The organism is Geodermatophilus sp. SYSU D01036 (genome assembly GCF_054050435.1).
Genome location: NZ_JBJGZJ010000009.1, coordinates 1 through 55260, shown reverse-complemented (window position 1 = coordinate 55260; position 55260 = coordinate 1). Strand labels below are relative to the sequence as shown.

The window sequence follows — 55260 nt, the reverse complement described above, 5'->3', positions numbered from 1 at the left end:
GACCTGGTGGCCGGGCACGCCGACACCGACGCGCTGTGGCGGCTGCTCGAGGACGGCCCGCCGGCGGACCTGCCGGTGCTGCCGCCCGGCGACGCGCTCAGCCCGCGCTGAGCGCGGCCTCGAGACGCTCCCGGACGTCGTCGGGCCACGGCACGGGCTGCCCGCCGGCGCGCGCGACGTAGGTGTTGCGGACGACGCAGCAGACCCGCTCCTCCACGCGCACGGTGAACCGCACGGTCACGCTGGTGCGCCCCAGCCGCTCGGCCTGCGCGTCGACGTCGACCGTGTCGCCCCAGCCGGCCGACGACGACCACTCCAGCGTGCTGGCCTTGACCACCGGGTCCACCCGCGGCGCCAGCTCGTCCCACGGCAGCCCGATCGACGCCCACCACGCGGTGGAGGCCTCGTCGGCCCAGACGAGGTAGTGCGCGTTGAAGACGACGCCCTGCTGGTCGCACTCGACGAAACGGACCGGGGAGCTCCACGTGACCGGCACGGCGCGACGCTAGCGGGGGCTACCGTCGTCGCGTGCAGCCCGACCCGGTCCTCGCCTCCTACCGCCCGCCCTCGCAGCTGGTGCTGGACAAGGAGATCGACCACCTCGACGTCCACTGCCGGGCCCTGATCGGACTGTCGCCGTTCCTCACCCTCTCGACCGCCGACGCCGACGGCTGGCCGGAGGTCTCCCCGCGCGGCGGCGACCCGGGCTTCGTCAAGGTGCTCGACGAGCACCGGCTGGTGCTGCCCGACCGGCAGGGCAACAACCGGCTCGACAGCCTCCGCAAGGTGGCGGTCAACCCGCGGGTGGCGCTGCTGTTCTTCGTCCCCGGCCTCGAGGAGACGCTCAAGGTCTTCGGCACCGCCGGGCTGCTGCCCGCCGACGCCCTCGGCCTCGACCTCACCGAGTTCGGCCGGGAGCCGCGCTCGGTCATGGTCGTGACCGTGCAGCGCGCCTACCTGCACTGCGCCAAGGCGGTCATGCGCTCGGGGCTGTGGGACCCGGCGAGCCGGATCGACCGCGGCGCCCTGCCGCCGTTCGGCACGATGATCCGCGACCACTGCGGGCTGGAGACCCCGCTGCCGGACGACGCCACCATCCGCGCCGACCTCGCCCTGGAGCTCTGACCGTCCTGTCACCGCGTCCTGCCAGGCTGCGGCCATGGCGACCGAGTTCCAGGTGACGATCGACGCCGCCGAGCCGCACGTGCTCGCCGACTGGTGGGCCGAGGCGCTGGGCTGGCGGGTCGAGCCGCAGGACGAGGCGTTCATCCGGCGGATGGTCGAGGCCGGGCACGCGAGCGAGGACCAGACGACGACGCACCGCAGCGCGCTGGTGTGGGCCGCCGGCGCGGCGATCACCTCACCGGACCCCGGCCGGCCGCGCGTGCTGTTCCAGGCCGTGCCCGAGGCGAAGACGGTCAAGAACCGCGTGCACCTGGACCTGCGGGTGGGCGACGAGCGGCGCGAGGCCGAGGTGGCACGGTTGCTCGGGATGGGCGCCACCGAGCTCTGGCGGGCGTCGCAGGGCCCGTTCTCCTGGGTGACGATGGCCGACCCGGAGGGCAACGAGTTCTGCGTCGCCTGAGGGCCTAGACGGGGAGGTCGCGGGCCAGGCGCCGGGTGACGACCGCGCGCCGGGCCACGCGGCGGACCCGGTTGCGCCGGGGTCTGCGCTCGATGCCGAGGTACCGGGCGTCCTCGACGAGCTGGAACGCGGCGAGCACGCTGGCGCGCGGTTCCCGCGACAGCGGGACTGCGGGGATCACAGGCTGGGCCGAGGTCATGGGAGCCCCCCTCTCCCGGGACGCGGTGCTGGCGTCCCGTGACGCAATGGTGCCCGCGATCGACCCGCTGTAACCGGAACCGGGGCGGATTGGTACCGGTGTGACGAACGAGGCAGACGGGACGGCGTGTCCGCTGGCGCCTCCGTACGGTTCCTCTCCATGGACCGCCCGCGCCGCCTCGTGGCCGCCGTCCGCTCGCTCGTGCGCACCGTCGCCACGCCGTCCGCCCGCCGCGCCGCGCGCCGCCCGGCCCCGGCGCCGCCGGCCGCCGCCCGGCCGGCGCCGGTCGACGTCGGCTACCGGCCGCGGACCGACGGCCGGCCCGACCCGGGCGAGGTCGTCTGGGCCTGGGTGCCCTTCGACGAGGGCGACGGCCAGGGCAAGGACCGCCCGGTGCTGGTCATCGGCCGCCGCGGCGAGGACCTGCTCGGCCTGATGCTGACCAGCAAGGACCACGACCGCGACGCCGCCGACGAGGCCCGGTACGGGCGCAGCTGGATGGACGTCGGCACCGGCGCCTGGGACGGGCGGGGCCGGCCGAGCGAGGTGCGGCTGGACCGGCTGCTGACCCTGGACGCGGCGCGGGTGCGGCGGGAGGGCGCGGCGCTGGACCGGGCGCTGTTCGACCGGGTGGTCGACGCCGCCCGGCGCACGCAGGGCGGGTGAGCGCGGGTCAGTCGCCGCGGCGCGGCTGGGGCTCTCGCTGCCGCAGGTGGTAGACGCCGGCCTGGCCGGGCAGGGGCTGCAGGTCGTAGCGCGAGACGACCTTCGGCCCGCCGTGCAGGTGCACGTGCGTGACCGTGGGCAGCGGCGCGCCGTGCCGGGCGGCGCGGACCTCCACCCGCCCGTCGAGGGGGCCGCCCACGAACAGCAGGACGGCGTCCTGCTCGTCGGCGGTGGCGTCCACGACGGCAGTCTCCACCTCGGACAGCTCGGTCTCCTCCTCCGGCGCACGGCTCACCCGGTCGAGGGTAGGCGCGCGGTGCCACCGGTCAGGACGGCCGGCGGCGCAGCCTGCGGGCGATGAGCGGCGCCGCGAACAGCATCACGAACAGCCGCAGCACCTGGACGGCGAGCACGAAGGTCGCGTCCGCGCCGGTGCCGGTGGCCGTGGCGAGGACGGCGTAGAGGCCACCGGGCGTCGTCGCGAGGTAGGCGTCGAGCTCGCTGACGCCGGTGGCCGCCGACAGGACGACGCCCAGCCCGGCGCACGCGACGACGAGGCCGACGATCACCGCCAGCGCCGGCAGCAGCGCCCGGCCCACGGTGCGCAGGCTGGCGACGGTGAACCGCAACCCCACCTGCAGGCCGATGAGCACGAACGCCGCCGCCTCCACCGGGCCGGGCACGGTGGCGCCGCCGGAGAGCCCGCCGAGGTCGGCCGCGGCGGCCACCAGCAGCGGCCCGAGCAACGACGGCACCGGCAGGTGCACCAGCCGGGCCAGCACCGCGCCCACCACGCCGCAGGCGGCGGTGAACAGCAGCCCGGCGGGCCAGCCGGGCCCGGCCTCCACCGCGACCGCGCCCCCGGCGCCGGGGTCCGCGCCGTAGACCGTCGTCGCCACGACCGGCATCGCGACGACGATGAGCAGCACCCGCAGGTACTGCAGGACGGCGACCATCCGGTCGTCGGCGCCGAGGTCGCGGGCCATCGCGGTGATGCCCGACGCGCCGCCGGCGATCATCGCGAACGCCCCGGTCACCGGGCTGATCCCGGGCTGGCGGCGCAGCAGCAGCCCGGCGCCGACGGTGAGCAGCAGCGTGGCGAGGGTGACCAGGAGGACCGGCGCCCAGTCCTCGCCGATGGCGGCCAGGGTGTCGGGGTCGACCAGCGCGCCGATGGAGATGCCGACGACCGCCTGCGCCGCGGCCGCCGCGGGCCGCGGGACGTCGAGCGGCGTGCGCCCGGCCAGGCCGCGCACCAGGCCGGCGAGCAGCCCGCCGAACAGCGCGGCCGACGGGACGCCGACGCGGGCCAGCATCCACCCGGCCTGCGCGGCGCCGGCGAGGACGAGGGCGGCGTCGGCGAGCCCGCGGGGGTCGGGGCGGCGCGCCCTCACAGACCGGCGATGCGGCGCAGCTCGGCGACGTGCGCCTCGAAGGCGCGGCGCCCGGTCAGGGTCAGCGACAGGCTGGTGCGCTGGCGGGACGCGACGGTCGCCTTGCTGACCTCCACGTACCCGGCCTCCTCCAGCTGCTTGACGTGCTTGGACAGCACCGAGTCGCTCACGCCGACCCGGTCGCGCACGGTGGCGAACTCCATCGTGTCGACGGCGGCGAGCAGCCCGCAGATCTGCAGCCGCGGCGGCGGGTGGATGACCGCGTCGAAGTGCGGCGCGACCGCGGTCACAGCCCGCTCCGCAGCCCGGCCACCCAGCGGCGGCCCCACACCCGGCTGAGCACGCCGGCCGCGACGCCCAGCACCGCGCCGGCCACCACCACCATCCAGTGCCGGTCGTACCCCTCCGCCGGCACGAACGCCGGCACGAGGACGACCAGGACGACCGCGCCCCAGGCCGCCGCCACCCGCGGCGGGGTGTCCACCCACACCCCGGTGATCCGCCGGTAGGCCGCCACCAGCGCGCCCAGGCCGGCGGCGAACAGCACCAGCGCCGGGAAGGTCACCCACAGCGAGTCGAGGGCGTAGCTGGCGAGGAAGGCGAACAGCAGCAGGCCGGGCGCGACGTCGTACCACCACGGCTGCAGGACGCGGTCGGCCGGCGCCTCCCGGTCGGCCTGCAGCGCGGCGAGCTGCGCGGCGGCGTAGTCGCGGTCGATCGCGTCGTTTTCCATGTCGGAAAGCGTGGACCGCCTCTTTCCGTTCCGTCAAGTCACCGCCCGGCCTCCCGCCCCGCCGGATCGCGTGGTTCCATGACCGGGCCACAGCGACGGCAGTGGAGGAAGCCCGGTGCGAGTCCGGCGCGGTCCCGCCACTGTGACCGGGGAGTCCGACCCCACCTGAGGCCACTGGTCCCGCGAGGGGCCGGGAAGGCCGGGGCCGGGCGCTGATCCGGGAGCCAGGAGACTCCCGCCGTCGTCCCTGCCACCTCCGGGCGTGGACACCCGGGGAGAGGACACGTGCCGCATGACCTACCCCTTCGGCGCCGTCGTCGGGATGGACGACATGCGCCTGGCCCTGCTGCTCAACGCGGTCTCGCCGGCCATCGGCGGCGTGCTGGTGCGCGGCGAGAAGGGCACGGCCAAGTCGACGACGGTGCGCGCGCTGGCCGCCGTCCTCCCGCCGGTCGCCGTCGTGCCCGGGTGCCGGTTCGCCTGCGACCCCGCCGCTCCCGACCCAGCCTGCCCCGACGGCCCGCACGAGCCCGCGGCGCCGGCGCAGACCCGCCCGGCCCGGCTGGTCGAGCTGCCGGTGGGCGCGTCGGAGGACCGCGTCGTCGGGTCGCTGGACCTCGAGCGGGCGCTCACCGAGGGCGTGAAGGCCTTCGAGCCGGGCCTGCTGGCCGCCGCGCACCGGGGCGTGCTCTACGTCGACGAGGTCAACCTGCTGCACGACCACCTCGTCGACCTGCTCCTCGACGCCGCCGCGATGGGCACCGCCTACGTCGAGCGCGAGGGCGTCTCGGTGCGGCACGCGGCGCGGTTCCTGCTGGTCGGGACGATGAACCCCGAGGAGGGCGAGCTGCGCCCGCAGCTGCTCGACCGGTTCGGGCTCACCGTGGAGGTCGCCGCCCCGCGGGACCCGGCCGAGCGCGCCGAGGTGGTCCGCCGCCGGTTCGCCTTCGACGCCGACCCCGCCGGGTTCGCCGCGGCCTGGGAGGCCGAGGAGGCGGAGCTGGCCGCCCGGATCGCCGGCGCCCGCGCCCGCCTGCCGCACGTCGTCCTCTCCGACGACGCGCTGCGCCAGGTCACCGCCGTGTGCGCCGCCTTCGACGTCGACGGGCTGCGCGCCGACCTGGTCACCGCGCGCACCGCGATCGCGCACGCCGCCTGGTCCGGCCGCGACACCGTCACCGAGGACGACGTCCGGGTCGCCGCCCGGCTGGCCCTCCCCCACCGCCGGCGCCGCAACCCGTTCGACGCGCCCGGCCTCGACGACGACACGCTCGAGCAGGCGCTGGAGGACAGCCGTCCCGACGACGACCCGCCGCCTCCCCCGGACGGCGACGGCGACGGCGGCGCTCCCCCGCCCCCCTCCGGCGACGACGGCCACGGCCCCGACTCCCCGTCGAGATCACGTGATCTCGACGGGAGCCCCGCGGACGGGGAGCCGAGATCACGTGATCTCGACGAGGGACCGGGCTCCGCGCCGGCGTCCGAGCGGGCCGCGGTCGCGCCGGCGGACCCCTTCCGCACCCGCCGGCTCGAGGTGCCCGGCGTCGGGGCGGGCGCGGCCGGGCGGCGGTCCAAGGCGCGCGCCGAGCGCGGGCGGGTCGTGGGCTCCACCCGCCCGTCCGGGCCGGTGACCCGGCTGCACCTGGTCGACACCGTGCTCGCCGCCGCACCGCACCAGGCGGCGCGCGGGCGCACCGGCCCCGGCCTGCGCGTGCAGCGCGGGGACCTGCGCCAGGCCACGCTCGAGGGCCGCGAGGGCAACCTCGTGCTGTTCGTCGTCGACGCCAGCGGCTCGATGGGCTCGCGGGCGCGGATGGGCGCGGTCAAGGGCGCGGTGCTGTCCCTGCTGCTCGACGCCTACCAGCGCCGCGACAAGGTCGGCCTGGTCACCTTCCGCGGCGCCGACGCCGCCCTCGCGCTGCCGCCCACCTGGTCGGTCGAGGCCGCCGCGGCGCGGCTGCGCGAGCTGCCCACCGGCGGGCGCACGCCGCTGGCCGCCGGGCTGCTGCGCGCGGAGGAGACGTTGCGGGTGGAGCGGGTGCGCGACCCGCAGCGGCGCCCGCTGCTGGTGGTCGTCACCGACGGCCGGGCCACCGGCGCCCGCGGCTCCGACGCGCTGGGCGCCGCGCACGCGACCGCCCGGCGGCTGGGCGAGGCGGGCACGGCGGCGGTCGTCGTCGACTGCGAGTCCGGGCCGGTGCGGCTGGGGCTGGCCGGCGTCCTCGGCACCCACCTCGGCGCGCAGACCCTCCGGCTGGAGGAGCTCGCCGCCGAGTCGCTCGCGGCCACCGTCCGCTCCGTGCGACAGGCGGCCTGAGGTGCCGAAGGGGCAGGTCGCCGTCGTCCCGCAGGACGGGCTGACGACCCGGCAGCGCCGCAACCGGCCGCTGCTGGTCGTGCACACCGGCGAGATGAAGGGCAAGTCCACCGCCGCGTTCGGCATGGCGATGCGGGCGTGGAACCAGGGCTGGCCGGTCGCGGTCTACCAGTTCGTCAAGAGCGCGAAGTGGCGGGTCGGCGAGGAGAACGCGCTGACCGCGCTGGGCCGGCTGCACGAGCAGACCGGCGAAGGCGGGCCGGTGGTCTGGCACAAGATGGGCTCGGGCTGGAGCTGGTCGCGCCGGCAGGGCACCGAGGTCGACCACGCCGCCGACGCCGCCGAGGGCTGGGCGCAGATCAAGCGCGACCTGGCCGCCGAGGCGCACCGCTTCTACGTCCTCGACGAGTTCACCTACCCGCTGAAGTGGGGCTGGGTGGACGTCGACGACGTCGTCGAGACCCTCACGCACCGGCCCGGCACCCAGCACGTGGTAGTCACCGGGCGGGACGCGCCGCAGGCGCTGGTCGACGCCGCCGACCTCGTGGTCGAGATGACCAAGGTCAAGCACCCGATGGACGCCGGCCAGAAGGGCCAGCGGGGGATCGAGTGGTGACCGGCGGGGTGGGCGGGTGAACAGCGTGGTCCCGCGCGTGGTGGTCGCGGCCCCGAGCAGCAACGCGGGCAAGACGTCGATCGCCACCGGCCTGGTCGCCGCGCTGACCGCCCGCGGGCTGGCCGTCTCCCCGCACAAGGTCGGCCCCGACTACATCGACCCCGGCTACACCGGCCTCGCCGCCGGCCGCCCGGGCCGCAACCTCGACCCGGTGCTGCAGGGCGAGGAGCGCGTCGTCCCGCTGTTCCTGCACGGCGCGCGGGGGGCCGACGTCGCCGTCGTCGAGGGCGTGATGGGCCTGTTCGACGGCGCCACCTCCCCCGACGTCGAGCCCGGCTTCGCCTCGACCGCGCACGTCGCGCGGCTGCTGCGGGCGCCGGTGGTGCTGGTCGTCGACGCGGGCGCGCAGGCGCAGAGCGTGGCCGCGCTGGTGCACGGGTTCGCCACCTTCGACCCGCGGGTGCGCCTGGGCGGCGTGGTGCTCAACCGCGTCGGCAGCGACCGGCACGAGGCGATCCTGCGCGAGGCGCTGGACGCGGCCGGAGTGCCGGTGCTCGGCGCGGTCCGGCGGCTGGACGCCCTCGGCACGCCGTCGCGGCACCTGGGGCTGGTGCCGGCCGCCGAGCGCTCGGCCGAGGCGCTGGCCACGGTGCGCCGCCTCGGCGAGGTCGTCGGCGCCGGGCTCGACCTCGACGCCGTCCTGCGGCTGGCCCGGTCCGCACCCGACCTCGACGGGACCCCGTGGGACCCGGCCGCCGAGGTCGCCGCGGTCGCCGGGCGGCCGCGGATCGCCGTCGCGGGCGGGCCGGCGTTCACCTTCGGCTACGCGGAGAACGCCGAGCTGCTCGCCGCGGCCGGCGCCGAGGTGGTGACCGTCGACCCGCTGCGCGACGAGGCGCTGCCCGAGGGCACCGCCGGGCTGGTGGTCGGCGGCGGGTTCCCCGAGGTCTACGCCGACCAGCTGTCGGCCAACACCCCGCTGCGGGAGGCCATCGCGGCCCTCGCCGCCCGCGGCGGCCCAGTGGCCGCCGAGTGCGCCGGGCTGCTCTACCTCTCCCGCGAGCTCGACGGCGCGCCGATGTGCGGCGTCCTCGACGTCGCGACGGCGATGACGCCGCGGCTGACCCTCGGCTACCGCGCCGCGGTCGCCCTGTCCGACAGCGTGCTGGCGCCGGCCGGCACCCGGGTGCGCGGGCACGAGTTCCACCGCACCCACGCGCTCCCCGGCGCCGGCCCCACCCCGGCCTGGCGGTGGCCCGGGGGCGCGCCCGAGGGGTTCGTCGCCGGCTCGGTGCACGCCTCCTACCTGCACCTGCACTGGGCCGGCTCCCCGGCCCTGGCCGAACGGTTCGTGGCCGCCTGCGCGGCCGCCGTCCCGGAGAGGGCACGCCATGCACATCGCTGAGGGCTTCCTGCCGGCGCCGCACGCGATCGGCTGGACCATCGCCGCCGCGCCGTTCGTCGTCCACGGCGCCCGGGCGGTGGTGACCGAGGTGCGCGAGCACCCGGAGTCCACGCTGCTGCTCGGCGCGGCCGGGGCGTTCACCTTCGTGCTCAGCGCGATCAAGCTGCCCTCGGTCACCGGCAGCTCGAGCCACCCGACCGGCACCGGCGCCGGGGCGGTGCTGTTCCGGCCGCCGGTGATGGCGCTGCTCGGCACGGTCGTCCTGCTGTTCCAGGCGCTGCTGCTGGCCCACGGCGGGCTCACCACGCTCGGCGCGAACGCGTTCTCCTTCGCCGTCGTCGGGCCGTGGGTCGGCTACGGCGCCTACCGGCTGGCGCGGGCGCTGGGCGCCGGGTTGCTGCCCGGCGTCTTCGTCGCCCTCGCCCTGGCCGACCTCGCCACCTACGGAACGACGTCGCTGCAGCTCGCGCTGGCCTTCCCCGACGCCGACGGCGGCCTCCTCGCCGCGGCGGTCAAGTTCCTCGGCGTCTTCGCGGTCACCCAGGTGCCGCTGGCGGTCGGAGAGGGCCTGCTCGGCGTGCTGCTGTTCCGGGTGCTCACCGTCAACGCCCGGCCGGAGCTCGAGCGCCTCGGCCTGCTGCGCCCGGCGGCCACCCCGGAGGAGGCCCGGTGACCCGCCGCCGCCTGGTCACCGTCCTGCTCGTCCTCGCGGTGGTGGCGCTGTTCGCCCTCCCGCTGGCCCTCGACGGCGGCGTCTCCGACTACGCCGGCAGCGACAGCCGGGCCACCGAGGTCATCGAGGAGTCCGGCTACACGCCGTGGTTCGAGTCGGTGTTCAGCCCGTCCTCGGCCGAGGTCGAGTCGGGGCTGTTCGCGCTGCAGGCCGCGCTCGGCGGCGGCGTGCTCGGCTACGTGCTCGGCCGGCTGCGCGGCCGGCGGCAGACGCGCGAGCAGCAGGCCGCCCCGCCCCCCGAGGCGCCGTGACCGGGCTGGCGGTCGACGACGCCGCCTGGGCCAGCGCCTGGCGGACCCGCTCGCCGGTGGACAAGCTGCTGCTCACCGGCGGCCTGGTCGTCTGCGCGCTGGTGCTGCCGGTGTGGCCGGGCAGCGTCCTGGTCGCGGTCACCGCCGTCGTCCTCGCGCTGGGCCCGGCGCGGGTGCCGGCGCGCACCTTCGGCCGCGCGGTGCGCTGGCCGCTGACCTTCGTCGCCGTCGGGGCGCTGACCGCCGTCGTCTCCGTGGGCGACGGCGGGCTCGGCTGGGCGCCGGACGCCGCGGAGCGGGCCGGCGCGCTGGTCGGCCACTCGGTCGCCGGGGGCGCGGCGGGGCTGCTGCTGGCCACCACCACGCCGATGACCGACCTGCTGGCCGCACTGCGCCGGCTGCGCGTCCCGGCGGCCGTCGTCGAGGTCGCCGGGGTGACCTACCGGCTGCTGTTCGTGCTGCTGGCGAGCCTGCGCACCGTCCGCGAGGCGCAGACGGCGCGGATGGGCCACTCGACCTGGCGCCGCTCCTACCGGTCCTCCGGGGCGCTGGCGGCCGCGGTGTTCACCCGGTCCTTCGACCGCGCCCGCCGGCTGCAGGAGGGGCTCGCCGGCCGCGGGATGGAGACCGGGCTGCGGGTGCTGCCCGAGTCCCGGCCGTCCTCCCGCGGCTTCCTCGCCGCCACCGCCGCGGGGCTGGCCGCGCTGGTCGCCGTCGGGGTGCTCGCGTGAGCCACCGGACGCTGACCGCCGAGGGCCTGGTCGTCGGCTACGAGCGCGGCCGCCGGGTGCTGGAGGGCGCCGCGCTGACCGTCCCGGCCGGCCGCCGGCTGGCCGTCCTCGGCGCCAACGGCTCGGGCAAGACGACGCTGCTGCGCTGCCTGTCCGGCGCGCTGCGCCCGGACGCCGGCGGGGTCGCCGTCGACGGCGCGCTGCTGCACCACACCCGCCGCGGCCTGCGGGCGCACCGGCAGGAGGTCCAGCTCGTCCTGCAGGACCCCGACGACCAGCTGTTCAGCGCCTCGGTGGCCCAGGACGTCTCCTTCGGCCCGCTCAACCTCGGCCTGCCCGAGGACGAGGTGCGCGCCCGGGTGGCCGAGGCGCTGGCGCTGCTCGCCGTCGACGGCCTGGCCGGGCGGCCCACCCACCAGCTGTCCTACGGCGAGCGCAAGCGGGTGGCGATCGCCGGCGCGGTGGCCATGCGCCCCTGCGTGCTGCTGCTGGACGAGCCCACCGCCGGCCTCGACCCCTCCGCCGTCGCCGAGGCGCTGGCCGCCCTCGACCGGCTGCAGGCGTCGGGCTCCACGGTCGTGATGAGCACGCACGACGTCGACCTGGCGCTGGCCTGGGCCGACGAGGTGGCCGTCGTCGTCGACCGGCGGGTGGTGCAGGGCCCGCCGGAGGAGCTGCTCGCCGACGACGCCCTGCTCGCGCGCGCCCGCCTCGACCGGCCCTGGGCGCTGACCGTCGGCGCCCGGCTGCGCGAGCTCGGCCTGCTCCCCGCCGGCCCGCTCCCCCGCGACGCCGCCGCGCTGCTCGCCGCCCTCCCCGACCGGCCGGGCGTGACCCCGTGGACGTGACCGTCGGCGTCGGCGCGGTCCCCGGGGTGAGCGCGCACGAGGTGCTCACCGCCGTCGACGCCGTCCTGCCGCCGGACGCCCGGGTGGCGCGGCTGGCCACCCTCGACGCGCGCGCCGCCGAGCCCGGCCTGGTCGCCGCCGCGGCCGCCCGCGGCTGGCCGCTGGCCGGTCACCCCGCCGCGGACCTCGCCCGGGTCGCCGTCCCCTCGCCCTCGGCGCGGGTGGCCGCGGCGGTGGGCACCGCGTCGGTGGCCGAGGCCGCGGCCCTGCTCGGCGGCGCCCGGCTGGTGGTGGGCAAGACCGTGCACGGGCGGGTGACCGTGGCGGTGGCCGGGTGACCTCGTACGACCTGGACCACCACGGCGACCTCGACCTGGCCCCGGGGCTCACCGACCTCGCCGTCAACGTCCGCGCCGGCACCCCGCCGCCGTGGCTGCGGGCGGTGCTGCGGCGGGCCCTCGACGACGTCGCCGCCTACCCCGACGCCCGCCCGGCCCGCGCCGCGGTGGCCGCCGCGCACGGCCGCGACCCCGCCGAGGTGCTGCTCACCGCCGGCGCCGCCGAGGCGTTCGTGCTGCTCGCCCGGGCGGTCCGGCCGCGGCGGGCGGTGGTGGTGCACCCGTCGTTCACCGAGCCGGAGGCGGCGCTGCGCGCGGCCGGGCACCCGGTGGAGCGGCTGCTGCTGGAACCGCCGTCCTACCGCCTGCGGGACGTCCCCGAGGACGCCGACCTCGTGGTCCTGGGCAACCCGACCAACCCGACGTCGGTGCTGCACCCGGCCGCCGACGTGGCCGCGCTGGCCCGCCCCGGCCGGGTGCTGCTGGTCGACGAGGCCTTCGCCGACACCGTGCCCGGCGAGCCGGGGTCGCTGGCCGGCCGCCCCGACCTGCCCGGCCTGCTCGTCGTGCGCAGCCTGACCAAGACGTGGGGGCTGGCCGGGCTGCGGGTCGGCTACGCGCTGGGCGCGGCCGACCTGGTGGCGGCGATGGCCGCCGCCCAGCCGCACTGGCCGCTGTCCACGCCCGCGCTGGCCGCGGCGGTCGCCTGCACCACCCCCGCCGCCCGCGCCGAGGCCGACGCGGCCGCCCGCGAGCTGGAGGTCCACCGCGCCGCGCTGCTGGCCGCCCTCCCGGCCGGCGTGACCGTCCTCGGCGCGCCGCGGTCGTCGTTCGTGCTGCTGCGGGTGCCCGGCGGCCGGCGGGTGCGGGCGGCGCTGCGCGGGCGCGGCTGGGCGGTGCGCCGCGGCGACACCTTCCCCGGCCTGTCCCCCGACCACCTCCGCGTCGCCGTGCGCGACCCGGCGACCTCGCGTGCGTTCGCCGCGGACCTCGCTGCGATCCTTGGGACCGAGATCCCCGGTCCGGTGCCGACGACGACGTCGCAGCCGGCCCCCGTCCCGGAGGAGCACCGCTGAGCGCCACGCCCGTCGACCCTGCGTCCGGCGTCGTCTACCCCGTCGGCCTGCGCCTGCTCGACCGCCGCGTCGTCGTGGTCGGTGGCGGGCAGGTCGCGCACCGCCGGGTGGCCGGGCTGCTCGAGGCCCGCGCGCGGGTGACCGTCGTCAGCCCCGAGGTCACCCCGGCGCTGGAGGCGCTGGTCGCGCCCGGCTCGCTGACCTGGGTGCGCCGCGGCTGGCAGCCCGGCGACCTCGACGGCGCCTGGTACGCGGTGGCGGCCACCGACGACCCCGCCGTCAACGCCGCGGTCGCCGAGGAGGCCGAGCGGCTGCGCGTCTTCTGCGCCCGCGCCGACGACCGGTCGGCCTCCAGCGTCTGGACCCCCGCCGTCGGCCGGCAGGGCGACCTGGTGGTCGGCGTGCACGGCGGCGGCGACCCCCAGCGGGCGGTCGGCGTGCGCGACGCCGTCGTCGCCGGGCTGACCGACGGCAGCATCCGCGACCGCGCCGCCCGCGAGCCGGAGGGCGGGCGGGCCGGCAGCGTGGTGCTCGTCGGCGGCGGGCCGGGCGACCCGGGACTGATCACCGTGCGCGGGCAGCAGGCGGTCGCGCAGGCCGACGTCGTGCTGGCCGACCACCTGGCGCCGCAGTCGCTGCTGGCCTCGCTGCCGCCGGAGGTCGAGGTCATCGACGCCTCCAAGCTCCCGCGCGGCCGGTCGATGGCGCAGGAGCAGATCAACGCGCTGCTGGTCGAGCACGCGCTGGCCGGCCGGCGCGTGGTGCGGCTCAAGGGCGGCGACCCGTTCGTCTTCGGCCGCGGCATGGAGGAGCTCGAGGCGTGCGTCGCCGCGGGCGTGCCGGTCGAGGTCGTGCCCGGCGTGACCAGCGCGATCGCGGTGCCCGCGCTGGCCGGCATCCCGGTCACCCATCGGGGGCTGACGCACGAGTTCGTCGTCGTCTCCGGGCACGTGCCGCCGGGCCACCCGCAGTCGCTGGTGGACTGGGCCGCGCTCGGGCGGCTGCGCGGCACGGTCGTCGTGCTCATGGGCGTGGACACCGCCGGGGCGATCGCCGCGGCACTGGTCGAGCACGGCCGGGCGCCGGACACGCCGGTCGCCGTCGTCGCCGACGGGTCCACGGCCACCCAGCGCGCGGTCCGCACCACGCTGGCCGGGCTGGCGGGGACGCTGGCCGACGAGGGCATCCGCCCGCCGGCCGTGTGGGTCGTGGGCGAGGTCGTCGCCCTGGGGACGCGGCTGTAGCCCGTGCGCGCGCTCGCGGTCGCCCTGGCGCCGGTGCTGCTGGTGCAGGCCGCGGGGGTCCGCCGCCGCACGCCGGTGCTGCCGGAGGCGCCCGGGCCGCGCGCCGGCGTCGTCCCGGGCGACGGGCCGCCGCTGACCGCGGCGGTCGTCGGGGAGTCGCCGGCCGCGGGCGTCGGGGTCGCCACGCAGGAGGACGGGCTCGCCGCCCGGTTCGCCGCCGCGCTGGCCGCCCGCAGCGGCCGGGAGGTGCGCTGGCGGCTGTCGGCGCGCACCGGGACGACGGTCGCGCAGGCGCCCGGGCTGCTGGTCCCCGGACTCGCCGGCCCGCCCGCCGGCGTCGTGCTGGTCGCGTTCGGCGTCAACGACACGCTGCGGCTGCGCTCCCGGGCCGCCTGGCGCCGCGACGTGACCGCGCTGCTGCGCGCCCTGGCGCCGCTCACCGCGCCGGACGGCGTCGTCGTGCTGGCCGGGCTGCCGGACCTCGGCCGCTTCCCCACCCTGCCGCAGCCGCTGCGCGGGGTGCTCGGCCGCCAGGCCCGGGCCCTCGACGCCGAGCTGGGACGCCTGACGCGCCCGGGCGTCCGGCACGCCCCCGCGCCGCCGCTGGACCGGCCGGGGCTGTTCGCCGACGACGGCTTCCACCCGGGCGCCGCGGCCTGCGCGCTCTGGGCCGACGACCTCGCCCGGGTGGCGCTGGCCTGAACCGGCCTCAGACCACGCGGGCGAAGACGACGGTGTTGTCCTCGCTGGCGCCGGCGGCCTCGTCGAACTCCCCGCCGCAGGTGACCAGCGCGAGGTCGGCGCCGGCCGGGTGCCCGTTGAGCGCGTCCGCGAGGGCCGAGGTGGCCTTGTCCAGCCCGGTCACCGGGTCGCCGAGCACCTCGAGCCGCAGCCAGGCGCCGCCGGCGTCGACCAGGACCACCTCGTCGCCGGGGGACAGCTCCGGCAGCCGGTCGAACACCGCGCCGCCCGCGGCCCCGGCGTGACCGAGGACGACGGCCATCTGCCCGGACCCGGGTGCCGGCCCGTCGGACCACCAGGACGTCGTGCGCATCGACTGCGGCACGCCGTAGCCGTCGACGTCCCGGCCGGTGAACGGGTTCTCGTACCGCACCGTCCCGCGGGACTCGACCGCGGTGTCGACGCCGATGGCCGGCACGGCGATCCGCGCCGGCACGACCGGGCCCGCGGCCGGGGCGACGGCGGCCGGCAGGGCGGGCACCTCACCGGTCGCCGGCACCGCCACCAGCGAGGTGGCGGGGGACGCCGCGGCGGCGTCGGCCGCCGGGCGCCCGGTCCACACGAACACCCCGGCCCCGGCGAGGACGACGACGAGGAAGACCAGCAGCGGCAGGCGCTGGCCCGAGAGCTCCCTAGCGACCGACCGCACGGGATCGTGCCCGGGAGACGGCGGCACCGGCCCCGCCGGCGACCAGGAGGGCGCCGCCCAGGGCGGCCGGCGGGAGCACCGCGCCGGGCCCCTGGGTCTCGACGCCCTCGTCCCCGCCGGTCGGCGCGTAGCCGGGGTACTGCACGGGCTGCCCGGCCACGGGCGCGGCGACCGGCGCGGCGTGCGGCGCCTCGGGGGCGGGCCCCGGCGCCGGCGCGGGGGGCTCGGGCGCCTCCGGGAGGGCGGGCAGGCAGGCCTGGAACGCCGCGAGCAGGGCCTCGACGTCGGCTGCCACCTGCTCGGCGGCGCTCCCGAGGGCCGCGGGGTCCAGCGCGGGCGGCTGCCCGGACGCGAGGCCGGTCAGCGCTCCCTGCAGCCCGGCGACCAGCTCCTGCACGGCCGCCGCGGGGTCCTGGGACACCACGCCGTTCAGCAGGTCCTGCACGCCGTCGGCCACGCCCTGGACGCAGTGCTCCGGCACGCCGAGCGGGGTGAGCGCGGACTGCAGGCCCTGCACGAGCGCATCCGGCAGCGGCGGGACCGGACCCTCCTCCGCGGGGGCCGGCTCGGCGGGCTCCTCCTGGCCGGCGCCCGGCAGCGGGAGCGCACCGGTGCCGGGCGGCGCCGGAGGCTCGGCGGCGTCCCCGCCCTGCCCGGTCACGGCCTGCTCGAGCGTCGTGACGACGCCCTCCAGCGGGTCGGTGGGGGCGTCGCCCGGAGCGGCTGCGGCCACCCCGGGCGCCGCGACCGCCGCGGCGACCAGGCCGGCGACGAGCAGCGCCCGGCGGCCACGGGGCCTGCGGGACGGGGAACGGCGAGCGGACGACAAAGGGACCCCCCGGGGATGTCAGGACACGAGCGGCGTCACTGTCCGGGGGGAACGACCGTGACATCGATCGGTGACGGACTCCTCCGTCCCGACGGCTCGCCGTCACGCTCCGGAGTGAACCGGTCACCGTTCCGGCGGGCGGCTAGATGTTGGCGCCGTCCGGTGGGGGTCCCTCGGGCAGCGGCGCGGCGAAGCCGCCGCCCTCGGCGCCGGGCGCGGGCATGCCGACCGTGTAGGAGGTCATCGACAGCGACCCGTAGGCGTAGCCGTCGACCAGCACCTCCGCCGTCGTCCCGGTGGCCCCGGCCATGCCGGCGACGTAGAGCAGCGGCAGGAAGTGGTCGGGCGTGGGGACGGCGAGGTCGAAGTCCCGGTGCCCGTCCAGGCGGCCCACCGCGCCGGGGTCGGTGAGCATGGCCTCGCGCGCGGCCTGGTCGAAGCGCTGCGCCCAGTCGAAGCCGGCGTCCGGCAGCGCGCGGCTGACCCCGCCGAGGTTGTGCACGACGTTGCCGCTGCCGATCACCAGGACGCCGTCCTCGCGCAGCGGCGCCAGGGCCGCGCCCATCTGCAGGTGGTAGTCCGGGCCCTTGAGCGCGTTGATCGACAGCTGCACCACCGGGACGTCCGCGTCGGGGAAGGCGTGCACCAGCACCGACCAGGCGCCGTGGTCGATCCCCCAGCTGTCGAGGTCGGCGCCCACCCAGGTCGGGGACACGACGTCGGACACCTGCTCGTGCAGCTCGGGCAGCCCCGGGGCGTCGTAGGAGACGTCGAAGAGCTCGTCCGGGAAGCCGAAGAAGTCGTGGATGGTGCGCGGGCGCGGCATCGCCGTCACCGCGGTGGCGTGCACGTACCAGTGCGCGGAGACGACGAGGATCGCCCGCGGCCGGGGCACCGCGCGGCCGAAGGCCCGCCAGGCGTCGGTGTAGCGGTTGCGCTCCAGGGCGTTCATCGGGTTGCCGTGGCCGATGAAGGCGGCGGGCATGAGGGTCATGCGGCTGTCCTCCCCGGCGGCGTCCCGCGACTCGGTCCCGGACGGATCATGCCCGCCTCCGGCGGCCCCCGCGAGGCGCGCTCAGCCCGCGCGGCCGGCCGGGGGCACGCGGCGCAGCAGCGGGGACAGCCGCCGGGCGCCGGGGCCCTCCGCCGCCGCGGCGTCGCCCGGGTTGGACAGCGCGCACGACGTCAGCGACAGGCAGCCGCAGCCGATGCACGAGGTCAGCCCGTCGCGCAACTGCTCCAGCGCGGCGATCTGCGCGTCGAGCCGGTCCCGCCAGCCGCGGGACAGCCGCGCCCAGTCGCGCGCCGAGGGCGTGCGCCCGTCGGGCAGCGTGGCCAGCGCCTCGCGGATCTCCGGCAGCGACAGCCCGACGTTCTGCGCCGCGCGGACGAACGCCAGCCGGCGCAGCACCGAGCGGGGGTAGCGCCGCGCGCCGCCGGGGGTGCGGCTCGCGGCGATCAGCCCCTCGGCCTCGTAGTACCGCAGGGCCGACGGCGCGAGGCCGGACCGGGCGGCCACCTCCCCGATCGCGAGCAGCTCCACGGAGCCCCCTTGACCTCAAGTCGACTTCAGGTTCCACGGTAGCCGCATGACACCCACCGCACTGGTCACCGGGGCCTCCCGCGGCCTCGGGCTCGCCCTCGCCACCGAGCTCTCCCGCCGCGGGTGGCGGCTCGTCGTCGACGCCCGCGACGCCGGACGGCTGGCCGCCGCCGTCGCCGGGCTCCCCCACCCCGACCTGGCCACCGCCGTGCCGGGCGACGTCGCCGACCCGGCCCACCGCGCCGCGCTGGCCGCCGCCGCCGGCGACCGCCTCGACCTGCTGGTCAACAACGCCTCCGCGCTCGGCCCCGTCCCGCTGCCGCGGCTGGCCGACCTCCCGCCGGCGGTGCTGGAGGACCTGCTGCGGACCAACGCCGTCGCCCCGCTCGCGCTGGTGCAGGCGGTGCTGCCCGCCCTCGAGCGCGCCCGCGGGACGGTCGTGTCGATCAGCAGCGACGCCGCCGTCGAGGCCTACCCCGGCTGGGGCGGCTACGGGGCGGGCAAGGCCGCGCTCGACCTGCTCACCGCGGTGCTCGCCGTCGAGCACCCGGCGCTGCGCGTGGTCGCCGTCGACCCGGGCGACATGGCCACCGACATGCACGCCGCCGCCGACCCCGGCGCCGACCCGGCCGGCCTCGCCGATCCGACCGACGTCGCCCCGGCGCTGCTGACGCTGCTGGAGGGCGACCCGCCCGGCCCGCGCGTGCGGGTCGCCGATCTCGCGACGGCGGCGCACCGGTGACCGCCGTCGCCGTGCCCATGGGGGCGGAGGCCGGCGAGCCGCCGGAGCGCCGGGGGCTGGCCCGGGACGGCGTCCGGCTGATGGCCGTCCGCCCGGGCAGCCTCACCCACGCCCGGTTCCGCGACCTGCCCGGCCTGCTCGAGCCCGGGGACCTGGTCGTGGTCAACACCTCGGCGACGCTGCCGGCCCGCCTGACCGCCCGCCGCGCCGACGGCTCCCGCACGCCGGTGCACGTCTCGACCACGCTCGACGACGGGACCTGGGTGGTCGAGGTGCGCCGCCCGGCCGACGACGGCCCGGAGACCGGCCTCGAGCCCGGCGCCGCGCTCCTGCTGCCCGGCGGCGTCCGGCTGGTCCTGCGCGCCGGCTTCCCCGAGCCGGCGCGCCCGGGACGGCTGTGGCGGGCGGTCGCCGAGCCGGCCGTCGCCGTCCCCGCCTACCTGGCCCGGCACGGCGAGCCGGTTCGCTACCGCCACCTGCGCGGGCCGGTCGCGCTCGACGACGTCCGGAACGTCTACGCCACCGAGCCGGGCAGCGCGGAGAACGCCAGCGCCGGCCGGCCGTTCACCGACCGCCTGCTGGTCCGCCTCATGGCCCGCGGCGTCCCGGTGGTGCCGCTGGTGCTGCACGCGGGCGTCTCCAGCCCCGAGCTGCACGAGCCGCCGGCGCCGGAGCGCTACCGGGTCCCCGAGGTCACCGCGCGGCTGGTCACCGCGACGCGGGCGGCCGGGCGGCGGGTGGTCGCCGTCGGCACCACCGTCACCCGGGCGCTGGAGACGGTGACCGGCGAGGACGGCGTCACCCGGCCCGGCGAGGGCTGGACCGACCTCGTGCTCGGCCCGGACCGGCCGGCCCGCGCGGTGACCGGGCTGGTCACGGGACTGCACGAGCCGGAGGCCAGCCACCTCCTGCTGCTGGAGGCGGTGGCGGGCCGGGACCTGGTCGCGCCCGCCTACGAGGCGGCCGCGGCCGGCGCCTACCTGTGGCACGAGTTCGGCGACTCGATGCTCTTCCTGCCCTGAGGGGGCCACCTCACGCGTGCCGGGTCGGCGACTCGACGAGCCCGGCCTCGTGGGCGAGGACGACCAGCCGGATCCGGTCACGGGCACCGAGCTTCTCGAGCAGCCTCGCCACGTGGGTCTTGACCGTCGCCTCGCTGATCCCGAGCTCGACGGCGATCTCGGCGTTCGTGGCACCTCCGGCGACCACCCCGAGCACCTCGGCCTCCCGCCGGGTCAGCCGGTCCAGGAGCCGCCGGGCGGCCGGGGTGGCCGGTCCCCGCAGGTGGTGGTGCACCAGGCGGTGGGTGATCCCGGGGTCGAGGAGGACGTCCCCCTCTGCGACCGCACGGACCGCCGCGAGCAGGGACTGACGCGGCGTGTCCTTGAGCAGGTAGCCGCTCGCACCGGCCGCCAGCGCGTCGAGGACGTGCTCGTCGAGGTCGTAGGTGGTCAGCACGAGGACGCGGCAGCCCGGCACCGCGTCCTGGATCCGCCGGGTGGCCTGGATGCCGTCGAGCCGGGGCATCCGCACGTCCATCAGGACGACGTCCGGCGCGAGCTGCCGGGACAGGGTGACCGCCTCGACGCCGTCACGGGCGGTGGCGACCACGGCGATGTCGGACTGCGCGCCGAGGATGAGGGCGAGTCCCTCCCGCACCAGCTCCTGGTCGTCGGCGATCAGGACGCGGATCACCCGGCACCGCCCGCCTCGTCGGGCAGCGGCAGCTCCGCCGCCACGGTGAACCCACCCGCGCGGTCCGGACCCGCGGTGAACGCGCCCCCGACGGTGGCGACCCGCTCGCGCATCCCGGGCAGGCCGTGCCCACGCCCACCGGAGCCGGGTCGCAGCGGTCCGGGACCGGGGGCGTTGTGCACCCGCACGGCGAGCCGCGCGTCGGTCACCGCCAGCCGGACCTCGGTCGCGGGCCGCCCGGCGTGCCGCAGCACGTTGGTGAGCGCCTCCTGGACCACGCGGAGAGCCACCGCTCCGGTCGCCGGGTCCACCGAACTCGGCTCGCCGGCCACGACGAGCGAGACGGGCAGGCCCGCTGCGCGGACGGCGGCCACGACCGCCTCGATCTGCTCGACGACCGGCCGCTGCGGATCCTGGCCGCAGGTGTCCGACGGTCCGCGCAGGGCCTCCAGCACCCCGCGGACGTCCCGGATGGCCGAGCGGCCCGTGGCCTGGACGTGGGCCAACGCCCGGCGGGCGCGGTCCGGGTCGGACTCGAGCAGTTCGTCGGCGACGTCGGCCTGGACCAGCATGACGACCAGATCGTGGGCGAGCACGTCGTGCACCTCCTGCGCGATGCGCACCCGCTGCTCGGCGGCGGCCGCCGCCGCGCGCACCTCGACCTCCGCCCGCGTCCGCTCGACGGCGCCGGCCTGCTGGCGCACCCACGCTCCGAGGGCCTGGATCCAGATGGGGTTGAGCGCCCACTGCCAGGACGACGAGACGGTGTCGAGCGGGTCCCAGGCGAGGTGGAGCAACACGGCCGCCGACCCGATCGGGATGCCCAGCCAGGCCCACGGTGTGCGCCCGTGGCGGCCGCACGCGTAGACGCCGACGACGATCACCGCCCCCTGGGTGGCCAGCTGGGACGCTCCGTCGGCGGCAGCCGGTAGCAGGATCGTGCCGCAGGCCACCAGCAGGACGAGGACCGGCGCGCGGCGCCGCGCCACGAGGGCGAACGCGGCGAGGCCTCCGGCGACCGCGTCCGCGGCCGGGTGACGGGAGCCCGCACCCAGGAGCGCCTCGGCGACACACGCCCCGGCCAGCGCGACGGCGGGGACCCACTCCCCGGGGGACGTCCCGAGCAGCCTCATCCCCGCCGGCCGGCGGAACAGCACCCGGCGCCGGGTCACGGGGGAACGGTAGCCGCCGGCGACCTCCGGGGGATCCGTCCGCGGGCCGATGCGGCTCCACCGGTGGACGGAGGCGAACCCACCTCCGGCCCGATGTACCGGCCCGGCTGCGCCGGGAGGCTCGACCCGTCCGTCCACCCGTCCGTGGAGGTCCCGATGAACACCTCTTCGCAGCTTCGGCGTCCCGCACCGGCGGTCCCCGGCCGGGCCGGTGCGGCACGGTCCGGTCCCTCCGTGCGCCTCCGCCGCGGACGACGAACCGCTGTCGTGGCCGCGCTGACGGCGGCCGGGGTGGTGGTTCCCTCGGCAGCCTCGGCGGCGCCGGCATCCACCGACTACGTCGTGACGGTCCCGGTGCAGGAGAGCCACGAGGCCACCGGCGCCGAGGGGGACACCGGCCTGTGCACCCCGCAGGAGACCGCCGACTTCACCGGTACCCAGACGATCCGGCTGCGGTCGACGGTCGGCGGCCTGACCGACGCGCAGGTCGTCGCGCTGACCGAGAGCGGTGAGGTCGACCCCACCGTGCTCGACGCACGCTCCGAGACGGAGGGGACGCTCGTGGTCCACTCGGGCTCTCACACGTACACCACCCGGTACACCGACCGGTGGGGCGTGCACCCGCGCGGCGGCGTCCTGACGATGACCAGCACGTTCCACGCGGTCGGCGAGTCGGAGCAGGGAACGCCGTTCACGATCACGGCCACGGGACTGCTCGTCCAGGCCGGCGACCGGACCCTGGTCGACCGGCAGGAGCACCACGTGCAGGGCTGCCTGCCCTGATCACGAGCGGGAACGGCCGCCTTCCACGGCGGCCCCGTCACAGGAACGGAGGGCTGTTCCGATGTCCCGTCGTCTCGCCGTGGTGGCAGCCGCCACCGCCTTCGTCGCCCTCACGGCCACGCCCGCAGCCGCCGGGTCCGGCCAGGCGGCCTGTCCCGGCCAGAACCTCCCCTCGGAGACAGAGCTGTACCGCCCGATCGGCGCGACCCTCGCCGAGCCGATCGCGACGTCGGGGCCCGGTGCTGCCGGCGACTTCGTCACCGCCCTCGCCCACAGCCACGGGGACTGCCTGCAGGTCGGGCGGTAGGTCGGGTCGCCCCTCCCGGTGGCGGCCCGGCGGCCCGGCGGCCCGGCGGTGACGCTGGGCCGCCGGGCCAGCACGGCTCTCCTCCCCGGCGGGACGGCCGGGATGCCAGGCGCGGGGCTGCTGGGGACGGCAGGGGCCGGACGGCCGGGGAACGGCGGCGAGGGCGACGGCCCGCCGCAGGCGGTGCTGCTCAGCCTGGCAGGCGGTGCTGCTCAGCCTGTGGGCGGAGGACCCCGCGGCGGCCCCGACGGGGGACGGGGTCGCCGTCGACCTGCTCGGCGAACTCGAGCGGCTTGCGGAGCCCGACGGCGTCGCGGTCGTCGGCCGGATGGTGCAGGCGCGCGAGCGTCCCGCCCCGGGGACCTACCTCGGCTCGGGCGAGGTGGCCGAGCCGGCCGGGCTGGTGGCCGACCGGCAGGCCGAGTCGGTCATCGCCGACGGCGACCTCTCACCTGCACAGCTCCGCGACCTGGAGGACCGCGTGGGCGCCCGGGTGGTCGACCGGACCGCGCTGGTCCTCGACGTCTTCGCCCAGCACGCGCGCAGCAGCGAGGGCCGCGCCCAGGTGGAGCTGGCCCAGCTGGCCTACCAGCTCCCGCGGCTGCGGGGACAGGGGACGGAGCTCTCGCGGATCGGCGGCGGGCGGAGCGCCGGCGCTGCGGGGACGGGTGTGCGCGGCCCGGGGCGAGCAGCGGCTGGAGTCCCAGCGGCGCCACCAGCGCCGGCGCACGACCGTGCTGCGGCGTCAGGTGGAGCAGACCGCCGCCCGGCGGCAGCGCACCCGCAGCCGCCGTCGCAGCAGCCGGGTGCCCTCGGTGGCGCTCACCGGCCACACCAACGCCGGGTGGTCCGCGCTGCTCAACCGGCTGACCGGTGCCGAGGTCCTCGTCCAGGACGCGCTGTTCGCCACCCTGGACCCGACCGTCCGCCGGGCCGTCACCCCCGACGGCCGGCCCTGCACGCTCACCGACACCGTCGGCTTCGTCCGCCACGTCCCCCACCTCCCCCACCAGCTGGTCGACGCCTTCCGGGCCACGCTCGAGGAGGTCGCCGAGGCCGCCCTGGTGCTGCACGTCGTCGACGCCTCGGCGCCGGACGCCACGGGCCAGGTGACGGCGGTGCGCGGCGTCCTCTGCGAGATCGGCGCGCGCGACCACCCGGAGCTGCTCGCGCTCGACGAGGCCGACGTCGCCCCGCCGGCGTGGATGGCGCCCCTGTGCACCGCCTACCCCGACGCGGTGCCGGTCTCGGCCCTCACCGGGGAGGGTGTCGAGGACCTGCCCGCCGCGATCACCCGCGCGCTGGAGCGCTGATCCGACGCGTCCGGACCCGACCCGGCGTGAGGTGGGACACACCCAGTGTGAAGCCGTGCAACAGGGGCGCCTACTGTTCCCGCACCGTCACCGATGCCGGGAGGCCCCTCCGTGAGACGACCGCTCCGCCTGCTGCTGCTCCCCGTCGCCACGGCGCTGGCCGTGACCGCGACCGCCGCGCCCGCGACCGCCGCTCCCGCGGGCGCCGCTCCCCCGCCGCGCTACCCCGTGCCCGCGCCGGTCGAGTACTTCGTCGACGAGGCGAAGCTGCCGTTCCCCGCCCTGCCCGGCACCACCACGACCCGCGAGTGGGGCGTCCTGGACGACGGCGCCGGCTACCGCATCGAGGTCCCGGAGAACTGGAACGGCGACCTGGTCGTCTACGCGCACGGCTACCGCGGCACCGGCGCCGAGCTGACGGTCAGCAATCCCCCCGAGCGCGACTTCCTCGTCGGCCAGGGCTACGCCTGGGCGGCCTCCAGCTACAGCGAGAACGGCTACGACCCGGTGTCGGGCGTGAAGAGCACCCACCGCCTGGCGCAGTACTTCGACGCCACCTACGGCGCCCCCGAGCACCGTTACATCACCGGCGACTCGATGGGCGGGCACGTCATCGGCGTCACCATCGAGCAGTACCGCAACCAGTACGACGGCGCCCTGCCCCGCTGCGGCGTCATGGGCGACCGCCGGCTGTTCGACTTCTTCCTCGACTACAACCTGGCCGCCCAGTCGCTGGCGGACGTCCCGCAGGTGTTCCCCGCGCCCGCGGACTACGTGGCGACGGTGACGCCGACCATGCGCGCGGAGCTGGGCATCAGCCCGGCGCCCACCCCGTCCGCGCTGACCGAGGCGGGGCGGCAGCTCCAGGCGCTGACCGAGCTGCGCTCCGGGGGTGAGCGCCCGCTGGCCGAGGCCGGCTTCGCCTCCTTCGACGAGTTCCTGCTGACCGTCCACCCGCAGTACCCGGGCTACGGCGAGGAGCCGGCCACCAAGTCGGTGCCCGGCAACGCCGACCGCGTCTACCAGCTCGACGCCGACCCCGCGCTGAGCGCGGCCGAGCGGGAGCTCAACGCCGAGGTCCTGCGCGTGCAGGCCTCCCCGGGCGGCAACGGGCTGTCGGGCGTCCCGACCATCAGCGGCACCTTCGACGTCCCGGTGCTCTCGCTGCACGGCCTGGGCGACCTGTTCGTGCCGTTCAGCATGGAGCAGCTGTACGCCCAGGACGCCCTCGCGCACGGCAACGGCGACCTGCTCGTGCAGCGCGCCATCCGCTCGGTCGGGCACTGCGACTTCACCGCCGCCGAGCGCAACCAGGCCTTCACCGACCTGGTGAACTGGGTGGAGAACGGCGTCCGCCCGGCCGGGGACGACGTCCTCGACCCCGCCGTCGTGGCCGACCCCGCCTACGGCTGCCGGTTCACCAGCGGCCCGCACGCCGGTGACGCCGACTACGCGCGGGTCTGCGCCGCCGGCTGACGCCGGCTCCCCGACGGGGCGTCCGGACTCCGGTCCGGGCGCCCCGTCGCCGTCCCGGCCCCGGGACTCACCACAGGCCGGCGGCGGCCTCCAGCAGCACCTGCCGGTCCGCCGGCGGCCGGCCGGGGCAGGCGGTGCACAGGGCCTCGCCGGGCAGCCGGTACAGCAGGCAGCAGGAGGCGCGGCGGACGAACCGGACGCCGCCGACGTCGGTGTACCGGGGCGCGGGCATCGGGTCGCCGACGGCGGCGGCGAGCGGCGCGGCCAGCGCGGTGACCGTCCCCACGTCGCCGAGCGCCCGCCCGACGGCGAGCAGCCGGCCGGCCAGCGAGTCGGTGGCCACCGCCCACAGCGGCCGCTCGCGGACCCCGCCGGCCGCGGCCACCGCGGCGATCGCCGACCCCAGCGCCTCCCGCAGCTCCCCCGCCGGGTCCGGGCCCGCGGGCGCCCGCGAGACCGCGGCCAGCACCGTGCCGCCGGCGATCTCGTACAGGGTCGTGTCGGCCGGCCGCGCCGACAGCGGCCGGCCGGTGGCCAGCCCGGCGGCGACCGGCGTCAGCAGCACCGCCGACGCCGAGTACCACCACACGGTGGCGAGCACCCGCCGGTCGGTGCTGCGGTACCGGCGGCCCAGCGCCGCGATCCGCTCCGCCGTCCAGTCCGGGTCGGCCAGCAGCGTGGCCGGGAACGGGCGCGCCGACGGCGGGGCGAGCAGGCCGAGACCGGCGGCCCCGGGCACCCCGGCCGCCACGACCGCCTGCGGTCCGCCGTCCACGGCCCCAGTCTGCTGCAACGACGTTGCGGTCCCCGGCCCCGCGCGCGGCCCGGGCCCCTACGGTGTGTGCTGGGACACGCCGCCGGCACGGCGTGCGCAGCGACGAGACGGAGGGAGCACACGTGAGCGAGTCGACCGGGTCGGAGGGCCGCCGGTTCCCGGCGCCGGAGCAGCTGGCCGCGTCCGCCAACGTGGGCCCGGACGTGTACGAGCAGGCCGAGGCCGACCGGCTGGCGTTCTGGGAGACCCAGGCGCGCCGGCTGAGCTGGACGCAGGAGTGGGACGAGGTCCTCGACTGGACCGACCCGCCGTTCGCCAAGTGGTTCGTCGGCGGGAAGCTCAACGTCGCCTACAACTGCCTGGACCGGCACGTCGAGGCCGGCCACGGCGACCAGGTCGCCTACCACTGGGAGGGCGAGCCGGGCGACACCCGCACGATCACCTACGCCCAGCTCACCGAGGACGTCTGCCGTGCGGCCAACGCGCTGCTCGAGCTCGGCGTGCAGGCCGGCGACCGGGTCGCCATCTACATGCCGATGATCCCCGAGACGATCGTCGCGATGCTCGCCTGCGCCCGCATCGGCGCCGTCCACATGGTCGTCTTCGGCGGCTTCTCCGCCGACGCGCTGGCCAGCCGGATCACCGACGCCGGCGCCGTCCTGGTGATCACCGCCGACGGCGGCTACCGGCGCGGGGCGCCCAGCGCGCTCAAGCCCGCGGTCGACGACGCCGTCAGCCGCACCGGGGGCGTCCGCAACGTGCTGGTGGTCCGGCGGACCGAGCAGGACGTCGCGTGGACCGAGGGCCGCGACCTGTGGTGGCACGACGTCGTCGACCGGCAGTCGCCCGAGCACACGCCCGAGGCCTTCGACGCCGAGCACCCGCTCTACATCATGTACACGTCCGGGACGACGGCGAAGCCGAAGGGCATCCTGCACACCTCCGGCGGCTACCTCACCCAGGTCGCCTACACGCACTGGGCGACCTTCGACCTCAAGCCCGACACCGACGTCTACTGGACCGCCGCCGACGTCGGCTGGGTCACCGGCCACAGCTACATCGTCTACGGGCCGCTGGCCAACCGGGCGACGTCGGTGATGTACGAGGGCACCCCGGAGACCCCGCACCGCGGCCGCTGGTTCGAGCTGATCGAGAAGTACCGCGTCTCGATCCTCTACACCGCGCCGACGGTGATCCGGACCTTCATGAAGTGGGGCGAGGACATCCCCGCCGGCTTCGACCTCACCTCGCTGCGGGTGCTCGGCTCGGTCGGCGAGCCGATCAACCCCGAGGCGTGGCTCTGGTACCACGAGAACATCGGCGGCGGCCGCTGCCCGATCGTCGACACCTGGTGGCAGACGGAGACCGGCGCGCACATGATCACGCCGCTGCCCGGCGTGACCGACCTCAAGCCCGGCTCGGCGCAGACGCCGTTCCCCGGCATCTCGGCCAAGGTCGTCGACGACGAGGGCAACGAGCTCGGCGACGACACCACCGGCCTGCTGGTCCTCACCCAGCCCTGGCCGTCGATGCTGCGCACCATCTGGGGCGACGACGACCGCTACGTCGACACCTACTGGTCGCGGTTCGGCAAGGAGGTCTACTTCGCCGGGGACGGGGCCAAGAAGGACGCCGACGGCGACATCTGGCTGCTCGGCCGGGTCGACGACGTCATGAACGTCTCGGGCCACCGGATCTCCACCACCGAGGTCGAGTCGTCGCTGGTCGCGCACCCCGCCGTCGCCGAGGCCGCGGTCGTCGGCGCGTCGGACCCGACCACCGGGCAGGGGATCGTCGCGTTCGTCATCCTCCGCGGGTCCGCCCAGGACTCGGGCGAGGACCTGGTGCAGCAGCTGCGCACCCACGTGTCCAAGGACATCGGGCCGATCGCCAAGCCGCGCCAGATCATGGTCGTGCAGGAGCTGCCCAAGACCCGCTCGGGCAAGATCATGCGGCGGCTGCTGCGCGACGTGGCCGAGAACCGCGAGCTCGGTGACATCACCACGCTGACCGACTCCTCGGTGATGAACCTGATCAAGGAGAAGCTGCCCGCCACCAGCGGCTCCGAGGACTGAGGCACCGGAGGCCCGCCCCGCGCCGCGGCGCAGGGCGGGCCTCCCGCGTCCCGGCCGCCCGATCGGGTTCCGGGTGCGTGATCCGGGCGGTCACGGGGCAAGATCCTCCCCAGGCCGTCCGCGGCCGTCCGCCAGTCCGACCAGGGAGGAGCCCCCGTGGCCCACAGCGCGTCGACCACCCAGCCCGCCGGGCGGCATGCCGTCAGCGCCGACCCCTCCGTGGGCGTGCTGGTGCAGAGCGCCATGGCCGACGTCTCCACGCTGATCCGCGGGGAGATCGAGCTGGCCAAGACAGAGATCGGCCGCTCGGCGAAGAAGGCCGGCATCAGCGGGGGGCTGTTCGCCGCCGCCGGCGTGCTCGTGGCCTTCGCCGGCATCTTCCTGTTCATCATGCTCGCCGAGCTCTTCACCTGGCTGGGCCTGCCCCGCTGGGTCTCCTACCTCATCGTCACGGCGGGCCTGCTGCTGATCGCCGGCCTCGTCGCGCTGATCGGCATGCGCATGATCAAGCGGATCGACAAGCCGGAGCGGACCCTGGAGTCGCTGCGCGAACTGCCCGACGTCATGCACCGCGAGCAGCCGGGTCAGCGGCGCCGCGCGCTGCCGACGGTGAGCAACGGGCGCGTCGAGCGGCGCTCCCCCGACAGCTACCTGGTCTGAGCGTCGCGAGGTCCGGGGGCGCTCCCGCCGACGAGCGTCCCGACGCCACCAGCGTCCTGCTGCCCGGCTCCTGGATCCACCGCGACGTCTCCGCCAACGGCGTCCGGCTGCACCTGGCCGAGGCCGGCGAGGGCCCGCTGGTGCTCCTGCTGCACGGCTTCCCGCAGTTCTGGTGGACCTGGCGCGCCCAGCTGCCGGCCCTCGCGGCGGCCGGTTTCCGGGCGGTCGCGCCCGACCTGCGCGGCTACGGTGCCAGCGACAAGCCGCCGCGCGGCTACGACCTGCCGACGGCGGCCGGCGACGTCGCGGCGCTGGTCCGCGCCCTCGGCGAGCGGGACGCCGTCGTCGTCGGGCACGACTGGGGCGGGCTGGTCGCCTGGACGATGGCCGCGCTGCACCCGCGCAGCGTGCGCCGCCTCGTCGTCGTCTCGATGGCCCACCCGCGGCTGCTGCGCGCCGGCCTGCGCGACCCCGCCCAGCGGCGGGCGCTGCGGCACGTGCTGGGCTTCCAGGTGCCGCGGCTGCCCGAGCGGCGGCTGACCCGCACCGACGACGACCCGGTCGCGGAGTTCCTGCGCAAGTGGGCCGGGCGGGACTGGACGCACACCGCCGACTTCGCCGAGGCCGTCGAGCGGTACCGGTCGGCGGCGCGGATCCCGCAGGCGGCCTACGGCTCGATGGAGTACTTCCGCTGGGCCGGGCGCTCCCAGCTGCGGCCCGACGGGCTGCGCTACGCCCGCCGCATGGCCGCGCCGGTCACCGCGCCGACCCTGCAGCTGCACGGCGACGCCGACCCGCTGGTGCTGCCGCGGACCGCCCGCGGCTCGGGCCGCTACGTGGCCGGCGCCCACGAGTGGCGCGAGCTCCCCGGCATCGGCCACTTCCCGCCCGAGGAGGCCGCCCCCGAGGTCACGGCGGCGATTGCCGACTGGGCCACGTGACGCACCGGGACGGCCCTGGTGACGTGCTGGAACGGCCACCCTCCAGGGACCCGCGGCGAGCGTGCGAGGCGTGGGGGAAGGGTGGTCCTTCGACTATTCGCACGGGCCGGTGTCGACCTCGGCGGTGGCGGTGGCGCCGGCGGTGGCGGCGGGCGCGACCTGCTGGGCGGTGAGCGCGTAGCCGGTCCGGGGGTCGTCGATCGCCGAGGCGAACACGACGCCGAGGACCTGCCCGGCCGGGTCGAACAGCGGCCCGCCGGAGTTGCCGGCGCGCACCTCGCCGTGGAGCGCGTAGACGTCGCGCTGCACGGTGCGGGTGTTGCGGAAGTCCGGGCCGCTGATCGGTCCCTCGTCGCGGACGCGGGCCGGGCCGATGAACAGCTCCCCGCCGCCCGGGTAGCCCATGATGATCGCGTCGTCGCCGGTGCCGGCGACCTCCGGGGCGAAGGCCAGCGGCACCTGCGGGAGGTCCGGGACGGCGAGCACCGCGACGTCGACCTCCTCGTCGACGTACACCGGCGTCGCGTCGTACTCCTCGCCCTCGGCCTCGACGACCGGGGCGTCCACGCCGGCGAGCACGTGCGCGTTGGTCATCACCCGGCCGGGCGCGTAGACGAACCCGGAGCCGTCGATCTGCCGCGAGCACGACGGCGCGATGCCGCTGATCTTCACGACCGACCCCTGCACCTGGCCGACGACCGGGCTCGCGGCCAGCGCCGGGTCCGGGTCCTCGACCTCGCGCGCCTCGGTGGGCGTGAGCGGGTCCAGGACGTCGGGCAGCCCGCGCCGGTCGATCGCCTCGCGCAGCGAGTCGTAGACCGCCCGGACGCCGTCGGGCACGGCCCGGTCCACCGCCTGCACCAGCGCCGACTTGCGCACCTGCCCGGCCAGCCCGGGGAACGGCGCGGTGGCCAGCGGGGTGGCGACCATCCACGCCACGAGCAGCACCGCGATCGCCGACACCACGGCGCCGGCGACCGAGTCGAGCACCTCCGCGGGCTCCCAGGTGACCCGGCGGCGCACCGCCCGCCCGATCGCGCCGGCCAGGACCTGCCCGAGCAGCGCCCCCGCCAGGACGACGACGAGCGCGGCGAACACCCGGGTGACCGGGGAGCCGTCGAGCCGGTCGGCGACCGGCCCGGACAGCTGGGCGCCGAGCACCGCGCCGCCGAGGAAGCCGAGGAACGAGGTGGCCGACACCAGCAGGCCCTGCCGGAAGCCGGTGAAGGCGAAGACCAGGGCCAGCACGATGAGGACGAGGTCGACCAGCGACATGGGTCAGCCGCGCACCGTCATGACGCCGGTCTGGCCCAGCTGGACGTGGAAGCTGCACTCGAACGGGTGGTCGCCGGGGGCGGTGACCTCGAACTCGATGGTCTCCGTCGCCCCCGCGGCCAGCAGCGGGATCTCCTCGGGGATCTCCTCGACGCCGGCGCCGGGCGTGAAGCGGAAGTTGTGGGTGGCCTGCGTGGCGGTGCTCTGCACCGTCAGCCGGACCCGGCCGGGCGCCACGGTGAAGGTGTCGGGGACGAACACGTAGTCGTCCGGCGTCTGGATGGTGACCTCCTGGACGCCGTCCTCGGCCGTGGTGACCGTGCCGAGCGACGCGTCGGGGCTCGGTTGCGCCGTGGCCCCGCCGCCGCTGTCGTCGCCGGAGCCGCAGCCGGCCAGCACCCCGGCCGCCAGCGCCGCGCCGGTCAGCGCCGCGGGGAGGCGGCGCGTCCAGATCCTGCTCATCGCCGCGGAACCGTACTTGTCGCGGCGTCCCCGGTCGCGCCGTCGGCCACCGTCGGCGCGGCGGCGTCCTCGGCGCCGCCCTCCCCCAACGACCCGGGCGCGGCCGCCGGCCGCGCACCGGCCGCCGCCAGCGGGCGCACGTCGCGGACGTCCCAGGGCCGCGCGAGGCCCGCGGCCTCGAGGACGGCGTCGAGCAGCCCGGCGGTGAAGCCCCACACGACCATCCCGGCGACGCCGAACGCCGGGCCGACGTAGCCCGCCGGGTGGCGCACGCGGAACCGGTTGGCCGGGTCGGTGAGGTCGGCCAGCGGCACCCGGGCCACCCGGGCCACCTCCCGCGGGTCGCCGACCGCGACGTCGCGGGGGTCGTCCCACCAGGCCACGACCGGGACGACGAGGTTGTCCGACGGCCCGAGGAACAGCTCGGGCAGGGTGGCGAGCACCCGGACGCCGGCCGGGTCGACGCCGGCCTCCTCGTGCGCCTCGCGCAGCGCGGTGCCCACCGGGTAGTCCTCCCCCGGGTCGGCGCCGCCGCCGGGGAAGGCCGGCTGCCCGGCGTGCGTGCGCAGCCGCGCGGACTTCTCGATGAGCAGGACGTCGGCGCCGCGCGGGCCCTCGCCGAAGAGGATGAGCACCGCGGACCGGCGCGCGGTGGCGGTGGCCGCCTGCACGCGGTGCCGCAGCGGGAGGTCGGCCGCCTCGGCCACCAGCCGCAGCAGGTAGTCCGGCAGCCCGGTGGTGTCGGCGCCGGGCAGGAGCCCGGTCACAGCGGCACCCCGAGGTGCTCGCCGACCAGGGCGCGCAGCTCGTCGAGGGACTCGACCGCGCCGGTCCGCACGAAGGCCACCGACCCGTCGGCGGCGAGGAACACCGTGTGCGGGAGTCCGCGCAGCCCGAGCGCCGCGGCGACGTCGCCGTGCCCGTCGAACGCGCCGGGGATCGTCACCCCGGCGTCCTCCGCGAAGGACGCCGCCTGCGGGACGCCGTCCTGGCTGATCACGCCGACGACCCGGACGCGGTCGCCGGCGGCGTCGGCGAGCTGCTGCACCAGCGGCAGCTCCTCCCGGCAGGGGCCGCACCAGCTCGCCCACAGGTTGAGCACGGTGGGCACGCCCGGGGCGCGACCGAGGTCGAGGGTGCCGCCGCTGAAGCACTCGATCGGCGCGACGCCCGACAGGTCGCCGCCGGCGGCGGGGGCGTCGGGCTGCTCCGGGCAGGCCGCCAGGTCCGTCCGCGTCTCCGCGACGGTGGCCCGCTCGGGCGCCTCGGGCTCGCCTGCCACGGCGGTGCAGGACGACAGCAGCACCCCGAGGCCGGCCAGCAGCGCGGCCGCGCACCGGGCGCTCACTCGGTGTCCGACGCCGCGGGCGTCTTGACCAGCTTCGTCGCCGCCTCCGGGTCGGTCGGCCCGATGCCGTAGGACGGGCACCAGCGGGCCAGTCCGCACGCCCCGCAGGCGGCCTTCTTGGCGTGGCAGACGCGCCGGCCGTGGAAGATGACGCGGTGGCTGAACATGGTCCAGTCGCGCTTGGGGACCAGCTCGGCGACCTCGGCCTCGACCTTGACGGGGTCCTCCTCGGCGGTCCAGCCGAAGCGGCGGACCAGCCGGCCGAAGTGCGTGTCGACGGTCAGCCCCGGGACGCCGAAGGCGTTGCCGAGGACGACGTTCGCCGTCTTGCGGCCGACGCCGGGCAGCGTGACCAGGTCGGCCATGCGGCCGGGCACCTCGCCGTCGAAGCGCTCGACCAGCGCCTGCGCCAGGCCCAGCACCGAGTTGGCCTTGGCGCGGAAGAAGCCGGTGGGCTTGAGGATCGCCTCGAGGTCGGCCCGGTCGGCGCCGGCGAGCGCCACGGCGTCGGGGTACCTCGCGAACAGTGCGGGCGTGACCTTGTTCACCGTCTTGTCGGTGGTCTGCGCCGAGAGCACGGTGGCCACGAGGAGCTCGAAGGCGTTGGTGAAGTCGAGCTCGCAGTGCGCGTCGGGGTGGATGACGGCCAGCTCACGGGCCATCCGGCGGGCGCGGCGGGTGCGGGCCAGCGGCGTCTCGTCCGGGTCGAAGGGCACGGCGGCCGGACGGCGGGCGGGAGCACGGCGCGCAGCGGGGCGCGCGTAGGCCGGCGTGGACACGCGGTCGAGGGTAGGCGGCAGCGGCGACACCCTAGGAGCCGTGCCACCATGGCTGTACTGGCCCGCTCAGCAGCGACCGGACCCGGGAGGTGACGTGGTCGCGCTCATCGTCATCCTCTTCCCCCCGATGGTCATCGCGTTCCTGCTGGTCATGGAGCGCGTCGAGGAGCCCCTGCGCCGTCCGACGTCCCCGCGCGAGGTGGCCGAGTTCCTCGAGTCGGCGACCCCTGGCGAGGTGGACACGCTGGCCGCCTCGGGCATCCGCCGGGCGATGGCCCGCTGGCGCCGCCGCCGCCGGTCGCGGGTCCGCCAGAGCACGGGACCGCTGGTCTGACGGAGGACCACCCTCCCCCCACGCCTCGCGAGCTCGGCGCGGGCCCCTGGAGGGTGGCCGCCGCGAGGGGTCGACTCACCCCGCGGGGGCACCCCGTGTGTCTCCGAACGGGTGACCGTGCGCACAGCCGCCTAGACTCCGTGTGGATGCGGGGCCGACGCCCCGCAGGTCGAACGCGGAACGGTGGGGTGGAGAGAAATCGTGGTGGACGAGGTGCTGGCCCAGTCGGGGCTCTTCCAGGGACTCTCGGAGGACGCCGTCGACCCCGTCGCCAGCCGTCTGGAGACGATCACCCTGCCCCGCGGTCGGGTCGTGTTCAACGAGGGTGAGCCGGGCGACAGCCTCTACATCGTGCTGAGCGGCAAGATCAAGCTGTCCCGGCGCTCCCCCGACGGCCGCGAGAACGTGCTGGCCGTCATGGGCCCGTCCGACCAGTTCGGCGAGCTGTCGGTGTTCGACCCCGGCCCGCGCACGGCCACGGCCACCGCGGTCACCGACGTCAAGCTGGCCAAGATGCCGCAGTCGGTGCTGCGCCCGTGGATCGAGGCGCACCCCGAGGTCGGCGAGCGGCTGCTGCACGTGCTCGCCCGCCGGCTGCGCCGCACCAACGACTCGGTGGCCGACCTGATATTCACCGACGTCCCCGGCCGGGTGGCCAAGGCGCTGCTGCAGATGGCCGACCGGTTCGGCAGCCGCGAGTCCGACGGCCTGCGGGTCAAGCACGACCTGACGCAGGAGGAGCTGGCCCAGCTGGTCGGCGCCTCGCGCGAGACGGTCAACAAGGCGCTGGCCGACTTCGTGCACCGCGGCTGGATCCAGCTGCAGGGCAAGTCGGTCGTCGTCCTCGACGAGGACCGCCTCCGCCGCCGCGCGCGCTGAACGTCTGGACGCGAGGGGCCCGGAACCACCACGGTTCCGGGCCCCTCGCGGTTCCGGGCCTCTCGCGTTCGACCCCTACGAGGGAAGCGGCACCACGAGGCCGATGCGGGTGCCGTCGGGCAGCTCGGCGAAGCGTCCCTCGGGCGTGGTCCGCAGCTCGGGCATGATCGGGTGCAGCGGCTCCGGCGGGGACCCGGCCAGCGCGGCCGCCACGTCGGGGAAGGCCGACAGCTGCCGCAGCGTGTGGATCGTCGGCGGCAGCATCGGCCTCGTGCCGGCCCGCATCTCGGTCAGCGCGGTCTCCGGCGTGAGCCAGCTGGCCTCGTCGGCCTCGCCGGAGACGTCGCGGGCCTCCTGCCCCACCGGCAGCGCCGCGACGAAGAAGCGGGTGTCGTAGCGGCGGGTCTCCTGCGGCGGGGTGATCCAGTGCGCGAACGGCCGCAGCAGGTCCGCCCGCAGCGCCAGCCCGCGCCCGGCCAGCAGCCCGGCCAGGGACAGCTCGCGGGTGAGCAGCGCCTGCCGCTGGGACTCCCAGTCGTCCCCGGACACGTCCGGTACGACGTCGCTGCCGTCGGGCGAGCCGGCCAGCAGGACGCCGGCCTCCTCGAAGGTCTCGCGGACGGCGGCGCACACCAGCTCCCGCGCCACCCGCTCGTCGCAGCCCAGCGCCTGCGCCCACTCGGCGGGCGGCGGGCCGGCCCAGGCGACGGCGGTGTCGCCGTCGCGCGGGTCCACCCCGCCGCCGGGGTAGGCGGTCATCCCCCCGGCGAAGGGCATCCCGCGGGTGCGGCGCAGCAGGTGGACCTCGAGCCCCTCCGCGCCGTCGCGGAGCAGCAGGACCGTCGCCGCCGGGCGGATCGCCGTCATCCGCGCAGTTCGACCGTCAGCTCGATCTCCACCGGCGCGCCCAGCGGCAGCTCGGCCACGCCGACCGCGCTGCGGGCGTGCCGGCCCGCCTCGCCGAAGACCTTCCCGAGGAGCTCGCTGGCGCCGTTGACCACGCGCGGCTGGCCGCTGAAGCCCTCCGCGCTGGCCACGTAGCCGACGACGCGCACGATCCGGGCCACCTGGTCCAGCCCGACCAGCTCGTCGACGGCGGCCAGCGCGTTGAGGGCGCACAGCTTGGCGTCGGCGGCGGCGTCCTCGGGGTCGACCGAGCCGCCCACCTTGCCGGTGCGCCGCAGCCCGCCGTCGACGAACGGCAGCTGGCCGGAGGTGAACACCAGGGCCCCGGTGCGCACGGCCGGCACGTAGGAGGCGACCGGCGCGGCCACCGGGGGCAGCCGGATGCCGAGTTCGCGCAGCCGCGCGTGCCAGCTCTGGGCCTGCATCCCCTGCGTCATCGCCGGCGCCTCAGGCCAGCGGGCGCTTGAGGTAGGCGACCGGCTGCTCGGGGCCGGTCGGGCCGGGCAGCACCGTCACCAGCTCCCACCCGTCGGTCCCCCACGAGTCGAGGATCGCCTTGGTGTTGTGGATCAGCAGCGGGATGGTGGCGTACTCCCACCTGCGGCGGGCCGGTTCACTCATGGGGGACGACGCTAGCGCAGCGCCGGGGGCCCGGCGGCGGGTGCGCGCTGCGCCCGCGGCGGGCCGCGATCCCCGGAGTGCTCCTAGGCTGGTCAGGGTGAGCCCCGACTTCCCCGTGCGCTGCCACGTCGTCACCGGGAAGGGCGGGACCGGCAAGACCACCGTCGCCGCCGCCCTGGCCCTGGCCCTGGCGTCCGAGGGCCGCACCGTCCTGCTCGTCGAGTGCGAGGGCCGCCAGGGCGTCGCCCAGCTCTTCGACACCCCGCCGCTGCCCTACGAGGAGCGCCGGGTCGCGGTCACCCGCCACGGCGGGGAGGTGCGGGCGCTCGCGATCGACGTCGAGGAGGCCCTGCTCGAGTACCTCGAGATGTTCTACAACCTCCGCCGCGCCGGCCGGGCGCTGCGCAAGATGGGCGCCGTCGACTTCGCGACGACGATCGCCCCGGGCCTGCGCGACGTCCTGATCACCGGGAAGATCAAGGAGGCGGTGACCCGGCGCAAGGACGGCCACCGGGTCTACGACGCGGTCGTCGTCGACGCCCCGCCGACCGGGCGGATCACCAAGTTCCTCAGCGTCACCAGCGAGATGGCGGGTCTGGCGCGCTCCGGCCCGATCAAGACGCAGAGCGACGGCGTCATGGCGGTGCTGCGCTCCCCGCAGACGGCGGTGCACCTGGTGACCCTGCTCGAGGACATGCCGGTGCAGGAGACCGCCGACGCCATCGCCGAGCTGACCGAGGCCAAGCTGCCCGTCGGCTCGGTGATCGTGAACATGGCCACCGAGCCGGTGCTGCCCGAGCCGGCGCTGGTGCGGGCCGCCGAGGGCGCGGTCACCGGCGCCGATCTCGTGCCCGGGCTGACCGCCGCGGGCCTGCCCGCCGATCCCGCGCTGGCCGACGCGCTGGCCGCGGAGGCGGTCGAGCACGCCCAGCGGTGGGCGGCGCAGGACACGCTGCGCGCCCGGGTGGAGTCCTTCGACCGGCCGACGGTCGAGCTGCCGCTGCTGCCCGGCCCGATGGACCTCGGCTGCCTGTTCGAGCTGGCCGACCGGCTCGAGGAGCACCTCGGTGCGGAGGTGGCGGCGTGAGCGCCGCCCGCGCCGCCGCGTCACCGGCGGCCGACCGGCACGCGCCCCCGATGGACCTCGCCGCGCTCATCGAGGACCGCGACACCCGGATCGTCGTCTGCTGCGGCTCCGGCGGGGTCGGCAAGACGACGACGTCGGCCGCGCTCGCCCTGGCCGCCGCGGAGGCCGGCCGCCGCGTCGTCGTCCTGACCATCGACCCGGCCCGCCGGCTGGCGCAGTCGCTGGGCCTCGTGGAGCTGGACAACGAGCCGCGGCGGGTCGACGTCCCGGGGTCCGCGGGCGAGCTCCACGCGATGATGCTGGACATGAAGCGGACGTTCGACGACATCGTGTCCGCGCACTCGACGCCCGAGCGGGCCGAGCAGATCCTGGCCAACCCCTTCTACCAGACCCTGTCCTCGTCGTTCTCCGGGACGCAGGAGTACATGGCGATGGAGAAGCTGGGCCAGCTGCGGGCGGCCGACACCTGGGACCTGATCGTCGTCGACACCCCGCCGTCCCGGTCGGCGCTGGACTTCCTGGACGCGCCGAACAAGATGAGCCGGTTCCTCGACGGCACGATGATCCGGCTGCTCACCGCGCCGGCCCGCGCCGGCAGCCGGGCCGGGCTGCGGGTCGCCGGGGCCGGGCTGATGTTCTTCAGCCGGATCATCAGCAAGGTCCTCGGCGGCCAGCTGCTGCGCGACATCTCCGCGTTCGTCACCGCGCTGGACACGATGTTCGGCGGCTTCCGCGAGCGGGCCACCGCCACCTACGAGCTGCTGCGCCGGCCGGGCACGTGGTTCGTCGTCGTCGCGACGCCGGAGCCGGACGCGCTGCGCGAGGCCTCCTACTTCGTCGACCGGCTCTCGGCCGAGGGGATGCCGCTGGCCGGGCTGGTGCTCAACCGCACCCACCCGCCGGCGAGCACGCGGCTGTCGGCCACCCGCGCCGAGGCGGCCGCGGAGGCCGCCGCGGAGAACGGGGACGGCGACCCGGCCGCGGCGCTGGCCGCCGGGGCCCTGCGGGTGCACGCCGAGCGGATGACCGTGGCCGCGCGCGAGCAGCGGCTGGCCGACCGGTTCACCAGCGCCCACCCGGAGGTGGCGATGCGGGCGGTCCCGGCGGCCGCCGGGGACGTCCACGACCTGGACGGGCTGCGCACCATGGCCGAGGCGCTGACCGGTCCCGACGACGACACGCCGACCGGCGTGCCGCGCACCCGCGTGCTGCCCGCGCGCCGCGCCTGATCACCCGTCCGGGCTGCGCCGGGCCCGTACATTGGCAGCGATGTCTGCTGCCTCCCGCGCCCGAGTCCTGGGCAAGCTCGTCGCGATGATCGTCGTGGCCGGCGCGCTCGTCGCCGGCCTGCTCTTCCCCCTCGTCGGCGGGAGCGGGCTGGTGGCGCGCAACTCCGCGTCCCTGCTCGACGCGCTGCCGGTGGAGCTCACCGACGCGACCCCCGCGGGCAACTCCCGCGTGCTCGCCGCCGACGGCTCGCTGATCACCAACTTCTACGCCCACAACCGCACGGTGGTGGCGTCCGACCAGATCGCCGACGTGATGAAGCAGGCGCTGGTCGACATCGAGGACTCGCGCTTCTACGACCACAACGGCCTGGACGTGCAGGGCACGCTGCGCGCCGCGGTGACCAACGTGGCCGCGGGCTCGGTGCAGGAGGGCGGCTCGACGATCACCCAGCAGCTGGTCAAGCAGACCCTGCTGGAGACCGCCGACAGCGCCGAGGAGCGCCAGGAGGCCATCGAGCAGGACGGCGTCGAGGGCCTGTCCCGCAAGCTGCGCGAGGCCCGGCTGGCCCTGGCGCTGGAGGAGACCTACTCCAAGGACGAGATCCTCACCCGCTACCTCAACATCGTGTACTTCGGGCAGGGCGCCTACGGCATCCAGGCCGCCGCCCAGAAGTACTTCAGCATCAACGCCGCCGACCTGACCCTCCCCCAGGCGGCGATGCTCGCCGGGCTGGTGCAGAGCCCGACCAACGACGACCCGATCACCCAGCCGGGGAACGGCCAGACCCGTCGCAACCAGGTGCTGCAGCGGATGTTCGACCTCGGCCACCTCGACGGGACGACCGAGGAGCAGCTCGCCGCGCTCATGGCCGAGCCGGTGCAGGTCGCGCCGGGCATCAGCCCGCCCAACGGCTGCATCGACGCCGCGATCGGCGGGTTCTTCTGCGCCTTCATGCAGCAGTACCTGACCCAGGTGCTCGGCATCAGCCAGGAGCAGCTGGACAACGGCGGGCTGACCATCCAGACGACGCTGAACCCGCAGCTGCAGACCCTCGGCGACCAGGCGGTCCTCAACACCCTGCCGATGGGCGCCCAGCTCGCCGGCATGTTCACCGCCGTGCAGCCGGGCACCGGCGCGGTCCTGGCGATGAGCGTCAACCGGCAGTACGGCTGCGCGGACCCGCAGTGCGAGTCCGTCGTCCTGCACACGGCGGCCAGCAAGGGCTCCGGCTCGACCTACAAGGTGTTCACCGCCGCCGCGGCGCTCGAGGCCGGCATCCCGGCCAGCACCGTGATCAGCACGCCGGGCAACCAGTACACCTCGCGGGTCTTCCGCGGCCCCTCCTGCGGCGGCGACCGGTCGCAGTCGACCGGCATGTACTGCGTCGAGAACGCCGGCAACTACCCCGACACCCTCGACATGGTCGGCGCGCTGGTCCGCTCGTCGAACACCTACTTCCTCGCGCTGGAGGACCGGCTGGGCAGCGTCGAGGGCCCGGTGCGGATGGCCGAGCGGATGGGCATGAGCTTCGACCAGCCCACCCAGAACTCCGCCGACGAGATCATCGACGGCAACTTCGGCTCGTTCACGCTCGGCGCCGAGGCCACCAGCCCGCTGGACCTGGCCAACGCGTACGCCACACTCGGCGCCCAGGGCACCCGGTGCGACCCCACCCCGGTGGTGCAGGTGCTCGACCGCAACGGCCAGCCGCTCACCGGCGACGACGGCCAGCCCGTGGTCCGCGGCGACCGGTGCACGCCGAACGCGATCCCGGCGAACATCGCCAACACGCTGGCCAACATCCTGGTCGGCGACACCGCCAACCCCGAGGGCACCGGCACCCGGGCCGCCATCCCGGGTCGCGCGATCGCCGGCAAGACCGGTACCGCGCAGGGCCGGGACTCGGTGGCCTTCGTCGGCGTCATGCCCGAGTACGCGGCCAGCGTCATGGTGTTCAACCCCAAGGAGCAGCAGGACGTCGGCGGCTACGGCGGCAACATGCCGGCCACCATCTGGCACGACGCCTTCGCGCCCTTCCTCGCCGACAAGCCGACCTCGGCGTTCCCGCCGGCCGACCCCGCGCTGCTGCAGGGGCAGCCCGCGCCCGCCCCGCCGGCGCCGAGCGCCCCCGCGCCCACGCCGGACCAGGGCGGCGCCGGGCAGGGCGACGCGGACCAGGGCAACGCCAACGGCTGGCCCGGCAACGGCAACTGGAACGGCGGCAACGGCCGCGGCGGGAACTGAGCCCGCCCCCGGCTGACCCGGGGGCCGCCCCGGGTCAGCCGAGCTGGCGGCGGACCTCCGCGGCCACCCGGGCGCCCTCGGCCCGGCCGGCGACGGCCGCGTTGGCGGCGCCCATGACCCGGCCCATGTCCTTCATGCCGCTCGCGCCGGTGCGGGTGATCGCGTCGGCGACGATCGCGGCGAGGTCGGCGTCGTCGAGCTGGGCGGGCAGGTAGGCGGCCACCACCTCGCCCTCCGCGCGCTCGCGGCCGGCCTGCTCGGCGCGGCCGGCCCCGTCGAACGCCTCGGCCGCCTCGCGGCGCCGCTTGGCCTCGCGCCGCAGCACCGCGAGCACCTCGTCGTCGGACAGCTCCCGGGCCTCCCTGCCCGCGACCTCCTCCGCGCTGACCGCCGCGAGCACCATCCGCAGCGTCGCGGTGCGCAGCTCGTCGCGGCTCTTCATGGCGGAGGTCAGGTCGGCGCGCAGCCGGTCCTTCAGGTCAGACACGCCCTCAGCCTGGCACGACGCCCGCCGTCCCGGCCGCCGGGGCCGATCACGGCCCGTAGGCTCGGGCCCGTGCGCTGGTACACCACCCTGCCCACGGCCGCCGTCGCCGCGGGCGCCTCCACCGTCGCCTACGCGTCGCTGTACGAACGCAACCGCTGGACGCTGCGCCGCTTCGACGTCCCGGTGCTGGCCCCCGGCTCGGCGCCGCTGACCGTGCTGCACCTGTCGGACCTGCACATGACCGCCGGGCAGCGGTCCAAGCGCGACTGGGTGGCGGCGCTGGACGGCCTCGAGCCCGACCTCGTCGTCGACACCGGGGACAACCTGGCCGGGACCGACGCCGTCCCGACGGTGCTGCAGGCGCTGGACCCGCTGCTGGACCGGCCGGGGGCCTTCGTCACCTCGTCCAACGACTACTACGGGCCGCGGCCGAAGAACCCGCTCAGCTACCTGACCCGCCCCGACAAGCGGGTGCACGGCACCGAGCTGCCCTGGCGCGACCTGCGCGACGGGCTGACCGGCCGCGGCTGGCTGGACCTCACCAACGCCCGCGGCGAGCTGACCGTCGCCGGCCGGCGGATCGTGCTGGCCGGCTGCGACGACCCGCACATCCGGCGGGACGACTACGACGCCGTCGCCGGGCCGGCCGACCCGACGGCGGACCTGCGCATCGGTGTCGTCCACTCCCCCGAGCCGCGGGTGCTCGACCGCTTCGCCGCCGACGGCTACGACCTGCTGCTGTGCGGCCACACCCACGGCGGGCAGCTGCGGGTGCCGTTCTACGGGGCGCTGGTCACCAACTGCGGCATCGACCGGGACCGGGTCCGCTGGCTGCACCGCTGGGCCGAGCCCGCCCCGGGGCGGCCGAACGGCACCTGGCTGCACGTCTCGGCGGGCCTGGGCACCAGCCCCTACGCGCCCGCCCGGTTCGCCTGCCCGCCCGAGGCGACCCTGCTCACGCTGACGGCGCGGCCCGCGTGACACCCGCCTGAGGAAGGACCTCTCTGCCCCCGCCACTCGCAGGCTCGCGGCGGGACCCTGCGGAGGGGCCACGGGAACGGGACGGTACAGTGGTCCAGGCACCGGGGTGTGGCGCAGCTTGGTAGCGCGCGTCGTTCGGGACGACGAGGCCGCAGGTTCAAATCCTGTCACCCCGACTCCAGCTCAGGGGCCGCCTGCGGGCGGCCCCTGAGTCGTTCCCGGGGTTGGCCGGGCGCCGATGCGGGCACCGGGGACCCGATGACCGAGTGGTTGCTCCTCCTCGCCGCCGTGCTGCTCACGGCTCTGACCGGCTTCTTCGTGGCGGCCGAGTTCTCCCTGACCACGGTCGACCGCGGCCGCGTCGAGGAGGCCGCCCGCGCCGGGGACGCCCGCGCCGGCGGCGTGGCGACCGCACTGCGGACCCTGTCCACGCAGCTGTCGGCCGCGCAGCTCGGCATCACGCTGACCACGCTCGTCGTCGGCTACCTGGCCGAGCCCGCGATCGGGCAGCTGCTGCACGGCCCGCTCGAGGCGCTGGGCCTGTCGCAGGCGGCGGCCACGGGCGTCTCCTACGGCCTCGCGCTGGCCCTGGCGACGACGCTGCAGATGCTGCTCGGCGAGCTCGGGCCGAAGAACCTGGCGATCGCCGACCCGCTGGGCATCGCGAAGGTCGTCGCGCCGGGGATGCGGGCGTTCACCGCGGTCGCGGGCGTCGTCGTCAACGCGCTGCAGCGGCTGGCCAACGCGATCGTGCGCCGGCTGGGCTTCGAGCCCCGCGAGGAGCTGGACTCCGCCCGCGGCGCCGAGGAGCTGGCCGCGGTGGCCCGCCGGTCGGCGGCCGAGGGCGACCTCTCCCCCGTCGCCGCCCGCCTGTTCGAGCGCTCGCTGGGCCTGCGCGCCAAGTACGCCACCGACGTCATGACGCCACGGACCCGGCTGTGGACGCTGCGGGCCAGCGCCACTGCCGCCGACGTCATCGTGGCGGCCACCGAGTCGGGCAACTCGCGCTTCCCGGTCTACGGCTCCGACCTCGACGAGGTCACCGGGGTCGTGCACGTCAAGCGCGCGGTCGCCGTCCCGGAGGCCGAGCGGGGCCGCCGCACCGCCGGCGAGCTGGCCGACCCGGTGCTCGCCGTCCCCTCGTCCCTGCGGCTGGAGCGGCTGCTGGACCTGCTGCGCGAGCAGGGCCTGCAGATCGCGCTGGTGGTCGACGAGTGGGGGGCCACGCACGGCGTCGTGACGCTGGAGGACATCGTGGAGGAGCTGGTCGGGGAGATCGCCGACGAGACCGACCGGCCGCTGCGCACCATCCGCCGGGTCGACGACGTGCGGTGGGTGCTGTCCGGGCTGCTGCGGCCCGACGAGGTGCTCGACCGCACCGGCATCGCGGTGCCCGAGGGGCGGTACGAGACGCTGGCCGGGTTCCTCGCCGAGCGGCTGCAGCGGCTGCCCGAGGTCGGCGACCGCGTCGAGTTCGACGGCGCGCAACTGACCGTGCAGAGCCTCGACGGCCGCCGGGTCGCGCGGATCCTGGCCGAGCGGACGGTGGTGCTGCCGCCGGGCGCCACGGCCTCGCGGGCGCGGGCGCGGCAGGAGGCGGCGGCGTGAGCGACGTCGTCAGCCTGCTGATCCTGGTCGGCCTGCTGCTGGGCAACGCGTTCTTCGTGGCCGCCGAGTTCGCGCTGGTGTCCGCGCGGGTCGACCAGATCGAGCCGCGCGTCGCGCAGGGCTCCGCGCGGGCGGCCAGGACCCTGGCCGCGATGCGCAACGTGTCGCAGAACATGGCGGGCGCCCAGCTGGGCATCACGCTGTGCTCGCTGGGCCTGGGCGCCGTCGGCGAGCCGGCCGTCGCCCACCTCATCGAGGCGCCGCTGCACGCGCTCCACGTGCCGGACGCGTTGCTGCACCCGATCGCGCTGGTCATCGCGCTGGCGCTGGTGACCGTGCTGCACATGGTGCTCGGCGAGATGGTGCCCAAGAACATCACCATCGCCGGCCCGGACCGCGCGGCGATCGCGCTCGGCCCGCCGCTGGCCGCCTTCACCCGGCTGCTCAAGCCGGTCATCTGGTTCTTCAACACCACGGCCAACGGCTTCGTGCGGCTGTTCGGCGCCACGCCCACCGACGAGGTGGCGGCCAGCTTCGACGAGACCGAGATCCGCTCGATGATCACCCAGTCGCGGCGCGAGGGGCTGCTGGGCACCGAGGTCAGCGAGCTGGCGGCCGGCGCGCTCACCTTCGAGCAGCACACCGTCGAGGACGTGCTGCTGCCGATGGACACCGTCGTCACCGTGCCGCGCGCGACGACGCCGCGGCAGCTGGAGGCCGTCGTGGCCGAGCACGGCTTCAGCCGGTACCCGGTCCGGGCCGACGACGGGTCGCTGACCGGCTTCGTGCACGTCAAGGACGTGTTGGGCATCGGGGCCGAGGGCCGGGACCGGCCGATCCCGGAGGAGCACGTCAACCGGCTGGTGCCGATCGCGCCCGGCACGGGGCTGCCCGAGGTCCTCTCGGAGATGCGCGCGCAGGGCGCCCACCTCGGCGGCGTGGTGGACACCCGCGGCGGGGAGCGGCACACCGTCGGCCTGGTGGCGCTGGAGGACGTGCTCGAGCTGCTCATCGGCGACGTCCGCGACGCCGCCGCCGACGCCGCGGCCGAACAGGCCCGGGCGATCGCCGCCCGGGGCGGCCGGAGAGCCGGGGCGGGCGCCGGGGGAAGATGAGCGGGTGAGCGCCCCCGTCCTGTCCCCGGAGGTCACCGCCCGCTGGCAGGCCCGCTTCCGCGCGCCCCGTGTCAGCCTGCCCGACTGGGCGCTGCGCGCGCCGCAGCGCTGCCTGTACGCCTCGGACGTCAGCGGCGTCGTCGAGCAGTACGCGTGGGACCGCACCACCGACGCGCACCGCCAGGCCACCGACCGGCCCAACGGCACGCTGATCGGCACGCTGTCCCCCGACGGCGAGACGATCTGGTGGTTCGCCGACACCGACGGCGACGAGTTCGGCGTCTGGATGGTGCAGCCGTTCGCGGGCGGCGACGACCGGGTCGCCGTCCCGGAGGTCGGGCCGGCCTACCCCGCCGGGCTGGAGATCGGCTCCTCGCTCGTGGCGATCGGCCGCTCCACCGACGACGGCAGCGAGCTGTGGCTGGCGCCCACCGGCGGGACGCCGCGGGTGGTCTACCGGCACGAGGACCCCGCGTCGGTCGACGCCCTCACCCTCGACGACGAGCTGCTGGTCCTCTCGCACTCCGAGCACGGTGACCCGCGCTACCCGGCGCTGCGGGTGCTGCGGACCGCCGACGACACGGTCGTGGCCGAGAAGTGGGACGGCGAGGGCCGCGGCCTGCACGCGCTGGAGTTCGCCCCGCTGCCCGGCGACCGGCGGCTGCTGGTCGGCCACGAGCGGCGCGGCCGGGAGGAGCTGCTGGTCTGGGACGTCGCGGCCGACACCGAGACCGAGATCGTGCTCGACCTGCCCGGCGACGTGACCGCCGGCTGGTACGCGGACGGGTCGGCGCTGCTGGTCGGCCACGACCACGCCGCCCGCAGCGAGCTGTACCGCTACGACCTGGCGACGGGTGCGCTCGAGCGGCTGGACACCCCGTCCGGCGTCGTCCGCGGGGCCACCGCGCGCCCGGACGGGACCGTGGAGCTGGCCTGGTCGTCCTCGGAGCGCCCGCCGGTGATCCGCCGCGCCGACGGGCCGGTGGTGCTCGCCGCGCCCGGTGAGGAGCCGCCGGCGGCGCACCCGGTCGAGGACCGCTGGGTGCCCGGCCCGGGCGGGGACGTGCACGCCCTCGTCGTCCGGCCGGCCGGGGAGCCGCCGTACGCCACCGCGTTCCTGGTGCACGGCGGCCCCGAGTCCGCCGACGACGACTCCTACCGCGCCCGCCGCGCCGCCTACGTCGACGCCGGCTACGCGGTCGTGCACGTCAACTACCGCGGCTCCACCGGCTACGGCAGCGCCTGGCGGGACGCACTCACCGGCCGGCCCGGGCTCACCGAGCTCGAGGACGTCGCCGCGGTCTACGACGCGCTGGTCGCCGAGGGCTTCCTCGACCCGGCGCGCGCGGTGCTCACCGGCGGCTCGTGGGGCGGCTTCCTCACCCTGCTGGGCCTGGGCACGCAGCCCGAGCGCTGGGCCGCCGGCATCGCCGAGGTGCCGGTGGCCGACTACCTGGCCGCCTACGAGGACGAGATGGAGGGCCTGCGGGCCTACGACCGGGCGCTGTTCGGCGGCTCCCCCGACGAGGTGCACGAGCGGTACGTGCGGTCCTCGCCGATCACCTACGTCGAGCAGGTGCGGGCGCCGGTGCTCGTCGTCGCCGGCGCCAACGACCCGCGCTGCCCGATCCGGCAGATCGAGAACTACCTCGCCGAGCTGGACCGGCTGGGCCGCCCGCACGAGGTGTACCGCTTCGACGCCGGCCACGGCTCGCTGGTCATCGAGGAGACGATCCGGCAGGTCGAGACGGCGCTGTCGTTCGCCCTCAGACACGTCACACCGTGACGTGTGGTCCCGGGAGCGGGGGCCGGAGGCTCCCCGACCGGGACCACGGAGCGGCTCAACGGCGGTCGGGGACGGCACCTGGCCGCGGTGTCGGCCGGTAGGCCGACGGTGTCATCGCGCGGGCCGGGAGCAGGGCGCCGACGGCGAGCGTCGTCAGCAGGTAGAGGTCCTCCACCACGAGCCCCGGGACGCCGAGGTCGTGGTGGAGGCCGGGGTCGGCCTCGGCGAACCAGATCGACGACGACGCCAGCACCAGCCCGGTGACGACGGCGAGCGCCGCGGCGGCCCAGCGGACGGACGGCCACCCGGGCGCTGCCCGCGTGCCCGCGGCGACGTCCACGAGGACGACCAGCGCGGGCACCAGCCAGACGAAGTGGTGCGACCAGGCGATCGGGCTGACCAGGCAGGCGGCCAGGCCGGTGAGCGCCACGCCGGCCAGGTCGTCACCGGCGCGGGCAGCCCGCACCGCGCGGGTGAGCACCAGCGCGAGGACGGCGACGGCGAGGACCAGCCACACCGCCCGCGGCGGCTCCTCGGGGTCGGTGAGCCGCGCCAGCGCGCCCAGCAGCGACTGGTTGGACGTCTTGTCCAGCCGGCCCACCCGCTCGGTCTGCCACAGCGTCTCGGTGAAGAACCGCCACGACGTCGCCGGCGCGACGGCGAAGGCCAGCCCGGTCGCGACCGCCGCGGTGCCGACCGCGACCGCCGCCGCCCGCCAGCGCCGCGTCAGGAGCAGGTACACGACGAACAGCCCCGGCGTGATCTTGAACGCGGCGGCCAGCCCGATGCCGGCGCCGGCCCACCGCCACCCGCGGTGCAGCGCGGCGACGTCGGCCAGCACCAGCGCGAGCAGCAGCAGGTTGACCTGGCCGAAGCCGATCGTCTCCCGCACCGGCTCGAGCACGAAGACCACCGGCAGCGCGGCGGCGACGGCGAACGCCACCGGCCACCCGTGCCGGCGGGCGAGCGGCGCGACCAGCCACGCGGTGATCCCGGCCAGCACCACCACGTTGAGCGCGGCATGCACGGCCGCGACCGCATCGATCGACAGCAGCGTCATCGGCAGCACCGCCAGCGCCGCGAACGGCGGGTAGGTGAAGCCGTAGTCGGTGCGGCCGAACGTGTAGTCGTAGAGCGGCCGGCCCGAGCGCCACCACTCGACCGCGCCGTCGTAGACCCGCAGGTCGAACCAGTTGTGCCAGGGGTCGTTGGGCCCCAGGGCCGAGACCAGCCCGGCGAGCGCCGCCAGCGCGAGGACGACGGCGACCTGCGCGGCGACCCGCCACCCGGCCCCCGGACGGCCGACGGGTGCCACCTCCGCTCAGCGCCGGAGCAACAGCTCGGCGATCTGCACGGTGTTGAGTGCCGCGCCCTTGCGCAGGTTGTCGTTGCTGACGAACAGCACCAGCCCGCGGTCGTCGTCGACGCTCTGGTCCTGCCGGATGCGCCCGACGTAGCTGGGGTCCTGCCCGGCGGCCTGTTGCGGCGTCGGGACGTCGGTGAGCTGCACGCCCGGCGCCCCGGTGAGCAGCTCGGTGGCGCGGGCGACCGGCAGCGGCCGGGCGAACTCGACGTTGAGTGACAGCGAGTGCCCGGTGAAGACCGGCACCCGCACGCAGGTGCCCGCGACCCGCAGGTCGGGGATGCCGAGGATCTTGCGGCTCTCGTTGCGGAGCTTCTGCTCCTCGTCGGTCTCGAGCGAGCCGTCGTCGACGACGCTGCCGGCCAGCGGCAGCACGTTGAACGCGATCGGGCGCACGTACTTCTGCGGCTCGGGGAAGGCCACCGCCGCGCCGTCGTGGGTCAGCTCGGCGGCCTTGTCGACGACCGCCTTCACCTGCCCGTCGAGCTCCTCGACGCCGGCCAGGCCGCTGCCGGAGACCGCCTGGTAGGTGCTGGCGACCAGCCGGACCAGCTGCGCCTCGTCGTGCAGCGGCTTGAGCACCGGCATCGCGGCCATCGTGGTGCAGTTCGGGTTGGCGACGATGCCCTTGGGGATGTCGGCCAGGGCGTGCGGGTTGACCTCGGCGACGACCAGCGGGACGTCGGGGTCGCGGCGCCAGGCGGAGCTGTTGTCGACGACGGTCACGCCGGCCTCGGCGAACCGCGGCGCCTGCGCCCGCGAGGTGCTCGCGCCCGCGGAGAACAGCGCGACGTCGAGCCCGGTCGGGTCGGCGGTGGCGGCGTCCTCGACGGTGATCTCGCCGTCCGCCCAGGGCAGGGTGCTCCCGGCGCTGCGGGCGCTGGCGAAGAACCGCAGCTCGCCGAGCGGGAACTGCCGCTCGGCGAGGATCCGGCGCATGACGGCGCCGACCTGGCCGGTGGCGCCGACGACACCGACCCGCAGGCCGTCGCGCTTGAAGATGCTCATCGTCCCGTCCCTCCGTAGACCACGGCCTCCTCCTCGTCGCTGCCGAGGTCGAAGGCGTCGTGCACCGCGCGGACGGCGAGGTCCACGTCGCTGTCGCGGCAGACCACGGAGATGCGGATCTCCGAGGTGCTGATGAGCTCGAGGTTGACGCCGGCGTCGGCCAGGGCGCCGAAGAAGCGGGCCGAGACGCCGGGGTGGCTGCGCATGCCGGCGCCGACCAGGCTCACCTTGCCGATGTGCTGGTCGAAGCGGACGTCGCTGTAGCCGACGGTGTGCTTGACCTTCTCCAGCGCGGCGATCGCGGCCGGGCCGTCGCTCTTGGGCAGCGTGAACGAGATGTCGGCGAGCTTGCTGGCCTCGGCCGACACGTTCTGCACGATCATGTCGATGTTGATCTCGGCGTCGGCGAGCACGCGGAAGATCTGCGCGGCCTCGCCCGGCCGGTCCGGGACGCCGTAGACGGTGATCTTGCCCTCGCTGCGGTCGTGCGCGACGCCGGTGATGATCGCCTGTTCCACGCTGAGGTCCTCCATCGAGCCGGTCACCACGGTGCCGGGGAGCTGTGAGTAGGAGCTGCGGACGTGCACCGGGATGCCGTAGCGGCGGGCGTACTCGACGCAGCGGAGCATGAGCACCTTCGCGCCGGAGGCCGCCAGTTCGAGCATCTCCTCGTAGGTGACCGTCTCCAGCCGCCGGGCGTTGGGGACGATCCGCGGGTCGGCGGTGAAGACGCCGTCGACGTCGGTGTAGATCTCGCAGACGTCGGCCTGCAGCGCGGCGGCGACGGCGACCGCGGTGGTGTCCGACCCGCCGCGGCCGAGCGTGGTGACGTCCTTGGTGTCCTGGCTGACGCCCTGGAACCCGGCGACGATGACGACCGAGCCCTCGTCCAGCGCCGAGCGCAGCCGGCCGGGCGTGACGTCGATGATCCGCGCCTTGCCGTGGCTGGAGGTCGTGATCACCCCGGCCTGCGAGCCGGTGAACGACCGGGCCTCGTAGCCGTGGGTGCTGATCGCGATGGCCAGCAGCGCCATGGAGATGCGCTCGCCCGCGGTGAGCAGCATGTCCAGCTCGCGGCCGGGCGGGTCGTCGGTGATCTGCCCGGCCTGGTCGAGCAGCTCGTCGGTGGTGTCGCCCATCGCCGAGACCACGACGACGACGTCGTTGCCGGCCTTCTTCTCCGCGACGATGCGCTCCGCGACGCGCTTGATGTGGGCGGCGGAGGCCACGGAGGAGCCACCGTACTTCTGCACGACGAGGGCCACGGGTCCACAGGCTACCGATGCCGCCCTCCTGCCCCGTGAATCAGCCCGGCGCCGTCCCGTTGCGTCCCGCCGCCGCGGGCGATGTGATCACCGGGTGACCGCTCCCGAGGACTGGCTGCTCAGCGCCGAGGAGCGGGGCAACGCGGCCACGGAGCTGCCGGCCTGGACCGAGGGCAACCTCGCCGTGCCGCTGGTGCACGGCGCCACCTACTTCGACCGGCTGGTCGAGTGCGTCGAGGGGCTCGACGAGGGCGACCACCTGTTCTTCACCGACTGGCGCGGCGACCCCGACGAGGAGCTGCGCCCCGGCGGGCCGACCGTCGCCCAGCTGTTCACCGAGGCGGTGGGCCGCGGGGTGACCGTGCGCGGCCTGGTCTGGCGCTCGCACGTGGACTGGCTGTCGTTCAGTGCCCGCGAGAACCGGGCCCTGGACCGCGAGGTCGAGGACGGCGGCGGCCTGGTGGTGCTCGACCAGCGGGTGCGCCGCGGGGGCAGCCACCACCAGAAGCTCGTCGTCTGCCGGCACGACCAGGACCCGACGAAGGACACCGCCTTCGTCGGCGGGATCGACCTGTGCCACAGCCGCCGCGACGACGCCGACCACCGCGGCGACCCGCAGACGCTGCCGATGGCCGCGGCGTACGGCCCCACCCCGCCCTGGCACGACGTGCAGCTGATGATCCGGGGCCCGGCCGTCGCGGCCCTGGACACGGTGTTCCGCGAGCGGTGGGACGACCCCACCGACCCCGACGAGGGCAACCCGATCGCGCACGTGATCGACCGGTTCCGCCGGGGCCGCATGTTCGCCGACCGGCTGCCGCCGCAGCTGCCGGCCCCGCCGCCGATGGGGCCGCACCTGGTGCAGAGCCTGCGGACCTACCCGGCGATCCGGCCGCGCTACGACTTCGCCCCCGACGGGGAGCGGTCGATCGCCCGCGGCTACTCGAAGGCGATCCGGCGGGCGCGGCGGCTGATCTACCTCGAGGACCAGTACATGTGGTCGGCCGAGGTGGCGGAGCTGTTCGCCGACGCGCTGCGCGAGCACCCGGACCTGCACCTGGTCGTCGTCGTGCCGCGGGTGCCCGACCAGGACGGGGCGATCGCCCAGCGGCCGCAGTACGTGGGGCGCTGGCAGGCGATCGAGATGTGCCGCCGGGCCGGCCGGGACCGGGTGCACGTGTACGACGTCGAGAACCACGAGGGGACTCCGGTCTACGTGCACGCGAAGGTGTGCGTGGTCGACGACGTGTGGGCCAGCGTCGGCAGCGACAACTTCAACCGCCGCTCCTGGACCCACGACAGCGAGCTGTCGTCGGCCGTCCTCGACACCACGCTCGACCCCCGCGAACCGCGCGACCCGGCCGGCACCGGCGACGGCGCGCGCACCTTCGCCCGCGACCTGCGGCTGGTGCTCGCCCGCGAGCACACCGACCGGGCCGGGGACGGCAGCGAGGACGCCGACCTGCTCGACCCGGCCACGTTCGTCGCGACCCTCGACGCCGCGGCCGACGCACTCGACGCCTGGTACGACGGCGGCTGCCGCGGCCCCCGCCCGCGCGGCCGGCTGCGCCACCACAGGGCCGAGCGGCTGACGCTGCCCACCCGCCTCTGGGCGACGCCGCTGTACCGCCTGGTCGACGACCCCGACGGCCGTCCCCTCCGCCTCCGCCGCCGCCGCGAGTTCTGAGCCACCGCCCCACCCACCGGCCCGACCGGCCCGACCGGCCGGCCCCGGCGCGCCCCGCCCCAGGACCGATGGGCCGTTTCCCGCGCCCGGCTCCGCCCGTGCCGGCCCCGGCAGTGCCACCTCCCGAGCGAACTCGTGCTCTGCCCACACCTGTGGGCAGAGCACGAGCGTCCGCAGACCCGTAGCAGGACCGGCCTTCGCGCTCTGCCTACACCTGTGTGCAGAGCACGAGCTTCCACAGGAAGACATCCGGCAGCTCTCGGGCGAGTCCCGGCGGCGACGCTGGCCTGGTGTCCGACTTCTCCCTGTCAGGACTGCTCCGGCGGATCCGTCGCGTCGCGGACCTGTCGCAGCGGGAGCTGGCCCAAGCGGGAGGGCTGCCCAGCTCGACGGTAGCCGCGGCAGAGGCCGGGACGCGCGGGCTCGACGCCCGCGCCCTGGCACGGCTGGCGGCCGTCGCGGGGCTGCGGTTGGCGCTGCTGGACACCGAGGGGCGGGAGGTGGCGCCGATGGACGGCGCGGCCGTGCGGGACGAGGGCGACCGGCTCTTCCCCGCGCACCTGGACACCCGGCACGGGGACGACGGCTGGTGGCACGGGCCGCACCGGTACGACCGCACGCCGGTCACCTACACGTTCACCCGGGACCGGGGCAGCAGGGACGACCGCCGTCGGGCGCGCGGGACCCCGGAGGACCACCAGCTCCCGCAGCCGGGCGACGCCCTGGCCGACCGGGCCGCAGCCCGGCGGGCCGCCGCGGCGCGGGCGCGGGCCGCGGAACGGGCGCAGTTCCTGGAGGAGGGCAGGGGCCGGCCGTTCGACGACGGTTTCCGCTGCGTGTGCCCGCCGGCCTGCGACGACCTGCTGCTCGACGAGCGGCCGCCCAGGCCGGGCCGGCCCGCCCCGCACGCGCCGGACTGCGCGTGTGGCTGCGACCTGAGCTGACCCGCTGCTACCGTGGGCTCCGTGCGCGGCAGCCTCCTGCTTACCCGCCGCGGCGAGGCCTCCTCCTAGGTCGGCTCCCTCGCCGCGGAGATCCTGCCGTGGTCGATGACGTCCCGGTGCCCGCTGACCGCCCCCCAGGAGCGACAGTCCAGCCCGCACCAGAGGAGTCATCCCACCGTGACCAGCCCCCAGCACCCGCACGCCCGCAACCCCCAGCGCCCGTCGGGGATGCCGATCTCCCGCTACGCCGCGTTCCAGCCGGTCGACCTGCCCGACCGCACCTGGCCGGAGAAGGTCACCACGGTGGCCCCGCGCTGGTGCGCCGTCGACCTGCGCGACGGCAACCAGGCCCTGATCGACCCCATGAGCCCCGACCGCAAGCGCCGGATGTTCGAGCTGCTGGTGCGGATGGGCTACAAGGAGATCGAGGTCGGCTTCCCGGCGGCCAGCCAGACCGACTACGACTTCGTCCGCCAGCTCGTCGAGGACGACCTGGTACCCGACGACGTCACCATCCAGGTCCTCACCCAGGCCCGGGACGAGCTGATCGAGCGCACCTTCGAGTCGCTGCGCGGCGCGAGGCAGGCGATCGTCCACCTCTACAACTCGACCAGCACGCTGCAGCGCCGGGTCGTCTTCGGCAGCGACCGCGCCGGCATCGTCGACATCGCCGTCCACGGCGCCCAGCTGGTCCGCAAGCTGGCCGAGCAGGCCGGCGACACCGAGATCCGGTTCGAGTACAGCCCCGAGTCCTTCACCGGTACCGAGCTGGACTTCGCCGTCGAGATCTGCAACGCGGTCACCGACGTCTGGGAGCCGACCCCTGACCGGCCGACCATCCTCAACCTGCCGGCGACCGTCGAGATGGCCGAGCCGACCGTCTACGCCGACCAGGTCGAGTGGATGCACCGCAACCTGGGCCGCCGCGACGCCGTCGTGCTGAGCCTGCACCCGCACAACGACCGCGGCACCGCCGTCGCCGCCGCCGAGCTGGGCTACCGCGCCGGCGCCGACCGCATCGAGGGCTGCCTGTTCGGCAACGGCGAGCGCACCGGCAACGTCGACCTGGTCACCCTGGGCCTGAACCTGTTCAGCCAGGGCATCGACCCGCAGATCGACTTCTCCGACATCGACGAGATCCGCCGCACCGTCGAGTACTGCAACCAGCTCGGCGTGCACGAGCGGCACCCGTACGGCGGCGACCTGGTCTACACCGCCTTCTCCGGCTCCCACCAGGACGCCATCAACAAGGGCTTCAAGGCCCTGGAGGCCGACGCGGCCGCCGCCGGGAAGCCGGTCGAGCAGATGCCGTGGGCGGTGCCGTACCTGCCGATCGACCCCAAGGACGTCGGCCGCAGCTACGAGGCGGTCATCCGGGTCAACAGCCAGTCCGGCAAGGGCGGCGTGGCCTACATCATGAAGACCGAGAACCACCTGGACCTGCCCCGGCGGCTGCAGATCGAGTTCAGCGGGGTCGTCCAGCGGCACACGGACGACGAGGGCGGTGAGGTCACCGCCCAGCAGATGTGGGCCGCGTTCACCAGCGAGTACCTGCCCGACCCCGACGCCCCGTGGGGCCGGTTCGCCCTCAGCGGCCACCGGCACACCGCCCACGGCGAGCAGCTCGACGAGATGGTGGTCGAGCTGACCGCCGACGGCGTCCCGGTCACCGTGCAGGGCCGCGGCAACGGCCCGATCGCCGCGTTCGTCGACGCGCTGAAGACCCTCGACGTCGACGTCCGGGTCCTGGACTACGCCGAGCACGCCCTGTCCGCCGGTGGCGACGCCCGCGCCGCCGCCTACGTCGAGTGCGCGGTCGGCGAGCGCGTGCTGTGGGGCGTGGGCATCGACCCGAACATCGTCAGCGCCTCGCTGCGCGCCGTCGTCTCGGCGGTCAACCGGGCCCTGCGCTGAGGCACCCGGGGGGGGGGGGGGGGGGGGGGGGGGGGGGGGGGGGGGGGGGGGGGGGGGGGGGGGGGGGGGGGGCGGCGGGCCGGTGCCGCTTGTTCGGGGG

The 55260-nt window shown here is 76.3% G+C and carries 61 protein-coding genes, 1 tRNA gene, 1 pseudogene and 1 riboswitch (1 of these 64 only partly in view); of the genes and pseudogenes, 38 read left to right on the top strand and 25 right to left on the bottom strand.

Annotation, left to right across the window (positions count from 1 at the left end):
- Positions 1-111: the final stretch of a cobyric acid synthase gene (locus ACI8AR_RS11430; protein WP_457051136.1), read on the top strand. 1395 nt of this gene lie to the left of the window's left edge; the window shows 111 of its 1506 coding nt (coding positions 1396-1506); its start codon lies off the left edge, out of view; it ends in the stop codon at positions 109-111.
- On the opposite strand, the gene ACI8AR_RS11425 is transcribed toward ACI8AR_RS11430, so the two are convergent.
- Positions 98-496 carry an acyl-CoA thioesterase gene (locus ACI8AR_RS11425; protein WP_457051135.1) on the bottom strand — a complete coding sequence of 133 codons (399 nt, stop codon included), beginning with the start codon at positions 494-496 and terminating at the stop codon, positions 98-100. The genes ACI8AR_RS11430 and ACI8AR_RS11425 overlap by 14 nt on opposite strands.
- Before the next feature lie 32 nt (positions 497-528).
- Here ACI8AR_RS11425 and ACI8AR_RS11420 point away from each other — a divergent pair, with 32 nt between their 5' ends.
- On the top strand, positions 529-1125 hold the full coding sequence (locus ACI8AR_RS11420; protein WP_457051134.1) for an MSMEG_1061 family FMN-dependent PPOX-type flavoprotein: 597 nt from the start codon (positions 529-531) through the stop codon (positions 1123-1125).
- A gap of 34 nt (positions 1126-1159) precedes the next feature.
- Positions 1160-1585, top strand: a complete 426-nt coding sequence (locus ACI8AR_RS11415) for a VOC family protein (protein WP_457051133.1) — start codon at positions 1160-1162, stop codon at positions 1583-1585.
- A 4-nt stretch (positions 1586-1589) separates the two neighbouring features.
- Here ACI8AR_RS11415 and ACI8AR_RS11410 read toward each other — a convergent pair whose 3' ends face one another.
- Positions 1590-1784: a hypothetical protein gene (locus ACI8AR_RS11410; RefSeq protein WP_457051132.1), complete on the bottom strand. Its 195-nt coding sequence runs from the start codon at positions 1782-1784 to the stop codon at positions 1590-1592.
- A gap of 159 nt (positions 1785-1943) precedes the next feature.
- Between ACI8AR_RS11410 and ACI8AR_RS11405 the strand changes: the two genes are divergently transcribed.
- Positions 1944-2450, top strand: coding sequence for a type II toxin-antitoxin system PemK/MazF family toxin (locus ACI8AR_RS11405; protein WP_457051131.1), 507 nt, complete (start codon positions 1944-1946; stop codon positions 2448-2450).
- 7 nt (positions 2451-2457) lie between these two features.
- On the opposite strand, the gene ACI8AR_RS11400 is transcribed toward ACI8AR_RS11405, so the two are convergent.
- The 4 genes from ACI8AR_RS11400 to ACI8AR_RS11385 are packed head-to-tail and all read right to left on the bottom strand — an operon-like array spanning position 2458 to position 4577.
- Positions 2458-2745 carry a hypothetical protein gene (locus ACI8AR_RS11400; RefSeq protein WP_457051130.1) on the bottom strand — a complete coding sequence of 96 codons (288 nt, stop codon included), beginning with the start codon at positions 2743-2745 and terminating at the stop codon, positions 2458-2460.
- A 31-nt stretch (positions 2746-2776) separates the two neighbouring features.
- Positions 2777-3844, bottom strand: coding sequence for an AbrB family transcriptional regulator (locus tag ACI8AR_RS11395; protein WP_457051129.1), 1068 nt, complete (start codon positions 3842-3844; stop codon positions 2777-2779).
- Positions 3841-4134, bottom strand: coding sequence for a transcriptional regulator (locus tag ACI8AR_RS11390; RefSeq protein ID WP_457051128.1), 294 nt, complete (start codon positions 4132-4134; stop codon positions 3841-3843). The genes ACI8AR_RS11395 and ACI8AR_RS11390 overlap by 4 nt, the downstream gene beginning before the upstream one ends.
- Entirely contained in the window at positions 4131-4577 is a 447-nt protein-coding gene (locus tag ACI8AR_RS11385) for a hypothetical protein (RefSeq protein WP_457051127.1), read from the bottom strand. The genes ACI8AR_RS11390 and ACI8AR_RS11385 overlap by 4 nt, the downstream gene beginning before the upstream one ends.
- Before the next feature lie 105 nt (positions 4578-4682).
- A riboswitch (cobalamin riboswitch) is annotated at positions 4683-4811 on the top strand.
- 58 nt (positions 4812-4869) lie between these two features.
- Here ACI8AR_RS11385 and ACI8AR_RS11380 point away from each other — a divergent pair.
- Genes ACI8AR_RS11380 through ACI8AR_RS11330 form a run of 11 tightly spaced genes read left to right on the top strand, consistent with a single transcriptional unit; the run spans position 4870 to position 14838 of the window.
- Entirely contained in the window at positions 4870-6894 is a 2025-nt protein-coding gene (locus ACI8AR_RS11380) for a putative cobaltochelatase (protein ID WP_457051126.1), read from the top strand.
- A 1-nt stretch (position 6895) separates the two neighbouring features.
- Entirely contained in the window at positions 6896-7510 is a 615-nt protein-coding gene (gene cobO, locus ACI8AR_RS11375; protein WP_457051125.1) for a cob(I)yrinic acid a,c-diamide adenosyltransferase, read from the top strand.
- Between the two features lie 16 nt (positions 7511-7526).
- Positions 7527-8915 (top strand): cobyrinate a,c-diamide synthase, encoded by a 1389-nt coding sequence (locus tag ACI8AR_RS11370; protein WP_457051124.1) that lies wholly within the window; start codon positions 7527-7529, stop codon positions 8913-8915.
- On the top strand, positions 8902-9588 hold the full coding sequence (locus ACI8AR_RS11365; protein WP_457051123.1) for an energy-coupling factor ABC transporter permease: 687 nt from the start codon (positions 8902-8904) through the stop codon (positions 9586-9588). The genes ACI8AR_RS11370 and ACI8AR_RS11365 overlap by 14 nt, the downstream gene beginning before the upstream one ends.
- Positions 9585-9899: an energy-coupling factor ABC transporter substrate-binding protein gene (locus ACI8AR_RS11360; RefSeq protein ID WP_457051122.1), complete on the top strand. Its 315-nt coding sequence runs from the start codon at positions 9585-9587 to the stop codon at positions 9897-9899. The genes ACI8AR_RS11365 and ACI8AR_RS11360 overlap by 4 nt, the downstream gene beginning before the upstream one ends.
- Positions 9896-10630 carry a cobalt ECF transporter T component CbiQ gene (cbiQ, locus tag ACI8AR_RS11355; protein ID WP_457051121.1) on the top strand — a complete coding sequence of 245 codons (735 nt, stop codon included), beginning with the start codon at positions 9896-9898 and terminating at the stop codon, positions 10628-10630. The genes ACI8AR_RS11360 and cbiQ overlap by 4 nt, the downstream gene beginning before the upstream one ends.
- The gene (locus ACI8AR_RS11350) at positions 10627-11478 is read left to right on the top strand and encodes an energy-coupling factor ABC transporter ATP-binding protein (protein WP_456930441.1); all 852 of its coding nucleotides are present in this window, start codon (positions 10627-10629) and stop codon (positions 11476-11478) included. Before cbiQ ends, ACI8AR_RS11350 begins: the two co-directional genes overlap by 4 nt.
- Entirely contained in the window at positions 11469-11816 is a 348-nt protein-coding gene (locus ACI8AR_RS11345) for a cobalamin biosynthesis protein (protein WP_456938093.1), read from the top strand. The genes ACI8AR_RS11350 and ACI8AR_RS11345 overlap by 10 nt, the downstream gene beginning before the upstream one ends.
- Positions 11813-12892 carry an Rv2231c family pyridoxal phosphate-dependent protein CobC gene (gene cobC / locus ACI8AR_RS11340; protein WP_457051120.1) on the top strand — a complete coding sequence of 360 codons (1080 nt, stop codon included), beginning with the start codon at positions 11813-11815 and terminating at the stop codon, positions 12890-12892. The genes ACI8AR_RS11345 and cobC overlap by 4 nt, the downstream gene beginning before the upstream one ends.
- A complete protein-coding gene (gene cobA / locus ACI8AR_RS11335; RefSeq protein WP_457051227.1) occupies positions 12889-14136 on the top strand; it encodes a uroporphyrinogen-III C-methyltransferase in 1248 nt (415 codons plus the stop codon). Before cobC ends, cobA begins: the two co-directional genes overlap by 4 nt.
- A 3-nt stretch (positions 14137-14139) precedes the next feature.
- On the top strand, positions 14140-14838 hold the full coding sequence (locus tag ACI8AR_RS11330) for an SGNH/GDSL hydrolase family protein (protein WP_457051119.1): 699 nt from the start codon (positions 14140-14142) through the stop codon (positions 14836-14838).
- A gap of 7 nt (positions 14839-14845) precedes the next feature.
- On the opposite strand, the gene ACI8AR_RS11325 is transcribed toward ACI8AR_RS11330, so the two are convergent.
- The 4 genes from ACI8AR_RS11325 to soxR all read right to left on the bottom strand — a co-directional run bounded on the left by ACI8AR_RS11325 (position 14846) and on the right by soxR (position 17898).
- The gene (locus ACI8AR_RS11325; protein ID WP_457051118.1) at positions 14846-15526 is read right to left on the bottom strand and encodes a class F sortase; all 681 of its coding nucleotides are present in this window, start codon (positions 15524-15526) and stop codon (positions 14846-14848) included.
- A complete protein-coding gene (locus ACI8AR_RS11320; protein WP_457051117.1) occupies positions 15510-16259 on the bottom strand; it encodes a hypothetical protein in 750 nt (249 codons plus the stop codon). Before ACI8AR_RS11320 ends, ACI8AR_RS11325 begins: the two co-directional genes overlap by 17 nt.
- Before the next feature lie 238 nt (positions 16260-16497).
- Complete coding sequence (ygiD, locus tag ACI8AR_RS11315; protein WP_456938098.1) at positions 16498-17349, bottom strand: 4,5-DOPA-extradiol-dioxygenase; 852 nt, start codon at positions 17347-17349, stop codon at positions 16498-16500.
- Positions 17350-17430: 81 nt separating this feature from the next.
- Complete coding sequence (gene soxR / locus ACI8AR_RS11310; RefSeq protein ID WP_456930434.1) at positions 17431-17898, bottom strand: redox-sensitive transcriptional activator SoxR; 468 nt, start codon at positions 17896-17898, stop codon at positions 17431-17433.
- Between the two features lie 46 nt (positions 17899-17944).
- Here soxR and ACI8AR_RS11305 point away from each other — a divergent pair, with 46 nt between their 5' ends.
- Positions 17945-18640, top strand: coding sequence for an SDR family NAD(P)-dependent oxidoreductase (locus ACI8AR_RS11305; protein WP_457051116.1), 696 nt, complete (start codon positions 17945-17947; stop codon positions 18638-18640).
- A complete protein-coding gene (locus ACI8AR_RS11300) occupies positions 18637-19662 on the top strand; it encodes an S-adenosylmethionine:tRNA ribosyltransferase-isomerase (RefSeq protein WP_457051115.1) in 1026 nt (341 codons plus the stop codon). The genes ACI8AR_RS11305 and ACI8AR_RS11300 overlap by 4 nt, the downstream gene beginning before the upstream one ends.
- A 10-nt stretch (positions 19663-19672) precedes the next feature.
- On the opposite strand, the gene ACI8AR_RS11295 is transcribed toward ACI8AR_RS11300, so the two are convergent.
- Complete coding sequence (locus ACI8AR_RS11295) at positions 19673-20335, bottom strand: response regulator (RefSeq protein ID WP_457051114.1); 663 nt, start codon at positions 20333-20335, stop codon at positions 19673-19675.
- A complete protein-coding gene (locus tag ACI8AR_RS11290) occupies positions 20332-21507 on the bottom strand; it encodes a sensor histidine kinase (protein WP_457051113.1) in 1176 nt (391 codons plus the stop codon). The genes ACI8AR_RS11295 and ACI8AR_RS11290 overlap by 4 nt, the downstream gene beginning before the upstream one ends.
- Before the next feature lie 342 nt (positions 21508-21849).
- On the opposite strand from ACI8AR_RS11290, the gene ACI8AR_RS11285 reads away from it, so the two are divergent.
- From ACI8AR_RS11285 to ACI8AR_RS11265, 5 genes and pseudogenes are all read left to right on the top strand, one after another.
- Positions 21850-22290 (top strand): hypothetical protein, encoded by a 441-nt coding sequence (locus tag ACI8AR_RS11285; RefSeq protein WP_457051112.1) that lies wholly within the window; start codon positions 21850-21852, stop codon positions 22288-22290.
- Between the two features lie 61 nt (positions 22291-22351).
- Positions 22352-22597, top strand: coding sequence for a hypothetical protein (locus ACI8AR_RS11280; RefSeq protein ID WP_457051111.1), 246 nt, complete (start codon positions 22352-22354; stop codon positions 22595-22597).
- Between the two features lie 328 nt (positions 22598-22925).
- Positions 22926-23225: pseudogene (locus tag ACI8AR_RS11275) on the top strand (HflX-like GTP-binding protein); the annotation flags it as partial.
- Positions 23226-23265: 40 nt separating this feature from the next.
- Positions 23266-23910 (top strand): GTPase HflX, encoded by a 645-nt coding sequence (gene hflX, locus ACI8AR_RS11270; protein ID WP_457051110.1) that lies wholly within the window; start codon positions 23266-23268, stop codon positions 23908-23910.
- A gap of 111 nt (positions 23911-24021) precedes the next feature.
- Complete coding sequence (locus tag ACI8AR_RS11265) at positions 24022-25386, top strand: esterase (protein WP_457051109.1); 1365 nt, start codon at positions 24022-24024, stop codon at positions 25384-25386.
- Positions 25387-25453: 67 nt separating this feature from the next.
- On the opposite strand, the gene ACI8AR_RS11260 is transcribed toward ACI8AR_RS11265, so the two are convergent.
- A complete protein-coding gene (locus ACI8AR_RS11260; protein ID WP_457051108.1) occupies positions 25454-26161 on the bottom strand; it encodes a (2Fe-2S)-binding protein in 708 nt (235 codons plus the stop codon).
- Positions 26162-26283: 122 nt separating this feature from the next.
- On the opposite strand from ACI8AR_RS11260, the gene acs reads away from it, so the two are divergent.
- The 3 genes from acs (at position 26284) to ACI8AR_RS11245 (ending at position 29837) form a co-directional block, all read left to right on the top strand.
- The gene (gene acs, locus ACI8AR_RS11255; protein WP_457051107.1) at positions 26284-28236 is read left to right on the top strand and encodes an acetate--CoA ligase; all 1953 of its coding nucleotides are present in this window, start codon (positions 26284-26286) and stop codon (positions 28234-28236) included.
- Between the two features lie 156 nt (positions 28237-28392).
- Positions 28393-28896 carry a phage holin family protein gene (locus ACI8AR_RS11250; RefSeq protein WP_457051106.1) on the top strand — a complete coding sequence of 168 codons (504 nt, stop codon included), beginning with the start codon at positions 28393-28395 and terminating at the stop codon, positions 28894-28896.
- 140 nt (positions 28897-29036) lie between these two features.
- The gene (locus tag ACI8AR_RS11245) at positions 29037-29837 is read left to right on the top strand and encodes an alpha/beta fold hydrolase (protein WP_457051105.1); all 801 of its coding nucleotides are present in this window, start codon (positions 29037-29039) and stop codon (positions 29835-29837) included.
- A gap of 93 nt (positions 29838-29930) precedes the next feature.
- Here the strand turns inward: ACI8AR_RS11245 and ACI8AR_RS11240 are convergent, their stop codons facing one another.
- Genes ACI8AR_RS11240 through nth form a run of 5 tightly spaced genes read right to left on the bottom strand, consistent with a single transcriptional unit; the run spans position 29931 to position 33701 of the window.
- Positions 29931-31112: a MarP family serine protease gene (locus ACI8AR_RS11240; protein ID WP_457051104.1), complete on the bottom strand. Its 1182-nt coding sequence runs from the start codon at positions 31110-31112 to the stop codon at positions 29931-29933.
- Between the two features lie 3 nt (positions 31113-31115).
- Positions 31116-31574: a cupredoxin domain-containing protein gene (locus ACI8AR_RS11235; protein WP_457051103.1), complete on the bottom strand. Its 459-nt coding sequence runs from the start codon at positions 31572-31574 to the stop codon at positions 31116-31118.
- Positions 31571-32341: an NUDIX hydrolase gene (locus ACI8AR_RS11230; RefSeq protein ID WP_457051102.1), complete on the bottom strand. Its 771-nt coding sequence runs from the start codon at positions 32339-32341 to the stop codon at positions 31571-31573. Before ACI8AR_RS11230 ends, ACI8AR_RS11235 begins: the two co-directional genes overlap by 4 nt.
- Complete coding sequence (locus ACI8AR_RS11225; RefSeq protein WP_457051101.1) at positions 32338-32922, bottom strand: TlpA family protein disulfide reductase; 585 nt, start codon at positions 32920-32922, stop codon at positions 32338-32340. The genes ACI8AR_RS11230 and ACI8AR_RS11225 overlap by 4 nt, the downstream gene beginning before the upstream one ends.
- Positions 32919-33701, bottom strand: a complete 783-nt coding sequence (gene nth, locus ACI8AR_RS11220) for an endonuclease III (RefSeq protein ID WP_457051100.1) — start codon at positions 33699-33701, stop codon at positions 32919-32921. Before nth ends, ACI8AR_RS11225 begins: the two co-directional genes overlap by 4 nt.
- A gap of 94 nt (positions 33702-33795) precedes the next feature.
- On the opposite strand from nth, the gene ACI8AR_RS11215 reads away from it, so the two are divergent.
- Together ACI8AR_RS11215 and ACI8AR_RS11210 are read left to right on the top strand one after the other, a co-directional pair.
- Entirely contained in the window at positions 33796-34035 is a 240-nt protein-coding gene (locus ACI8AR_RS11215; RefSeq protein ID WP_457051099.1) for a hypothetical protein, read from the top strand.
- A 201-nt stretch (positions 34036-34236) separates the two neighbouring features.
- Positions 34237-34914 (top strand): Crp/Fnr family transcriptional regulator, encoded by a 678-nt coding sequence (locus tag ACI8AR_RS11210; protein WP_456928387.1) that lies wholly within the window; start codon positions 34237-34239, stop codon positions 34912-34914.
- Between the two features lie 75 nt (positions 34915-34989).
- Here the strand turns inward: ACI8AR_RS11210 and ACI8AR_RS11205 are convergent, their stop codons facing one another.
- Genes ACI8AR_RS11205 through ACI8AR_RS11195 form a run of 3 tightly spaced genes read right to left on the bottom strand, consistent with a single transcriptional unit; the run spans position 34990 to position 36441 of the window.
- The gene (locus ACI8AR_RS11205; protein ID WP_457051098.1) at positions 34990-35781 is read right to left on the bottom strand and encodes an NUDIX hydrolase; all 792 of its coding nucleotides are present in this window, start codon (positions 35779-35781) and stop codon (positions 34990-34992) included.
- Complete coding sequence (locus ACI8AR_RS11200; RefSeq protein ID WP_457051097.1) at positions 35778-36257, bottom strand: RidA family protein; 480 nt, start codon at positions 36255-36257, stop codon at positions 35778-35780. The genes ACI8AR_RS11205 and ACI8AR_RS11200 overlap by 4 nt, the downstream gene beginning before the upstream one ends.
- 10 nt (positions 36258-36267) lie before the next feature.
- Entirely contained in the window at positions 36268-36441 is a 174-nt protein-coding gene (locus ACI8AR_RS11195; protein ID WP_456928384.1) for a hypothetical protein, read from the bottom strand.
- A gap of 97 nt (positions 36442-36538) precedes the next feature.
- Between ACI8AR_RS11195 and ACI8AR_RS11190 the strand changes: the two genes are divergently transcribed.
- From ACI8AR_RS11190 to ACI8AR_RS11180, 3 genes are read left to right on the top strand one after another with little or no spacing between them, the layout of a single operon-like run.
- The gene (locus ACI8AR_RS11190; RefSeq protein ID WP_457051096.1) at positions 36539-37528 is read left to right on the top strand and encodes an ArsA-related P-loop ATPase; all 990 of its coding nucleotides are present in this window, start codon (positions 36539-36541) and stop codon (positions 37526-37528) included.
- Positions 37525-38757 (top strand): ArsA family ATPase, encoded by a 1233-nt coding sequence (locus tag ACI8AR_RS11185; protein ID WP_457051095.1) that lies wholly within the window; start codon positions 37525-37527, stop codon positions 38755-38757. Before ACI8AR_RS11190 ends, ACI8AR_RS11185 begins: the two co-directional genes overlap by 4 nt.
- Positions 38758-38797: 40 nt before the next feature.
- Positions 38798-41002, top strand: coding sequence for a transglycosylase domain-containing protein (locus ACI8AR_RS11180; protein WP_457051094.1), 2205 nt, complete (start codon positions 38798-38800; stop codon positions 41000-41002).
- Between the two features lie 34 nt (positions 41003-41036).
- Here ACI8AR_RS11180 and ACI8AR_RS11175 read toward each other — a convergent pair whose 3' ends face one another.
- Positions 41037-41489, bottom strand: a complete 453-nt coding sequence (locus ACI8AR_RS11175) for a GatB/YqeY domain-containing protein (RefSeq protein WP_457051093.1) — start codon at positions 41487-41489, stop codon at positions 41037-41039.
- A gap of 69 nt (positions 41490-41558) precedes the next feature.
- On the opposite strand from ACI8AR_RS11175, the gene ACI8AR_RS11170 reads away from it, so the two are divergent.
- From ACI8AR_RS11170 to ACI8AR_RS11150, 5 genes are all read left to right on the top strand, one after another.
- Entirely contained in the window at positions 41559-42470 is a 912-nt protein-coding gene (locus ACI8AR_RS11170) for a metallophosphoesterase (protein ID WP_457051092.1), read from the top strand.
- Positions 42471-42572: 102 nt separating this feature from the next.
- A tRNA-Pro gene (locus ACI8AR_RS11165) sits at positions 42573-42646 on the top strand.
- Positions 42647-42728: 82 nt separating this feature from the next.
- On the top strand, positions 42729-44078 hold the full coding sequence (locus ACI8AR_RS11160) for a hemolysin family protein (protein WP_457051091.1): 1350 nt from the start codon (positions 42729-42731) through the stop codon (positions 44076-44078).
- A complete protein-coding gene (locus tag ACI8AR_RS11155; protein WP_457051090.1) occupies positions 44075-45193 on the top strand; it encodes a hemolysin family protein in 1119 nt (372 codons plus the stop codon). The genes ACI8AR_RS11160 and ACI8AR_RS11155 overlap by 4 nt, the downstream gene beginning before the upstream one ends.
- 4 nt (positions 45194-45197) lie before the next feature.
- Positions 45198-46979 carry a prolyl oligopeptidase family serine peptidase gene (locus ACI8AR_RS11150; RefSeq protein WP_457051089.1) on the top strand — a complete coding sequence of 594 codons (1782 nt, stop codon included), beginning with the start codon at positions 45198-45200 and terminating at the stop codon, positions 46977-46979.
- A gap of 55 nt (positions 46980-47034) precedes the next feature.
- On the opposite strand, the gene ACI8AR_RS11145 is transcribed toward ACI8AR_RS11150, so the two are convergent.
- Genes ACI8AR_RS11145 through ACI8AR_RS11135 form a run of 3 tightly spaced genes read right to left on the bottom strand, consistent with a single transcriptional unit; the run spans position 47035 to position 50615 of the window.
- On the bottom strand, positions 47035-48294 hold the full coding sequence (locus ACI8AR_RS11145) for a glycosyltransferase 87 family protein (RefSeq protein WP_457051088.1): 1260 nt from the start codon (positions 48292-48294) through the stop codon (positions 47035-47037).
- Between the two features lie 6 nt (positions 48295-48300).
- On the bottom strand, positions 48301-49350 hold the full coding sequence (locus ACI8AR_RS11140) for an aspartate-semialdehyde dehydrogenase (protein WP_457051087.1): 1050 nt from the start codon (positions 49348-49350) through the stop codon (positions 48301-48303).
- Positions 49347-50615 (bottom strand): aspartate kinase, encoded by a 1269-nt coding sequence (locus ACI8AR_RS11135; RefSeq protein WP_457051086.1) that lies wholly within the window; start codon positions 50613-50615, stop codon positions 49347-49349. The genes ACI8AR_RS11140 and ACI8AR_RS11135 overlap by 4 nt, the downstream gene beginning before the upstream one ends.
- Before the next feature lie 94 nt (positions 50616-50709).
- Here ACI8AR_RS11135 and ACI8AR_RS11130 point away from each other — a divergent pair, with 94 nt between their 5' ends.
- From ACI8AR_RS11130 to leuA, 3 genes are all read left to right on the top strand, one after another.
- Positions 50710-52302 carry a phospholipase D family protein gene (locus ACI8AR_RS11130; RefSeq protein WP_457051085.1) on the top strand — a complete coding sequence of 531 codons (1593 nt, stop codon included), beginning with the start codon at positions 50710-50712 and terminating at the stop codon, positions 52300-52302.
- A gap of 290 nt (positions 52303-52592) precedes the next feature.
- Positions 52593-53246 (top strand): helix-turn-helix domain-containing protein, encoded by a 654-nt coding sequence (locus ACI8AR_RS11125; RefSeq protein WP_457051084.1) that lies wholly within the window; start codon positions 52593-52595, stop codon positions 53244-53246.
- Between the two features lie 177 nt (positions 53247-53423).
- Complete coding sequence (gene leuA, locus ACI8AR_RS11120; RefSeq protein WP_457051083.1) at positions 53424-55160, top strand: 2-isopropylmalate synthase; 1737 nt, start codon at positions 53424-53426, stop codon at positions 55158-55160.
- The last annotated feature ends 100 nt before the right edge of the window (positions 55161-55260 follow it).

Bases quoted from the DNA above. Each gene is read 5' to 3' on its own strand.
- ACI8AR_RS11415 (WP_457051133.1), top strand. From the start codon at position 1,160: ATGGCGACCGAGTTCCAGGTGACGATCGACGCCGCCGAGCCGCACGTG.
- ACI8AR_RS11410 (WP_457051132.1), bottom strand. From the start codon at position 1,784: ATGACCTCGGCCCAGCCTGTGATCCCCGCAGTCCCGCTGTCGCGGGAA.
- ACI8AR_RS11405 (WP_457051131.1), top strand. From the start codon at position 1,944: ATGGACCGCCCGCGCCGCCTCGTGGCCGCCGTCCGCTCGCTCGTGCGC.
- ACI8AR_RS11385 (WP_457051127.1), bottom strand. From the start codon at position 4,577: ATGGAAAACGACGCGATCGACCGCGACTACGCCGCCGCGCAGCTCGCC.
- ACI8AR_RS11380 (WP_457051126.1), top strand. From the start codon at position 4,870: ATGACCTACCCCTTCGGCGCCGTCGTCGGGATGGACGACATGCGCCTG.
- ACI8AR_RS11365 (WP_457051123.1), top strand. From the start codon at position 8,902: ATGCACATCGCTGAGGGCTTCCTGCCGGCGCCGCACGCGATCGGCTGG.
- ygiD (WP_456938098.1), bottom strand. From the start codon at position 17,349: ATGACCCTCATGCCCGCCGCCTTCATCGGCCACGGCAACCCGATGAAC.
- ACI8AR_RS11305 (WP_457051116.1), top strand. From the start codon at position 17,945: ATGACACCCACCGCACTGGTCACCGGGGCCTCCCGCGGCCTCGGGCTC.
- ACI8AR_RS11280 (WP_457051111.1), top strand. From the start codon at position 22,352: ATGTCCCGTCGTCTCGCCGTGGTGGCAGCCGCCACCGCCTTCGTCGCC.
- ACI8AR_RS11240 (WP_457051104.1), bottom strand. From the start codon at position 31,112: ATGTCGCTGGTCGACCTCGTCCTCATCGTGCTGGCCCTGGTCTTCGCC.
- ACI8AR_RS11235 (WP_457051103.1), bottom strand. From the start codon at position 31,574: ATGAGCAGGATCTGGACGCGCCGCCTCCCCGCGGCGCTGACCGGCGCG.
- ACI8AR_RS11205 (WP_457051098.1), bottom strand. From the start codon at position 35,781: ATGACGGCGATCCGCCCGGCGGCGACGGTCCTGCTGCTCCGCGACGGC.
- ACI8AR_RS11200 (WP_457051097.1), bottom strand. From the start codon at position 36,257: ATGACGCAGGGGATGCAGGCCCAGAGCTGGCACGCGCGGCTGCGCGAA.
- ACI8AR_RS11195 (WP_456928384.1), bottom strand. From the start codon at position 36,441: ATGAGTGAACCGGCCCGCCGCAGGTGGGAGTACGCCACCATCCCGCTG.
- ACI8AR_RS11180 (WP_457051094.1), top strand. From the start codon at position 38,798: ATGTCTGCTGCCTCCCGCGCCCGAGTCCTGGGCAAGCTCGTCGCGATG.
- ACI8AR_RS11160 (WP_457051091.1), top strand. From the start codon at position 42,729: ATGACCGAGTGGTTGCTCCTCCTCGCCGCCGTGCTGCTCACGGCTCTG.
- ACI8AR_RS11140 (WP_457051087.1), bottom strand. From the start codon at position 49,350: ATGAGCATCTTCAAGCGCGACGGCCTGCGGGTCGGTGTCGTCGGCGCC.